The 45,050-nt window shown below is 68.8% G+C and carries 39 protein-coding genes (1 of these 39 running past the window's edge); 19 read left to right on the forward strand and 20 right to left on the reverse strand.

Features of this window, described 5'->3' with window-relative positions:
* Together B128_RS0111115 and B128_RS13415 are read right to left on the reverse strand one after the other, a co-directional pair.
* Window positions 1–38, reverse strand: the 5' portion of a protein-coding gene (locus tag B128_RS0111115; RefSeq protein ID WP_018112346.1) for an aminopeptidase. It extends 1,189 nt beyond the left edge of the window; 38 of the gene's 1,227 nt are visible here — the first part of the coding sequence; its start codon is at window positions 36–38; its stop codon lies off the left edge, out of view.
* A 31-nt stretch (window positions 39–69) separates the two neighbouring features.
* The gene (locus B128_RS13415; protein ID WP_018112347.1) at window positions 70–201 is read right to left on the reverse strand and encodes a hypothetical protein; all 132 of its coding nucleotides are present in this window, start codon (window positions 199–201) and stop codon (window positions 70–72) included.
* Between the two features lie 68 nt (window positions 202–269).
* Between B128_RS13415 and nifJ the strand changes: the two genes are divergently transcribed.
* Together nifJ and B128_RS0111130 are read left to right on the forward strand one after the other, a co-directional pair.
* Window positions 270–3,776, forward strand: a complete 3,507-nt coding sequence (gene nifJ, locus B128_RS0111125) for a pyruvate:ferredoxin (flavodoxin) oxidoreductase (protein WP_018112348.1) — start codon at window positions 270–272, stop codon at window positions 3,774–3,776.
* 11 nt (window positions 3,777–3,787) lie between these two features.
* Window positions 3,788–4,786, forward strand: coding sequence for a dihydroorotate dehydrogenase-like protein (locus B128_RS0111130; RefSeq protein WP_018112349.1), 999 nt, complete (start codon window positions 3,788–3,790; stop codon window positions 4,784–4,786).
* On the opposite strand, the gene B128_RS0111135 is transcribed toward B128_RS0111130, so the two are convergent.
* Window positions 4,752–5,000 (reverse strand): HTH domain-containing protein, encoded by a 249-nt coding sequence (locus B128_RS0111135; protein WP_018112350.1) that lies wholly within the window; start codon window positions 4,998–5,000, stop codon window positions 4,752–4,754. The two genes, B128_RS0111130 and B128_RS0111135, sit on opposite strands and share 35 nt — an antisense overlap.
* Window positions 5,001–5,035: 35 nt before the next feature.
* Here B128_RS0111135 and polX point away from each other — a divergent pair, with 35 nt between their 5' ends.
* Window positions 5,036–6,763: a DNA polymerase/3'-5' exonuclease PolX gene (polX, locus tag B128_RS0111140; protein ID WP_018112351.1), complete on the forward strand. Its 1,728-nt coding sequence runs from the start codon at window positions 5,036–5,038 to the stop codon at window positions 6,761–6,763.
* Here polX and B128_RS0111145 read toward each other — a convergent pair.
* The 8 genes from B128_RS0111145 to B128_RS0111180 all read right to left on the reverse strand — a co-directional run bounded on the left by B128_RS0111145 (window position 6,741) and on the right by B128_RS0111180 (window position 14,629).
* The gene (locus B128_RS0111145; RefSeq protein WP_018112352.1) at window positions 6,741–7,400 is read right to left on the reverse strand and encodes a type-5 uracil-DNA glycosylase; all 660 of its coding nucleotides are present in this window, start codon (window positions 7,398–7,400) and stop codon (window positions 6,741–6,743) included. The two genes, polX and B128_RS0111145, sit on opposite strands and share 23 nt — an antisense overlap.
* 49 nt (window positions 7,401–7,449) lie before the next feature.
* Window positions 7,450–8,985 carry a hypothetical protein gene (locus B128_RS0111150; RefSeq protein WP_018112353.1) on the reverse strand — a complete coding sequence of 512 codons (1,536 nt, stop codon included), beginning with the start codon at window positions 8,983–8,985 and terminating at the stop codon, window positions 7,450–7,452.
* A gap of 150 nt (window positions 8,986–9,135) precedes the next feature.
* A complete protein-coding gene (locus B128_RS13420; RefSeq protein ID WP_018112354.1) occupies window positions 9,136–9,654 on the reverse strand; it encodes a helix-turn-helix transcriptional regulator in 519 nt (172 codons plus the stop codon).
* Window positions 9,655–9,707: 53 nt separating this feature from the next.
* Window positions 9,708–10,487, reverse strand: a complete 780-nt coding sequence (locus B128_RS0111160; RefSeq protein ID WP_018112355.1) for an ABC transporter ATP-binding protein — start codon at window positions 10,485–10,487, stop codon at window positions 9,708–9,710.
* Entirely contained in the window at window positions 10,480–11,514 is a 1,035-nt protein-coding gene (locus B128_RS0111165) for a FecCD family ABC transporter permease (protein WP_018112356.1), read from the reverse strand. The genes B128_RS0111160 and B128_RS0111165 overlap by 8 nt, the downstream gene beginning before the upstream one ends.
* A 38-nt stretch (window positions 11,515–11,552) precedes the next feature.
* Window positions 11,553–12,464 carry a heme/hemin ABC transporter substrate-binding protein gene (locus B128_RS0111170; RefSeq protein WP_018112357.1) on the reverse strand — a complete coding sequence of 304 codons (912 nt, stop codon included), beginning with the start codon at window positions 12,462–12,464 and terminating at the stop codon, window positions 11,553–11,555.
* 181 nt (window positions 12,465–12,645) lie between these two features.
* Window positions 12,646–12,984, reverse strand: coding sequence for a PxKF domain-containing protein (locus tag B128_RS0111175; protein WP_156822428.1), 339 nt, complete (start codon window positions 12,982–12,984; stop codon window positions 12,646–12,648).
* Between the two features lie 79 nt (window positions 12,985–13,063).
* Window positions 13,064–14,629, reverse strand: coding sequence for an acyl-CoA carboxylase subunit beta (locus B128_RS0111180; RefSeq protein WP_018112359.1), 1,566 nt, complete (start codon window positions 14,627–14,629; stop codon window positions 13,064–13,066).
* Between the two features lie 70 nt (window positions 14,630–14,699).
* Here B128_RS0111180 and B128_RS0111185 point away from each other — a divergent pair, with 70 nt between their 5' ends.
* Complete coding sequence (locus tag B128_RS0111185) at window positions 14,700–15,110, forward strand: hypothetical protein (RefSeq protein ID WP_018112360.1); 411 nt, start codon at window positions 14,700–14,702, stop codon at window positions 15,108–15,110.
* A gap of 41 nt (window positions 15,111–15,151) precedes the next feature.
* Here the strand turns inward: B128_RS0111185 and B128_RS0111190 are convergent, their stop codons facing one another.
* The 3 genes from B128_RS0111190 to B128_RS0111200 are packed head-to-tail and all read right to left on the reverse strand — an operon-like array spanning window position 15,152 to window position 18,004.
* Window positions 15,152–16,093 (reverse strand): electron transfer flavoprotein subunit alpha/FixB family protein, encoded by a 942-nt coding sequence (locus B128_RS0111190; RefSeq protein WP_018112361.1) that lies wholly within the window; start codon window positions 16,091–16,093, stop codon window positions 15,152–15,154.
* Between the two features lie 9 nt (window positions 16,094–16,102).
* A complete protein-coding gene (locus B128_RS0111195) occupies window positions 16,103–16,846 on the reverse strand; it encodes an electron transfer flavoprotein subunit beta/FixA family protein (RefSeq protein ID WP_018112362.1) in 744 nt (247 codons plus the stop codon).
* Between the two features lie 12 nt (window positions 16,847–16,858).
* Window positions 16,859–18,004: an acyl-CoA dehydrogenase family protein gene (locus B128_RS0111200; protein WP_018112363.1), complete on the reverse strand. Its 1,146-nt coding sequence runs from the start codon at window positions 18,002–18,004 to the stop codon at window positions 16,859–16,861.
* A gap of 97 nt (window positions 18,005–18,101) precedes the next feature.
* Between B128_RS0111200 and B128_RS13425 the strand changes: the two genes are divergently transcribed.
* From B128_RS13425 to B128_RS0111215, 3 genes are read left to right on the forward strand one after another with little or no spacing between them, the layout of a single operon-like run.
* Window positions 18,102–20,996 (forward strand): ATP-binding protein, encoded by a 2,895-nt coding sequence (locus tag B128_RS13425; RefSeq protein ID WP_018112364.1) that lies wholly within the window; start codon window positions 18,102–18,104, stop codon window positions 20,994–20,996.
* A complete protein-coding gene (locus tag B128_RS0111210) occupies window positions 20,974–21,330 on the forward strand; it encodes a response regulator transcription factor (RefSeq protein ID WP_018112365.1) in 357 nt (118 codons plus the stop codon). The genes B128_RS13425 and B128_RS0111210 overlap by 23 nt, the downstream gene beginning before the upstream one ends.
* Window positions 21,331–21,360: 30 nt before the next feature.
* Window positions 21,361–22,437 carry a TRAP transporter substrate-binding protein gene (locus tag B128_RS0111215; RefSeq protein WP_018112366.1) on the forward strand — a complete coding sequence of 359 codons (1,077 nt, stop codon included), beginning with the start codon at window positions 21,361–21,363 and terminating at the stop codon, window positions 22,435–22,437.
* Here the strand turns inward: B128_RS0111215 and fdhF are convergent.
* The 5 genes from fdhF to B128_RS0111240 are packed head-to-tail and all read right to left on the reverse strand — an operon-like array spanning window position 22,434 to window position 28,439.
* A complete protein-coding gene (fdhF, locus tag B128_RS0111220) occupies window positions 22,434–24,473 on the reverse strand; it encodes a formate dehydrogenase subunit alpha (RefSeq protein ID WP_018112367.1) in 2,040 nt (679 codons plus the stop codon). The genes B128_RS0111215 and fdhF overlap by 4 nt on opposite strands.
* 1 nt (window position 24,474) lies before the next feature.
* Window positions 24,475–25,074 carry a 2Fe-2S iron-sulfur cluster-binding protein gene (locus B128_RS0111225; RefSeq protein ID WP_018112368.1) on the reverse strand — a complete coding sequence of 200 codons (600 nt, stop codon included), beginning with the start codon at window positions 25,072–25,074 and terminating at the stop codon, window positions 24,475–24,477.
* The gene (locus B128_RS0111230) at window positions 25,064–26,530 is read right to left on the reverse strand and encodes an NADH-ubiquinone oxidoreductase-F iron-sulfur binding region domain-containing protein (RefSeq protein WP_018112369.1); all 1,467 of its coding nucleotides are present in this window, start codon (window positions 26,528–26,530) and stop codon (window positions 25,064–25,066) included. The genes B128_RS0111225 and B128_RS0111230 overlap by 11 nt, the downstream gene beginning before the upstream one ends.
* A gap of 18 nt (window positions 26,531–26,548) precedes the next feature.
* Window positions 26,549–27,592, reverse strand: coding sequence for a galactokinase (galK, locus tag B128_RS0111235; RefSeq protein WP_018112370.1), 1,044 nt, complete (start codon window positions 27,590–27,592; stop codon window positions 26,549–26,551).
* Between the two features lie 7 nt (window positions 27,593–27,599).
* Entirely contained in the window at window positions 27,600–28,439 is an 840-nt protein-coding gene (locus B128_RS0111240; RefSeq protein ID WP_018112371.1) for a metal ABC transporter substrate-binding protein, read from the reverse strand.
* A gap of 88 nt (window positions 28,440–28,527) precedes the next feature.
* On the opposite strand from B128_RS0111240, the gene B128_RS0111245 reads away from it, so the two are divergent.
* From B128_RS0111245 to B128_RS0111300, 12 genes are all read left to right on the forward strand, one after another.
* Window positions 28,528–29,847: an aminotransferase class III-fold pyridoxal phosphate-dependent enzyme gene (locus B128_RS0111245; RefSeq protein WP_018112372.1), complete on the forward strand. Its 1,320-nt coding sequence runs from the start codon at window positions 28,528–28,530 to the stop codon at window positions 29,845–29,847.
* 32 nt (window positions 29,848–29,879) lie between these two features.
* Window positions 29,880–31,556: an ABC-ATPase domain-containing protein gene (locus B128_RS0111250; protein WP_018112373.1), complete on the forward strand. Its 1,677-nt coding sequence runs from the start codon at window positions 29,880–29,882 to the stop codon at window positions 31,554–31,556.
* A 17-nt stretch (window positions 31,557–31,573) separates the two neighbouring features.
* Entirely contained in the window at window positions 31,574–32,956 is a 1,383-nt protein-coding gene (locus B128_RS0111255; RefSeq protein WP_018112374.1) for a PucR family transcriptional regulator, read from the forward strand.
* Window positions 32,957–33,024: 68 nt separating this feature from the next.
* The gene (gabT, locus tag B128_RS0111260) at window positions 33,025–34,338 is read left to right on the forward strand and encodes a 4-aminobutyrate--2-oxoglutarate transaminase (protein WP_018112375.1); all 1,314 of its coding nucleotides are present in this window, start codon (window positions 33,025–33,027) and stop codon (window positions 34,336–34,338) included.
* Window positions 34,326–35,441, forward strand: coding sequence for an ABC transporter ATP-binding protein (locus tag B128_RS0111265; RefSeq protein WP_018112376.1), 1,116 nt, complete (start codon window positions 34,326–34,328; stop codon window positions 35,439–35,441). Before gabT ends, B128_RS0111265 begins: the two co-directional genes overlap by 13 nt.
* Window positions 35,434–36,339, forward strand: a complete 906-nt coding sequence (locus B128_RS0111270) for an ABC transporter permease (protein WP_018112377.1) — start codon at window positions 35,434–35,436, stop codon at window positions 36,337–36,339. The genes B128_RS0111265 and B128_RS0111270 overlap by 8 nt, the downstream gene beginning before the upstream one ends.
* 11 nt (window positions 36,340–36,350) lie before the next feature.
* Window positions 36,351–37,127, forward strand: a complete 777-nt coding sequence (locus tag B128_RS0111275; protein WP_018112378.1) for an ABC transporter permease — start codon at window positions 36,351–36,353, stop codon at window positions 37,125–37,127.
* The gene (locus tag B128_RS0111280; protein WP_026175217.1) at window positions 37,124–38,143 is read left to right on the forward strand and encodes a polyamine ABC transporter substrate-binding protein; all 1,020 of its coding nucleotides are present in this window, start codon (window positions 37,124–37,126) and stop codon (window positions 38,141–38,143) included. The genes B128_RS0111275 and B128_RS0111280 overlap by 4 nt, the downstream gene beginning before the upstream one ends.
* A gap of 7 nt (window positions 38,144–38,150) precedes the next feature.
* A complete protein-coding gene (locus tag B128_RS0111285) occupies window positions 38,151–39,494 on the forward strand; it encodes an aspartate aminotransferase family protein (RefSeq protein WP_018112380.1) in 1,344 nt (447 codons plus the stop codon).
* On the forward strand, window positions 39,478–40,146 hold the full coding sequence (locus B128_RS0111290; protein WP_018112381.1) for a GNAT family N-acetyltransferase: 669 nt from the start codon (window positions 39,478–39,480) through the stop codon (window positions 40,144–40,146). The genes B128_RS0111285 and B128_RS0111290 overlap by 17 nt, the downstream gene beginning before the upstream one ends.
* Window positions 40,143–41,612 (forward strand): amidohydrolase, encoded by a 1,470-nt coding sequence (locus tag B128_RS0111295; protein WP_026175218.1) that lies wholly within the window; start codon window positions 40,143–40,145, stop codon window positions 41,610–41,612. The genes B128_RS0111290 and B128_RS0111295 overlap by 4 nt, the downstream gene beginning before the upstream one ends.
* On the forward strand, window positions 41,590–43,302 hold the full coding sequence (locus B128_RS0111300) for an aldehyde ferredoxin oxidoreductase C-terminal domain-containing protein (protein ID WP_018112383.1): 1,713 nt from the start codon (window positions 41,590–41,592) through the stop codon (window positions 43,300–43,302). Before B128_RS0111295 ends, B128_RS0111300 begins: the two co-directional genes overlap by 23 nt.
* On the opposite strand, the gene B128_RS0111305 is transcribed toward B128_RS0111300, so the two are convergent.
* Complete coding sequence (locus tag B128_RS0111305; RefSeq protein WP_018112384.1) at window positions 43,275–44,822, reverse strand: acyl-CoA dehydrogenase family protein; 1,548 nt, start codon at window positions 44,820–44,822, stop codon at window positions 43,275–43,277. The two genes, B128_RS0111300 and B128_RS0111305, sit on opposite strands and share 28 nt — an antisense overlap.
* Window positions 44,823–45,050 lie beyond the last annotated feature (228 nt).

Consider the following 45,050-nt stretch of genomic DNA (forward strand, 5'->3'; position numbering starts at 1 on the left):
TCGGCGAGCTTTTCCAGGTTGCGCTTGAAGGCGTCCACGCCCCAAGTCTTCGCCCGGAAGGGCCTTCCGTCAAGGCCTGGGGCAGCTTCGGGGCCGGGCGAGGAGGAGGGCGAGGCCCGCGAGGAGGAGGAGGAAGGGGCGGTAGGCCTCGAGGGCCACCCCCAAGGCGGCCAGGGCGAGGGCCAGGAGGTAGCGGAGCATGCTCCCATTCTACCCCTGGGACATTCCTCACCTGGGGGAGGGGATAGGGTAGGGTAGAGGTGAAGCCTATGCGCCCCATCACCGTGGACGGCAACGAGGCGGTGGCCCGGGTGGCCTACCGCCTGAGCGAGGTCATCGCCATCTACCCCATCACCCCCAGCAGCCCCATGGCCGAGCTTTCCGACGAGTGGGCGGCCAAGGGGGAACCCAACCTCTTCGGCCTGGTGCCCAAGGTGGTGGAGATGCAGTCCGAAGGGGGGGCGGCTGGGGCCTTGCACGGGGCTTTGCAGGAAGGGGTTCTCGCCACCACCTTCACCGCCAGCCAGGGCCTCCTCCTCATGATCCCCGACATGTACAAGATCGCCGGGCAGGCCCTCCCCGGGGTGATCCACGTGGCCGCCCGGGCTCTGGCCACCCACGCCCTCTCCATCTTCGGGGACCACCAGGACCTCTACGCCGTGCGCCCCACGGGGTGGGCCATCCTGGTCTCCGACTCCGTGCAGGCGGCCCAGGACCTGGCGGCCGTCGCCCACGTGGCGGCCCTAAAGGCCAGCCTTCCTTTCCTCCACGCCATGGACGGCTTCCGCACCTCCCACGAGGTGCAGAAGATCCAGCCCCTCTCCGACCGGGAGCTCAAGGCCCTTTTCCCCTACGAGGCCCTCGAGGCCTTCCGCAAGCGGGCCCTCACCCCCGAGGCCCCCGTGATCCGGGGCACGGCGCAAAACCCCGACCACTACTTCCAAAACCGCGAGGCCATCAACCCCTACTACCTGCGCCTCCCCCGGGTGGTCCAGGAGGCCATGGACCGCTTCGCCGAGGTCACGGGCCGGCGCTACCGCCCCTACGAGTACGTGGGCCACCCGGAGGCGGAGCGGGTGGTGGTGGTCATGGGCTCCGCCTCCTTGGCGGTGGAGGAGGCGGTGGCCCACCTCCTGGAGCGGGGGGAGAAGGTGGGGATGGTGCGGGTGCGCCTCTTTCGCCCCTTCCACCCGGAGGGTTTCCTGGCGGCCGTCCCGGCCACCGCCCGCAAGGTGGCGGTCCTGGACCGGGGCAAGGAGCCGGGGGCCGTGGGGGAGCCCCTCTTCCAGGAGGTGGCGGCCGCCTTCGCCCTCCGGGGCCAAGGGGTGCCCCTCCTGGTGGGCGGGCGCTACGGGCTTTCCTCCAAGGAGTTCACCCCGGCCATGGCCCTGGGGGTCTTCGCGGAGCTGGAGAAGGACCGCCCCCGCCACGGCTTCACCGTGGGCATCGTGGACGACGTCACAGGGTCAAGCCTCCCCTACCCCGAGGTGGACTTTGAGGACCCGGCCTCCGTGCGGGCGGTCTTCTTCGCCTTGGGCTCCGACGGCACCGTCTCCGCCAACAAGAACACCATCAAGATCATCGGGGAGGAGACCCCCCTCTTCGCCCAGGGGTACTTCGTCTACGACTCCAAGAAGTCGGGCTCCCGCACGGTGAGCCACCTGCGCTTCGGCCCCAACCCCCTGAACAAGCCCTACCTGGTCCAGCGGGCGAGCTTCGTGGGGGTCCACCAGTGGGGTTTTTTGCAAAGGCTCCCCATGCTGGGGGTGGCCGAGGAGGGGGCCACGGTCCTCCTCAACAGCCCCTACCCCAAGGAGGAGGTCTGGGACCGGTTGCCTAGGCCGGTGCAGGAGGAGATCCTCAGGAAGAACCTGAAGGTCTACGTGGTGAACGCCTACGAGCTCGCCCGGAAGGTGGGCCTCCCCGGGCGCATCAACACCATCATGCAGGCCGCCTTCTTCAAGCTCTCCGGGGTCCTCCCCGAGGAGGAGGCCAAGGCCCGCATCAAGAAGGGCATTGAGAAGAGCTACGGCAAGCGGGGCAGGGCCGTTTTGGAGCGCAACTTCCAGGCGGTGGACCTGGGCTTTTCCGCGGTGGAACCCCTCCCCATCCCAGGCCAGGTGACCTCCACCCAGGAGCTCATCCCCCCCATGGTGGGGGAGGCCCCGCCCTTCGTGCGGGAGGTCCTCGGGCCCATCGCCCTGGGCCTTGGCGACACCCTTCCCGTCTCCGCCTTCCCCCCGGACGGCACTTTCCCCACGGGCACCGCCCGCTACGAGAAGCGGGGCATCGCCGAGTTCGTGCCCACCTGGGACCCCAACGTCTGCGTGCAGTGCGGGAAGTGCGTTTTGGTCTGCCCCCACGCGGTCATCCGGGCCAAGGTGGTGCCGGAGGAGGCCCTGGCCCAGGCCCCGGAGGGTTTCCCCCACCGCAAGGCCATGTGGAAGGAGCTTTCCGGGGCCTACACCCTGGCCATCAGCCCCGATGACTGCACGGGCTGCTCCCTGTGCGTGGAGGTCTGCCCCGCCAAGGACAAGCGCAACCCCAGCCGCAAGGCCCTGAACTTGGCCCCGCGCCTGGAGGTGCGCGAGGCCATGAACCGCCACTGGGACTTCTTCCTCACCCTGCCCGAAACCCCTAGGGCGGACCTGAAGCTCCACACGGTGAAGGACGTGCAGCTTTTGGAGCCCCTTTTTGAGTTCCCTGGGGCCTGTGCGGGGTGTGGGGAGACCCCTTACCTGAGGCTTCTTTCCCAGCTTTTCGGCGACCGGCTGGTGATCGCCAACGCCACCGGGTGCAGCTCCATCTACGGGGGCAACCTGCCCACCACCCCCTGGAGCAAGAACAGGGAAGGCCGGGGCCCCGCCTGGGCCAACTCCCTCTTTGAGGACAACGCCGAGTTTGGCCTGGGCATGCGCCTGGCCCTGGACAAGAAGGCGGAGTACGCCCGAAGCCTCCTTCCCGTCTTCCGCCAGACCCTGGGGGAGGAGCTGGTAGCGCGGCTTCTTGAGCCCGTGGGCCCGGAGGCCCTGGAGGCGAGGCGGCAGGACGTGGCCCTTCTCCGAGAGCGGCTAAGGGGCCTGGACGACCCCAGGGCCCGGGACCTTCTGGCGGTGGCGGACGCCCTCATCCCTCACTCGGTCTGGATCGTGGGCGGGGATGGCTGGGCCTACGACATCGGCTACGGGGGGTTGGACCACGTGCTGGCCAGCGGGGCCAACGTGAAGGTCCTGGTCCTGGACACCGAGGTCTACTCCAACACCGGCGGCCAGGCCTCCAAGGCCACGGGCCTGGGGGCGGTGGCCAAGTTCGCCATGGCCGGCAAGCCCACCCCCAAGAAGGACCTGGCCTTCATGGCCATGAGCTACGGGCACGTGTACGTGGCCCAGATCGCCATGGGGGCCAACGACGCCCACACCGTGCGGGCCTTCCTGGAGGCGGAGGCCCACCAGGGTCCCGCCCTCCTCATCGCCTACAGCCACTGCATCGCCCACGGCATTGACATGGCCAAGGGCATGGACCACCAGAAGCTGGCCGAGCGCGCGGGGTACTGGCCCCTTTTCCGCTACCTGCCGGGGCAGGGGCTTTTCCTGGATTCCAAGCCCCCCACCCTGCCCCTAAGGGAGTACCTCTATGCGGAAAACCGCTACCGTCTGCTCCTCCAGACCCACCCCGAGGAGGCGGAGGTCTTCTTGAAGGCGGCGGAGGAGGCGGTGCGGGCCCGGTGGGAAAGGCTTTCCCGCATGGCCAGCGCCCCTGAGGCGGTGGCGGGTTAAGGAGGGCGAGGATGGACCTTAGGACCACGTATCTGGGTTTGGCCTTGGAGCATCCCCTGGTGGCCTCGGCTTCCCCCCTTACGGAGAAGCTGGATGGGTTTTTGCGCCTCGAGGACGGCGGGGCCGCGGCCATCGTCATGCACTCCCTCTTTGAAGAGCAGATTACCTTGGAGGAAGAGCTCCTGGACCACTACCTCCACTACGGCCACGAGAGCTACGCCGAGGCCCTCACCTACTTCCCCAAGGCCTCGGAGTACCGCCTCACCCCCGAGCGCCACCTGGACCTCCTCGCCCGGGCCAAGGAGCGGGTTTCCGTGCCCATCATCGCCAGCCTGAACGGGATAAGCCGGGGAGGCTGGGTGGAGTACGCCAGGCTCCTGGAGGAGGCGGGGGCCGACGCCATTGAGCTCAACCTCTACTACATCCCCACCGACCCCCTCCTCTCGGGCGCCGAGGTGGAGGCCATGTACCTGGACACCATCCGGGCGGTGGTGGAGGCGGTTAAGGTGCCGGTGGCGGTGAAGGTGGGCCACGCCTTTACCGCCTTCGCTCACTTCGCCAAGCGGGTGGAGGCCACGGGGGCCAAGGCCCTGGTCCTCTTCAACCGCTTCTACCAGCCGGATTTTGACCTGGAGGGCCTTTCCGTGGTGCCCACCCTCACCCTATCCCGGCCCTACGAGGCCTTGCTCCGGGTTCACTGGATTGCCCTCCTCTACGGGCGGGTGGGCCTGGAGCTGGCCCTCACCGGGGGGGTGCACTCGGGGAAGGAGGCGGTGAAGGGCCTTTTGGCCGGGGCCCAGGTGGTCATGATGACCTCGGCCGTTCTGGAAAAGGGACCGGGCCACTTCCGCACGGTGCTGGCCGAGCTGAAGGCCTTCATGGAGGAGAGGGAGTACGCCAGCGTGGCGGAGATGCGCGGGGTCATGAGCTACCAGAAGGTGGCCGAGCCCGCCGCCTTTGAACGGGCCAACTACCTCAGGGTTCTGGGCTCGTACCGCCTCCTTCCCTGAGGGCGTAGAGGCCTTTCCCCAGGGCCACCACTGGGCTGTGGTGCCAGCGGGCCAGGGCCGCCAGGCGGACCTTGGCGATTTTCTCCGGCTCCTTGACCCTTTCCCAAAGCCCCCCTTCCTTGAGGCGGCGGCCGATCTCCGTGTAGTGGAGGGGTCTGCCCGCCTCCTTGAGCATCTCCACCACGGCTTTGCGGAACCGGTCTGGCCTGGGCATGGGCGTTAGGGGGAGTATACCCGTATAGTGGGGGCATGAGGAACCAGGAGCTGGCTCGCATCTTTGAGGAGATCGGCCTGATGAGCGAGTTCCTGGGGGATAACCCCTTCCGGGTGCGGGCCTACCACCAAGCGGCCCGCACCCTTTACGACCTGGATATCCCCATAGAGGAGGTGGCTGCCAGGGGCAAGGAGGCCCTCCTGGCCCTTCCCGGCATCGGCCCTGACCTGGCCGAAAAGGTCCTGGAGTTCCTGGCCACGGGCCGGGTGGGGAAGCACGAGGAGCTTGCCGCCCGGGTGCCCCGGGGGGTCCTAAGGGTCATGGAGGTTCCGGGGGTAGGCCCCAAGACCGCCCGGCTCCTCTATGAGGCCCTGGGGGTGGACTCCCTGGAGAAGCTCAAGGAGGCCCTGGACCGGGGGGACCTCCTGCGCCTTAAGGGGTTCGGCGCCAAAAAGGCGGAGCGCATCCGGGAAGGGCTTTCCCTGGCCCAGGCCGCGGGCAAAAGGCGCCCCCTGGGGGCGGTGCTTTCCCTGGGGCGTAGCCTCCTGGAGGCCATCCGCCAGCTCCCCGGGGTGGAGGGGGCGGAGCTTTGCGGCTCCGCACGGCGCTACAAGGACACCGTGGGGGACCTGGACTACCTGGTGGCCAGCAAGGAAGGGGAACGGGTGGTGGCGGGCTTCGTGCGTCTTCCCCAGGTGAAGGAGGTCTACGCCGAGGGCAGGGAGCGGGCCACGGTCTTCCTCAAAAACGGGCTCCAGGTGGACCTGCGGGTGGTCCCCCCAGAGAGCTGGGGATCAGGGCTGCAGTACCTCACAGGGAGCAAGGAGCATTCCATCAAGCTTCGCACCCTGGCCCAGGAAAAGGGCCTGAAGCTTTCCGAGTACGGCGTCTTCCGCGGGGAGGAGCGCCTGGCGGGGGAGACGGAGGAGGGGGTGTATGCCGCCCTGGGCCTTCCCTACATCCCCCCACCCCTGCGGGAGGACCAGGGGGAGATAGAGGCCGCCCTGGCGGGCAGGCTCCCCAAGCTTTTGGAGCTTTCCCAGATCAAGGGTGACCTCCAGGTCCACTCCACCTACTCCGACGGCCAGAACACCCTGGAGGAGCTCTGGGAGGCGGCCAAGGCCCTGGGCTACCAATACCTGGGCCTCACCGACCACTCCCCGGCGGTGCGGGTGGCCGGTGGACCAAGCCCGGAGGAGGCCCTTAGGCGGGTGGAGGCCATCCGCCGCTTTAATGAGGCCCACGGCCCTCCCTACCTCCTGGCGGGGGCGGAGGTGGACATAAGGCCCGACGGCTCCCTGGACTACCCGGACTGGGTCCTGCGGGAGCTGGACCTGGTCCTCATCTCCATCCACTCCCAGTTCCGCCTCCCCAAGGCCGACCAGACCCGGCGCATCCTCCGGGCCCTGGAAAACCCCTACGTCCACGTGCTGGCCCACCCCACGGCCAGGCTTCTCGGGCGCCGCCCCTCCATAGAGGCCGACTGGGAGGCCATCTTCGCCAAGGCCCTGGAGAAGGGGGTAGCGGTGGAGATAGACGGCTACTACGACCGCATGGACCTCCCCGACGACCTGGCCCGCCTGGCCTACGGGATGGGGCTTTGGATCAGCCTCTCCACCGATGCCCACCAGGTGGAGCACCTGCGCTTCATGGAGCTGGCCGTGGGCACGGCGCAGCGGGCCTGGATTGGTCCTGAGCGGGTGCTGAACGTCCTCTCCTACCAGGAGCTACTGGCCTGGCTCAAAGCCCGGCGAGGGCCTTAGCCTTGAGGAGCACCTCCAGGAACATCTCCCGGGTGAGCCTCCCCGTTTGCGTGTTCTGGCGGGAGACGTGGTAGCTGGCCAGGAGGTGCCTGCCTCCGGGCAGGGGGTAGTGGGCCCCGTGGAAGAAGGGGTAGGTGCTTTTTCTGAGGCCGAAGTGCTCCAGGAGGGCCTCGAGGGCCACGCGGCCCAGGGCCAGGTAGACCCGGGCTTCCTCCAGAAGGCCGAGCTCCACTGCCGTCCAGCGGCTACAGGCCCTTAGTTCCTCCCGGGTGGGCCGGTTTCCCGGGGGGGCGCAACGCACCGCCGCCGTGAGGTAGACCCCGTACAGCCTAAGGTCGTCCCCCGGGTGGCTTTCCGGCCGGCTGGAAAGCCCGGCTTCGTAAAGCAGGGGGTAGAGAAAGGCCCCCGAGGCGTCCCCAGTGAAGGGGCGGCCGGTGCGGTTGGAGCCGTGGGCCCCGGGGGCCAGGCCGAAGAGGACGAGGCGCGCCTCCGGATCCCCAAACCCCGGCACCGGCCTTGCCCAGTAGGCCTCCCCCCGGTGGGCCCGCTTCTTTCCCACCACCTCCTCCCGCCAGGCCACCAGCCGGGGGCAGAGGCGGCAGGCGGTGAGCTTTTCCCGGAACTCAGGCATCTCCATGCCCCAAAGGATAACCCCGGGCCCAAGGGCCCGGGGGCTTGGCCTGGGGCTACTCGCTACAGTGTCCGGGGCCGATGTAGCCCTCGTTGTACTGGGCCAGGAGGCCGGCATAGTACCGGGCCTGGTTGGTAAGGGTCCGGTTGAAGGCGTAGTTGGGAGGGTAGTTGCTGAAGAAGCTGTGGGCCCAGGCCAAGGCGGCTTCCACCTGGGGGGTGGTGGCGGCCCCGTTCAGCTTGTTCAGGGTGGCGGCGATGAACTGGTGGGCCAGCTGGTAGTAGGGGTTGCCCCCGGAGGGCGGGGTCCAGAGCACCCGGTAGTAGCTCTGGCCCGAGAGGTAGAAGGTGGTATCCTCCCCGATCAGGTCCCAGGCGTCGTCCCGGGGCTTGGCGGGGCCGTACTTGGTGTGGGTCTTCCAGTAGCCCTGGGTCAGGGTGCAGCCCACAGGGCAGGCGGGGACCCGCACCTCCACCGTCCAGCTGTCGGAAAGGGTGGTTTGGGTGGTGCTGGTGGTGAGGGTGGCGGTGTTGGTGAAGGCATAGAAGGTGTCCTGAGGCCCGCAGGTGTAGGGGCCCACCTCCAGGGTGTAGGTGAAGGTCTTGGGGGCTTCGGAGGCGCTCACCGTGCCCAGGGGCCCGTACTTGTCGTCGGAAACGCTCACGCTGGCGTCCACCAGGGTGGTGGGTTCCCCGAAGACCACGGGGGCTGTGGCCGTGGCAGTGCGCATGCGCTCCTGCCCCTCGCGCACGTAGCGCACGGTGGCGGTATTGGTGCGGGCCCCCTTGTCGGGGAGGCTGGCGCTGTAGGTGCAGCTGAGGCTTTCCCCGGGGGCCAGGGTGCGGGGCAGGGTCCCGCAGTTCACGTTGGCGGCGATGTCAGGCGAGATGATGTCCTCCACGCTTTGCACTACGAAGGTAATGGGGGTGTTGTTGCGGATGGTAATCCCGCCGCTCACGGCGAAGTCTCGGTCCTCGTAACCTTTCACCGCTACCGCCACCTTGTACTCCACGGGGAAGACCTGGCCCGGGCTCAGGGTGAGCTGGCTGTGGTTCCCGGTCTTGTCGATGCTCCAGTAGTACTGCCGGGTGTAGGTGGTTTGGGCGGTTTTGCTCACCTCGAGGCGGTACTCCCAGCAGAAGGTCACGTGGCTGATGGCGGGAATCTGGCCAGGACGGGGGTGGTCCGGGGACCGCAGGCCCATGCCCGAGGTGGCCGGGGGTTCATAGAGGTAGACGTTGGCCCCGGGGCCGCCCTTCACGATCACCGCGGAGATGGGAAGGGTGGCGGACCAGTCCATGTACCGGCCCCCATCGTAGAAGGTCACGGTCACCTTGTTGCCGTAGGTGTCTAGGTCGTAGGTGTCGCTCTCGGGCGGGTCTACTTTGTAGGCGCCGTCAAAGTTTACGCCTGCCTGGGTGCACTCAAACACGACGTCCCCCGACTGCCAGTCGGGGTACGTCACCACCCTGGGGCCCACGCTGGCGGCGGAAAGGGTGCTATCCGGCGTTTTCCCGGTCTGCCCACCGCAACCGGCCAGGAGCAGGATAAGGAACGCGGCCCCAAGCGGCCAGAGGGTTTTGCTTCTCATATCCGCCTCCTTTCACCCTCATGATCGCCCGAGGCTTGGGAGGCCACAACGGGCTTTGGTTCTAGGTCCAGGTTGGGGGACGTTGGGGGTTTTTTCGGAAAAAAGGACCTAGGCTTCTTTTGCCCATAGGCCTAGGTCAAAGAAAGCGCCTCAGGAGATGAAGCGGATGTGGGCCAGCTGGCTCCGCTTGCGGATGCCCAGCTTCTGGAAGACCAGGGAGAGGTGGGTCTTGACGGTTTTCACGGAGATACCGAGCTCTTCGGCGATTTCCTCGTTGGAAAGGCCCAGGGCCGCCAGGGTGGCCACCTCCTTTTCCCGCTGGGTCAGGTGGGGGAGGGGGTTACTCACCAAAGTGGCCACCAGGCGGCGTTCCGCCCAGACCTCCCCCCGGGCCACCGCCTCGAGGGCCCTGACCAGAACCTCCAGTCCCTGCCCGGGGTATAGGTAGCCCATATACCCCTTTTTGAGGGCCTGCATGGCCTGCTCCTCCTCCCGGAGGAGGAGCACCGTGGGCAGGGGGGGCGGGGCGGCCACCTCCCGGTCGGCCTCCACCAGGGCCACCTGGGCCAGGAAGGGGAGGTCCACCACCTCAAAGCCTCGAGCCCGCAGGGCCTCGGCCATGGCCTCTTTTTGGGCGGTAAGGGCAAACTGGAGCCAGACCTTCAGCACAGCCTAGTCTCAGCTTAACCTTTTAAGGGGGGTTTTACCCAATGCCAGGCCCCTCAGGTTCCCCGCAGAACCCCTTGGGGAACGGGCAGGAGAAGGGGGATTCGGCCCAACGACCCCACCTTGCGGAAAGGCACCTCGTAGACCTCCTCGAGGAGGCTGGGTTCCAGCACGGTTTCCGGGCCACCTTGGGCCACCGGTTTCCCTCCTTTGAGGACGAGGACGCGGTCGGCGAAGAGGGCCGCCAGGTTGAGGTCGTGGAGCACGGCTACCACACCCCTTCCCTCGTGGGCCATGGCCCGGAAAAGCCCCAGGAGCTCCAGGGCATACCGGGGGTCCAGGTGGTTGGTGGGCTCGTCCAGGAAGAGGACCTCCCCCTCCTGGGCCAGAAGCCGCGCCACCTCCACCCGCATGGCCTCACCCCCTGAGAGGCTTAGGAAGAAGCGCTCGGCCAAGGGGGCCGCCCGAGCCTTTTCCAGGGCCTGCCAGGTGCGGGCGTGGTCCTCCGGCCCTTCCCGCCCCGCTATGTGGGGAAGCCGCCCCAGGAAGGCCACCTCGTAGGCGGTGAAGGGGAAGCTCATCTCCCGCCCTTGGGAAAGGACCGCCCGCTTTTGGGCCAGCCCTTGGGCTCCGTAGGCCTCCAGGGGTTTTCCCAGAAGCCGCACCTCCCCCTCCGTGGGGGAAAGTTCCCCGGAAAGGAGGCGCAGGAGGGTGGTCTTTCCCGAGCCATTGGGCCCCAGCACCGCCAAGAAGTCTCCTGGTGCCAGGTTCAGGTCCACCCCCCGCAAAAGCCACCGCTCCCCCACCCGGTAGCCGAGCCCCTTAGCCTCAAGCACGGTATACCTCCCGCTTGTGCCGCAGGACCAGGTAGAGGAAAAAGGGCCCCCCCAGTAGGGCGGTGAGCACCCCCACGGGGATTTCCGAGGGCGCCGCCAGGGTGCGGGCCAGGAGGTCCGCCAGCACCGTGAGGCTTGCCCCCAAGAGGGCCGAGCCCGGGAGGAGGAAGCGGTGGTCCGGCCCTGCCAGGAGGCGGAAGAGGTGGGGGGCCAGGAGCCCGATGAACCCAATCCCCCCCGCCAGGGACACCGCCACCCCCACCCCCAGGGCCGAGCCCGCCACCAGGCGCCCCTTCAGGCGCTCCAGGTCCACCCCCAGGTGGAAGGCTTCCCGTTCTCCCAGGGCCAGGGCATTGAGCCCCCGGGCCAGGGGGAGGAGGAGGAACAAGGCCAGGAGGCCCAGGGGCAGGCCTGCCAGGAGGAGGCGCCAGGTGAGGGCGGAGAACCCTCCGAGGGTCCAAAAGGTCAGGCTCCTCAGCTCCTGCTCCGAAGCCAGAAAGGTGAGGAGGCCAATCAGGGCTCCCACCAGGGCGTTCAGGGCCAGGCCGGAAAGCAGGAGCACCGTCACCTGAACCCCCAAGGGGGTGTGGGCCAGCCGCCAGAGAAGTCGGGTGGCCAGGAGGCCGCCGAGGAAGGCAAAAAGGGGCAGGCCGTAGGTCTCCAGGGCCCCCGCCCCCGGCAGGAGGACGATGAAAACCGCTGCCCCCAGGGCGGCCCCGGCAGAGACGCCAATCAGCCCTGGGTCCACCAGGGGGTTGCGGAATAACCCCTGCAGGGCGGCGCCGGCCAGGGCCAGAAGCCCACCCACCAAGGCCCCCCCCAGCACCCGGGGCAGGCGCAGGGCCACCAGGACCTGGTAGGCCACGCCTTCCCCCCGCAGGAGGAGGGCAGGGATGTCCTGGAGGGGTATGTGGTAGGCCCCCAGGCTTACCCCCAGCAGGAGGACCGAGGGTAGGAGGAGCGCAAGCCCCCAAAGGGCCCGCCGGTAGCGGCGCAGACGGGAGGGAGTGGAGAGCGCCTCTGTCATCGGGCCCTATGCCTCCGGTACGCCATGGGATGGCCCACCTACTTTACCTCCACCACGCCCTCTTGCAGGTAGGCTGCCCGGAAAAGGTCCAAAGCCGCCCGCCCCATCCGGGGACCGATGTTGCCCAGGTAGTTCTCCTCCATGATCAGCACCTTACGGCGTGCCCCTGCCGGGGTCTGGGCCATGCCGGGCACGCGGAGGAGGCCCTCGAGGCCCCCCACCGTCTCCACCGTCTTCTTGGTGGTCACCAGGAGGTCGGGCCGCGCGGCCACCACCGCCTCAGGGTTCATGGGCTGGCACCCCCGCACCCCCTTGAGGGCGTTCTCCACCCCTCCAAGCTCCATGATGGCCACAAAGATGCTCCCCTCCCCGCACACGAAGGCCACCTGGGGCGCTGGCAGGTAGACCACAAGCCCCCTCAGCTTCCCCTTGGGGGCCTGCTGGGCCTGGAAGGAGCGCAGGGCCAAGAGGTCGCGCTCGAGGCCCCTTATGAGGGCCTCTCCCGCCTCAGGGCGGCCCACCGCCTGCGCCAGGAGGCGGATGCGCCGCTTGGCCCCTTCCACGGTGGGCTCAATGGGAACCAGGATGACCGGAACCCCGGCCGCCCGCACCTGGTCCAGCACCTGGGTGGGCCGGGTGTCCTCCCGGGCCACCACCAGGGTGGGCCGCAGGGCCAGGATGGCCTCGGCGGAATATTGGCCGGGCAGGCCCACACTGGGCTTGGACATCACCTGAGGAGGGTACTCACTGGTGCCGTCCCGGCCCACAATGCGGTCCCCCATCCCCAGGGCATAGAGCACCTCGGTGTTCACCCCGCCTAGGGTAACGATGCGCTCCAGAGAACGGACCTCCACCGTCTTGCCGGTGGCATCGGTGACGCGGAAAGGCTGAGCAAATCCCATCAGGGCCAAAAGGAAAATGGGTCCGAGGATGGCTCGCTTCATGCCCATACCTCCGATTAGTATCCTACAATCCCTCAAACCTGCTGGCTTGAAGCCTGGCCTACGGTGATTCCAAGGAGTTGTGGGTGGGGGCGTGCCTTGAAGCGTGAGGAAGAGCACATAGCTCCAGAAGCAAAAGAGAACCCGGTGGGACGGGGTACCACCGGGTCTATCTGTAAGTATTCTGGCTTTACCGCACCAGGTTAAAGTAGGTTTCCGCCAGGGTGATGCCTGCGTAGGAAACCGTGGTCCGGTAGCAGCCCAAACTCCACCCCAACTGGGTCTTCAGGTTGAAGATGTAGTGGCCGCTTTCCGGGTCGTAGCGCCAGGTGGTGGAGCCGCTGGGGAAATCGTTGCCCTCGTAGGTGGTCCCAAGGTCGCTGGCACAGCTATTGGTGAGGCGCAACGCCAGCCTTAGCCCGGGAGCCAGATCGGTGGCCGGGGTGCCGTCGGCATACTTGGGGGGGTAGAACTTGTGGGGAATGGTGGACCCCCGCTTGTGGCTGCTATAGGGGCCCTGGGAGCGCAAGGGGGGAGGAAGCCGGTGCTGGCCAAGGACAACGGCCCAAAGCCCTAGGACTTTGGACCGCAAAGGTCCTAGGTTGGCCTTAGAGGGGGATGTTGTCGTGCTTCTTGAAGGGGCGCTCCTCCTTCTTCTCCCACAGCATGCGCAGGTGCTGGTAGAGGATGCGCCGGGTATGGGCGGGGTCAATGACGTCGTCAATGTAGCCCCTTCCCGCCGCCACCCAGGGGTTGTCAAAGGCCCGGCGGTACTCCTCAATCTTTTTCCGCCGGGTCTCCTCGGGGTTGGGAGAGGTCTGGATCTCCCGGCGGTAGATGATGTTGGCTGCCCCCTCGGCTCCCATCACCGCCACCGCCGCCGTGGGCCAGGCCAGAACCACGTCCGCCCCCATGTCCTTGGAGTTCATGGCCAGGTAGGCCCCCCCATAGGCCTTGCGGGCGATGAGGGTGATCTTGGGCACCGTGGCCTCGGCATAGGCGAAAAGCATCTTGGCCCCATGGCGGATGATGCCCCCGTGCTCCTGGGCTACCCCGGGGAGGAAGCCTGTTACGTCCACCAGGGTGAGGAGGGGGATGTTAAAGGCATCCATGGTGCGGATGAAGCGGGCGGCCTTGTCCGAGGCGTTGATGTCCAGGGCCCCCGCCATGAAGCGGGGGTTGTTGGCCACCACCCCCACAGGGTACCCCCCGAGCCGCCCCAGGCCCACGATGATGTTCCTGGCGAACCGGGGCTGGATTTCCAGAAACTCCCCTCCGTCCAGAAGGGTGCGGATCACCTGGTGCATGTTGTAGGGCCTGCGGGCATCGGGGTGGACGATGTCCAAAAGCTCGGGGGTGGGGCGCATGGGGTCGTCCTGAGGGTCCAGGACGGGGGGTTTTTCCCGGCTGTTTTGCGGCAGGTAGGAGAGGAGCTTGCGGATTAGGTCCAGCACCTCCCGGTCGTTTTCCCCCTCCAGGTGGGCCACCCCACTGCGCTCCATGTGCACGTCGGCCCCGCCCAGTTCCTCAAAGGTCACCTCTTCCCGGGTCACGCTCTTGATGACCTCGGGTCCGGTGATGAACATGTAGCTACCCCCGCGGCTCATGAGGACGAAGTCGGTCATGGCCGGGCTGTAGACCGCCCCTCCGGCGCAGGGGCCCAGGATGGCGGAGATCTGGGGCACCACCCCGGAGTAGATGGCGTTGCGGTAGAAGACCTCCCCGTAGCCCGAGAGGCTGTCCACCCCCTCCTGGATGCGGGCCCCGGCGGAGTCGTTGAGGCCGATGATGGGCGCCCCCACCTTGGCCGCCAGGTCCATGAGGCTGGCGATCTTGCGGCCGTGCATCTTGCCCAGGGAACCCCCCAAGACGGTGAAGTCCTGGCTGAAGACGAAGACCAACCGGCCCCCGATGGTGCCGTAGCCCGTGACCACCCCGTCGGCGGGGGCTTCAATCCCCTCCATGAGCCCCGTTTCCAGGTGCTCGGCGAAGGGCATGAGCTCCACGAAACTCCCGGGGTCCAGCAGGTAGTCTATGCGTTCCCGGGCGGTGAGCTTGCCCTGCTGGTGTTGCTTTTTGATGCGCTCCTCGCCCCCGCCCAGAAGGACCCTCTTGCGCCTTTCCTCCAGCTCGGCCAGAAGTTCATCCAGGATAAGCTTGGCGTTGTCGGCCATACTGGCCGCATGATACATTAAGAAGCCGGGCACGCTTCCAGCAAACCGGGCCTGGCAAGGAGGTGGAAGTATGAGACGATGGCTGATCCCTGCCGCGCTGGTCCTCCTGGTGGCCTTGGGCGCGTGGGCGGGCTACTGGGGGTATGCGCGCCTCCAGGCCCTCGAGGCCAGGCTGGTGGCCTTGGAGAACCGCCTCTCCACCCAGGAGGAGGCCCTGAAGGCCCTGGGGGAACGGGTGGGCAAGCTGGAGGGGGAGGTCTTCCAGGCCCCGGCCCCACCCCTTGCCCTGCCGGAAACCCCTGCTCCCTCCCAGCCTCCCGCCTGGCCCTACGCCGTGGGGGTGGTGGTGGTGCTCCTTCTCCTTTACCTCCTCCTGCGCCTGGTGCAGCGGCCAGGGGAGAGGTCCGTGAGGGAAGGGGCCACCCCTTCAGGCCTCGAGGAGGCCCGCATGGAGGACGAAGGCGCCCCGCCCAGGGGCTAAAGAAGGGCCCGGCCCCCATAGGGGCCGGGCTCCCGCCTCTTTCAGTCTTTTAGCTTCTTCACCGTCTGGATGAGGGCCGGGAGGACCTGGTGCACGTCCCCCACGATGCCGTAGTCGGCGTGCTTGAAGATGGGGGCATCCGGGTCCTTGTTCACCGCCACGATGTACTTGCTCTTGTTCATCCCCGCCAGGTGCTGTACTGCCCCTGAGACTCCAAGGGCGATGTAGAGGGCCGGCTGCACGGTCTTGCCCGTCTGGCCCACCTGCTCGGCGTAGGGGCGCCAGCCCGCGTCCACCACCGCCCGGGTGGCCCCCACCGCGCCCCCCAGGAGGGCGGCGAGTTCCTCCACCTCCTTAAAGGCCTCGGCGCTCCCCAGGCCCCGGCCGCCGGTGACCACCACGTTGGCCTCGGTGAGGGAGACCCCCTTCTTCTCCTCCTGCACCCTTTCCAGCACCTCCACCGTGGCCACCTGGGGCACGGAAAGGGGCACCACCTCGCCCATGCTTCCCAAGGGCTGGGCCAGAGGGGTGGTGTTGGGCTTCACCGTGAGGACCACGGGAAGCGCGGCCCGCACCTTCTGAGTCACCCGGTTCAGGTAGGCATAGCGGGTGGCATAGACCATCCCCCCCTCGGCCCAGGACTCCAGGGTGTCCTCCAGGAGGCCGGCCTTCAGGGCGTAGGCCACCCGCCCCAGGTAGGTCCGGCTCTGCCGGGAGGAGGGGGCGACGATGGCCTTGACCCCGTCCTTGGCGGCCGCCAGCACCCCGGCGGCCCACTTCTCGGGGGTGTAGGGGCCGAGCTCGGCCACGAACAGGGTGGCCACGTGGCCTCGGGCCTCCTCCACGGGTGCCTGCCCCTCGCTCAAAAGGACCCCAGCCACCTGGGTGCCCAGGGCCTCGGCCAGGGCCCGGGCCCGGGTGAGGGCCTCGAGGCTCCCCTTCCTCAGCCTGTTGCCGTCGTGGTCCAGAACCACCAGGATCATCTCCGCCTCCTAGATCACCTTGGCTTCCTCGTGCAGAAGCCGCACCAGTTCCTCGGCGGCCTGGGCGGGGTCCTTGCCGTCCAGGACCTTGCCCAGGCGGGCCTTTTCCTGGATTTCCTCGGAAAGGAGTTCCACCTTGGGGCTCAGGCTCACCTGCACCTTGCGGATCTCCTTCTTCTTGGCCTTCATGATGCCGGGCAGGGTGGGGTAGCGGGGCTCGTTCAGGCCCTGCTGGGTGGTGAAGACCGCGGGCAGGCGCACCCGCACCCACTCCGCGCCCTCGTCCAGGTCGTGCTTGGCCTTGGCCGTCTCCCCCTCCAGCTCTAGGGCCGTGGTCCAGGCCACCACCGGCACCCCCAGGGCCTCGGCCAGGGCTCCGCCCAGGGCCTGGCTGTCCCAGTCCGCCTGCTGCCCCCCGGTGAGGACCAGGGTGGGGGCCTCCTCCCGCAGCACGGGGGCCAGGGCCTCGGCCACGGCCACGGGGTCGGCGTGGCCCTCAAAGACCACGTGCACGCCCCGGTCCATGCCCATGGCCAAGGCGGTGCGGATGGCCTCCTCGGTACGCTCGGGGCCGAAGCCCACCACGATGGCCTCCCCCCCGTGCTTTTCCTTGAGGCGCAGGGCCTCCTCCACCGCGTACTCGTCCATCTGGTCCAGGATCAGGGTGGCCCCCGATAGGTCCACCCGCTCCCCCTGGACCTTCAGCCTGCTCTCCCCGTCGGGTACCTGCCGGATTACCGCTACAAACTTCATCCCAGACCTCCTTCACTCCGCCAGCACGTGCCTGGCGATGATGAGCCGCTGGATCTCGTTGGTGCCCTCGTAGATCTGGTTGAGCTTCACGTCCCTCAGGAGCTTCTCCACCGGGAACTCCCGCATGTAGCCGTAGCCGCCGTGGATCTGGATGGCCTGGTTGGCCGCTTCAAAGGCCACTTCCGAGGCGTAGGCCTTGGCGATGGCGCTGGCGTGGGCGTGGGGCAGGCCCTGGTCTGCCAGCCAGGCGGCGTAGTAGGTGTACATGCGGGCGGTCTCCAGGCCAATCATCATGTCCGCCAGCTTGAACTGGATGGCCTGGAAGTTGGCGATGGGCTGGCCGAAGGCCTCCCGTTCCTTGGCGTACTTTTTGGCCTCATCCAGGGCCCGCCGGGCCACCCCCACGCTCCCCGCCGCCACGGGAATCCGGGTCTTGTTGAGGGTGTTCATGGCGATCTTGAACCCCTCCCCCTCCTCCCCCAGGCGGTTGGCCACCGGCACCTTCACGTCCTCAAAGATGAGCTCGTAGGTGCCGCTGGCCCTTTGCCCCATCTTGCCGTGGAGCTTAACCGCCTTGAAGCCCGGGGTTCCCTTCTCCACCACCAGGGCCACCACCCCCCTGTGGCGAAGCTCGGGGTTTAGGGTGGCGAAGACCACCACCCACTCTGCCTCCCCCCCGTTGGAGATCCACATCTTGGTGCCGTTCAGGATGTAGTAATCCCCCTGGCGCACGGCCCGCGTCTTGAGGGCGGCGGCGTCGGAGCCGTTGCCGGGCTCACTGAGGGCGAAGGCCGCCAGGGCGGGTTTCTCCGTGAGGGGCCTCAGGAAGCGCTCCTTCTGCTCGGGGGTACCCGCCAGGAGGACCGGGGTGATGCCCAGGTCGCTGGCCATGGGGATGGTGTAGATGCCCATGCAGGCGTAGGCCAGCTCCTCTCCCACGATCACCTCGTCCAGCATCTTGAGCCCCATCCCCCCGTAGGCCTCGGGGATGATGGCGTTCAGGAGGCCTACCTCGTGGAGCCTTTCAATGATGGGCCAGGGAACCTCCTCTTTCTCGTCGTACTCCGCCGCCGCCGGCAGGATGACTTCTTTGGCGAAGCGGCGGGCCAGGGCTTGGAGCTGCTTCTGCTCCTCGGTGAGGCGGAAGTCTATGGGCATGCCTCTCCTCCAGGGCCAAGGGGCCCTTCTCTTTGACCAAGTCTAAGATTTTTCCCTGCCCCTTGCAACCCCGGCCCCATGCTACCATTGGAGGCAGATGAGACTGGTGGGGCAACTCGGGGTTCTGGGCCGCTTTCAACGGGCGCTCCTGAAAGACCTAGAACCTATCCAGATTTTGCGCAACCTCCTCGAGGTGGCCACGGAGGAAGGCGTGGAGCGGGCGGCCCTTTTCCTCTACCACCCCAAGACCCGGGAGCTGGTGGGGGAGGTGGCCTCGGGCCGGGGACGCCACTACACGGTTTCCGCCATCGCCCTGCCCCTTTACCAGAAGGGGGCAGTGCAGGAGGCCTTTTTCGCCGAGGGGCCGGTCAGGCGGGGGGAGGAGTGGCTTTTGCCGGTGGTGGGGGAGGAGGCCGAGTTCTGCTGGGCCGACCCCGAGGCCCGCTGCCAGGTGCGCCCCCGGGCTACCCGGGAGACCCGGCCCCTCATCTGCCCCACCTGCCCCCGCTTCGGGGCCAAGGGGGTGTTGAGCCTCGAGGGGGTCCCCCAGGCCCTGCAGCCCCTCTTGCTCCTCCTGGCCCAGCTCACCGCCTTGGCCCTCAAAAACGGGGAGCTCCTGGCCGAACGCAACCGGGCCCTGCAAAACCTCTCCCGCCACGTGGAGGCCCTTTCCCACGTGAGCGCCTTAGCCCGGGAGGTGGCCCGGGCCCTGGAGCCCAGCGCCGTCTTGGAGACCCTGGCCCGCTCCCTCTCCCAGCGCTTTGGCTTCTACCGGGTCACCGTGGCCCTGGTGCGGGGAGGGTGGCTGGAGGGCTTCCTCACGGTGAAGGGGGAGAACCTCTTCTGGACCGAGGGACGTAGCCGCATCCACCTGGACCTGGCCTCCTCTCCCGACCCCCTGGCCCGGGCGGTGCGGGAGCGGCGCACCCTCCTCCTGGAGCGGGAATACCTTCCCCCGGCCGCGGCCCAGGAGGCAGGGGCCAAGGTGGCCTACGTGCCCATCCTGGCCGAGGCCGAGGCCCTGGGAGCCGTGGCGGTGGACCACGGGCCCGGGGGGCCTGCGGTCACGGAGGAGGAGATGCGCTACGTGGAGCTCCTCTCCGGGGTGGCGGGGGTGGCCCTGAGGAACGCCCAGCTTTACCGGGAGAAAACCCAGCTTTCCCTGGCCCTGGCCGCGGAGCGCAAGCGGCTTTCCCAGGTGCTGGAGGAGCTTCCCGATGGGGTGGTGGTCCTCTTCGGCGACCGGGGCTTTGCCAACGGCCGGGCCCGGGAGGCCCTGGGCCTGGGAGCCGAGGTGCTCCTCGAGGACCTCCCCGGAGTCCTGGGGCCGGCCCTCGAGGGGGGGCGGCTGGAGGTGGCCCTGGGCGGGGCCACCTACAGCGTGCGGGGGCGGCAGGTGGGGGAGATGCGGGTTCTGGTCCTCCACGACATCACCGAGCGCTCCCGCATGGAGCGGGCCCTGCGGGATCAGGTGGCCTTCACCCAGGCCCTGGTGGACGTGGCCCAGGCGGCCTTGCGCCAGCGGGGTCTAACCTCCCTGGCTGGGGCCATTGTGGAGCGCCTTCAGACCCTTTTTGCCGCGGATGAAAGCCTCCTTTGGGCGGAGGGGGAGGGGGAAGGGGAGGTGCTCTCCGGCACCTGCGCCTTGCCCACCCCCCTTCCCCGGCCCAACCTCATGGAAAAGGCCCTGGCCGAGGACCGCCCCCTGGGGGTGGAGACGCTCCAGGCGGAGGACTGCGCCCTGGCGGCTTCCTTGGGCCTGAAGAGCGCCCTGGTGGTGCCCTTCCGGGCGGAGGGGTTCAGGGGGGGGCTTTTCCTCGGCTACCGCAAGGAGCGGCGTTTTTCCGAGCGCCTCCTCTCCCGCCTGGGCCAGGTGGGCACTCTCCTGGCCCTGGTGCTGGAGAAGGCCCGCTTCCTGGCCATGGTGGAGGCGGAGGAGGAGAGGCTCAAGGCCCTTTTGGAGAACTCCCAGGACGTGGTCTACGTGCTGGACCGGGAGGGGCTGATCCGCTTCGTGAGCGCCAGCGTGCGCGCCGTCTTGGGCTATGACCCCGAGGGGTACAAGCGGGCCCCCGTGAGCGGGCTGGACTTTGTTCATCCGGAAGACCGCTTCCTGGCCGAGGAGCTCTTTCGCGAGCTCCTGCACCACCCGGGGGAGGTGCGCACGGGGCAGTTCCGGGTCCTCCACGCGGATGGCACCCCCATCCCCATGGAGGCCTGGGGGCGGAACCTGCTGGAGGAGCCCCGGGTGATGGGGGTGGTGGTGAACCTCCGCGACCTGAGGCCCCGCCTGGAGGCCGACCGCCTCAAGGGGGAGTTCATCGCCGCGGTGAGCCACGAGCTCCGCACCCCCCTGGCGGTGATCATGGGCCTGGCGGAGCTCTTGCGGGAGGAGGAGCTTTCCCCCTCGGCCCAGGAGTCCGTGGACCTCATCCTGGAAAACGCCTTCCGCCTCAAGACCATGGTGGACAACCTCCTGGACACCAGCCGCCTCGAGGCCGGCCGCTTTGAGGTGGCCCGCCGCCCCGTCAACCTGAAACCCCTGCTGGCCGACCTGGCCCGGAGCTTCCAGGGGGTGGCCCGGCTTTCCGGGGTGGCCTTCCAGGTGGAGCTCTCGGAGCTGCCCATCCTGGAGGCGGACCCCGACCGGGTGGTCCAGGTGGTGGGCAACCTCCTTTCCAACGCCTTCAAGTTCACCCCGCCGGGGGGCAGGGTGCGCTTTGGCGCCCGGCAGGAGGGGGAGGCGGTGGTCCTGGAGGTGGAGGACACCGGCCCGGGCATTCCTGAGGAGGAGCTTCCCAAGCTCTTCCAGCGCTACGCCCGGGCGGAGAACGCCCGCGCCCGCGGGGTCTCGGGCACGGGGCTTGGCCTTTTCATCTCCAAGCACATCGTGGAGGCCCACGGGGGGCGGATAGAGGTGCAAACCCAGGTGGGCAAGGGCAGCCTCTTCCGGGTTATCCTACCCCTATATGGCCCGCATCCTGTTGGTTGAGGACGAGCCCCTGGTGGCCCACATGGTCCGCCGCATGCTGGAGCGGGCGGGCCACCAGGTGGACTGGGCCTCCTCCGGCCAGGCGGCCCTGGAGCGCCTTGCCCAGGGCTACGATCTCCTGGTGTGTGACCTGGTGATGCCGGGGGTTTCGGGCCTCGAGGTCATCCGGGCGGCCCGGGCCCAGGGGGGGCCTCCTGTGCTGGCCCTTTCCGCCAGCGTCTCCGCCAGGAGCCAGCAGGAGGCCCTGGAGGCCGGGGCCAAGGCCTTTTTGGGTAAGCCCTTTGAGGGCCAGACCCTCCTGGCCCAGGTGGAGAGGCTCTTGCGGGGGGAGTAGGCCTTTATACTCTAGGGCAAAGGAGGGGCTATGGAGCGGCGGAACTTCCTCAGGAAGGTGGGGGTGGGCTTGGCCGCCAGCCTGGCCTACACGGCCCGGGCCCAGGCCACCCCCCAGGTGCGCTGGCGGCTGGTCTCCAGCTACCCGAGGAGCCTGGACACCCTCTACGGGGGCGCCGAGGACCTGGCCAGGCGGGTGGCCGAGCTCACCGAGGGGCGGTTCCAGATCCGGGTCTTCCAGGCGGGGGAGATCGTGCCTGGGGGGCAGGTGCTGGACGCGGTGCAACAGGGCACGGTGGAGGCGGGGCACACCTATGGCCCCTTCTACGTGGGCAAGAACCCTGCCCTGGCCTTTGACGGGGGGGTGCCCTTCGGCATGACCTACCGCCAGCACAACGCCTGGATGTACTTCGGGGGCGGGCTGGAGCTCCTGCGCGCCCTCTACGCGGACTTCGGCCTCCTCCAGTTCCCCGGGGGGAACACCGGGGCCCAGATGGGGGGATGGTTCCGCAAGGAGGTCCGCACCCTGGCCGACCTGAAGGGCATCCGCATGCGCATCCCCGGCCTCGGAGGCGTGGTCATGGGGCGGCTTGGGGTGGTGCCCCAGACCCTGGCCGCCGGGGACATCTACCCCGCCCTGGAGCGGGGTACCATTGACGCCACGGAGTTCTCCGGCCCCTACGACGACGAGAAGCTGGGCTTTTACAAGGTGGCCCGCTACTACTACTACCCCTCCTTCTGGGAGCCCAGCGCCCAGCTTTCCTTCCTGGTCTCCCAGCGGGAGTGGGCCAGGCTTCCCAAGGAGTTCCAGGAGGCCTTCCAGGTGGCGGCCGCGGAGGTCAACCTCACCATGATGGCCAAGTACGATGCCCTGAACCCTCCCGCCCTGCAGCGCCTCCTGCGGGCAGGGGTGCGCCTCAGGAAGTGGCCTGCGGAGATCATGAAAAAGGCCCTGGAGGAAGCCCGGGCCCTCTACGAGGAACAGGCGGCCAAGGACGCCACCTACAAGAAGGTGTACACCGCCTACTGGAGCTTCCGCTCGGAGCTTTACCGCTGGTTCTCTGTGGCTGAGCTGGGCTACGAGAGCTTTGCCTTTCCCGCCTCCTAGTCCACCTTTTCCAGGCGCACCGCGCTCACCTTGAACTCGGGGATGCGGCTTATGGGATCCAGGGCGTCCAGGGTGAGCCGGTTGGCGGGGGCCTCGGCGAAGTGGAAGGGGGCGTAGACCACCCCCTCGGGGGTGCGGTCCGTGACCCAGGCCCGGGCGCGGATGCGTCCCCGGCGGCTCACCACCTCGATGGGCTCCCCGTCGGCGATGCCCAGCCGGGCGGCGTCCAGGGGGTTCACCTCCACCTTGAGCTCGGGGTAGGCGGCGTTCAGCTGGCTGTTGCGGCTCAGGGTGCCCCCGTGCCAGTGGAAGAGGACCCGGCCCGTGCAGAGGGTGAAGGGGTAGTCCTCCGAGGGGGGCTCGGCGGGAGGGGTGGGGTGGACGGGGAAGAAGCGGGCTTTCCCCGAGGGGGTGTTGAAGCGCTCCCGGAAGAGGACAGCCTCCCCAGGGTAGTGCTCGTGCGGGCAGGGCCAGCGCACCCCCTCCGCCTCCAACCGGCGGTAGGTGATCCCTCCCATCATCCCAGGGAGGGCCTGGCGGACTTCCTCCCAGATGGCCTCGGGATGGGGGTATTCCCGCCAGGGGCGGCCAAGGGCCTTGGCCAGACGCTTGCCTAGCTCCTGGGTGATCCACCAGTCCGGCCTTGCCTCCCCCGGCGGGTCCAGCACCCGCCGCACCCGTTGCACTCGGCGGTCGGTGTTGGTGAAGGTGCCGTCTTTTTCCAGGAAGCTGGCCGCGGGGAGCACCAGGTCGGCGAAGGGGGTGGTCTCGTTTTCCAGGATGTCCTGGACGATGAGGAAGGGAAGCGCGCGGAGCTTGGCCTTGAGGTGCTCCTGGTAGGGCTCGCTGGTCACGGGGTCCTCCCCGATCAGGTAGATGGCCTCCACCTGGGGGATGGCCTCAAACACCTCGGTCATCCGTAGCCCCGGGGTTGGGTTCAGGGGCACGCCCCAGAGGGCTTCAAAGTGCCGCCTTACCCCCTCCTCCGCCACCTTGCCGTAGCCGGGGAGGACATCGGGCAGGGCCCCCATGTCCCCCGCCCCCTGGACGTTGTTCTGGCCCCTTAGGGGGTTGAGCCCCGCTCCCTCCACCCCCACCTTGCCGGTGAGGAGGGCCAGGTTCACCAGGGCCTGGGCCGTGGCCGTGCCCTTGGTGTGCTGGGTGACCCCCATGGCCCAGTAGGCCCCGGCCCGGGGGGTGGTGGCGTAGAGCCGGGCGGCCTCGGCGATCCTCTCCCGGGGGACCCCGGTGGCCTCCTCGGCGGCCTCCAGGGTGTAGGGCTCCAGGGAGGCCTGCCACTCGGCAAAGCCCTCGGTGCGCGCCTCCACATAGGCCCGGTCCCAGAGCCCCTCCTCCAGGAGGTACCGGGCCATGGCGTTGAGGAGGAAGAGGTCGGTGCCCGGGCGCACCCTAAGCCACAGGGTGGCCGCCTCGGCCATGCCCGTGTACCGCGGGTCCACCACGATGAGCCTGGCCCCCTGGCGCACCCGCTTCTTGATCATGGCGGCGATCACCGGGTGGGTCTCCGTGGTGTTGGAGCCCACCACCAGGAAGAGGTCCGTCTTCCCAATGTCCTCCAGGGGGTTGGTCATGCTGGCCCCGCCCAGGGAGCGGCTCAGGGCGGCGGTGGAGGAGGAGTGGCAGAGCCGGGAGCAGTGGTCCACGTGGTTGGTCCCCAGGAGGGCCCGGGCCAGCTTCTGGGCCAGGTAGACCTCCTCGTTGGTGGTTTTGGCCGAGGGAAAGACGGCGATGGCCTCGGGGCCGCGGCGCTTTAGGACCTCCAGGAGTCTTTCCGCCCCGAAGTCCAGGGCCTCCTCCCAGGTGGCCCGGCGCAAGGGCGCTCCCTTCCTCTCCCGGAGCATGGGGTAGAGGAGGCGCTTGCTGGAGAAGGGAAAGTCCAGGCCAAACCGGCCCTTCACGCAGAGGGCCCCGTGGTTGGGGGGGATGTCTGGGGCCAGGACCCGGACCACGCGGCCCTGCCGCACCTCGGGCTCCACCTGGCAGCCCACGCCGCAGTAGGGGCAGGTGGTGCGCATCTCACACCTCCAGGGAAAGGGGCCTCAGGGCCCCCGTGGGGCAGACCTGCACGCAGTTGCCGCAGAAGACGCAAGGGGTTTCCGGCAGGGGGCGGTCCAGGGGGGTGGTGGGGTGGGCCAAAAGCCCCCGCCCCTCCATGGCCAGGGCGTAGACCCCCATAATCCCGTCCCCGCAGGCGTCCACGCAGCGGCGGCAGTTCACGCACCGGGCGTAGTCCCTGAGGAAGAAGGGGTTGTCCCGGAGGGCCTCCCGCCCTTTTCGCCTGGGCACCTCCCCCCAGCGTTCGGGCTCTCCCCCGTATTCCTCCAGCAGGGTCCTGAGCTCCGGGGCCAGGGAGAGGTCGGTGGTGAGGAAAAGCCACTCCAGAAGCGTTTTGCGCAGGGCCCTGAGTTCTTCCGTCTCCGTCCGCACCTCCAGCCCCTCCCTGGCCTCCGTGGCGCAGGCAGGGACCAGCCTGCCATTGGCCTCCACCAGGCACAGGCGGCAGAGGCCCCGGGTCTCCGTCTGGGGGTGGTGGCAGAGGGTGGGGACCCTGGCCACCTCCAGGAGAAGCGCCCCCTCCTTGGTTTCCACCTCTTGCCCGTCTACCCTAAGCCGCACCTTCCACCTCCAGCAGGCTCTGGTAGGCCCAGTGGGCGGACTGGCCTAGGCCGCAGAGGCTTCCTTTGAGGGTGGCCGCCAGGTCCGCCAGGAGCTTGGGGTCCCGTTCCCGGCGCCGTACCATCTCCAGCTGCACGGCGGTGCCCAGGGGGCAGGGGAAGCACTTGCCGCAGGACTCCTCCCGGAAGAAGTGGGCCAACCCCTCCAGGACCTCCCAGAGGTCCACCCCCGGCCCGAAGGCCACCAGGGCTCCGGCCCCCAAGGGTAGCCTCTCCCGGTAGCGCAGGGGGAAGGCTAGGTCCCGGGTGAAGACGCCGGCCGCCCCGCCCAGAAGGACCGCCTGGACCTCTGCGGCTCCAGCCCGCCTCAGGGCCTCCCCCAGGAGGGTGCCCAGGGGGAGCTCGTAGAGGCCAGGTTCGGCCACGTCCCCGCTAATGGAGAAGAGCTTGGGCTCTTTTTGCCGCCAGGCCGCCGGGCCTTCCCGCAGGATGAGGGGGAGGTTGGCCAGGGTCTCCACGTTCTGCACCAGGGTGGGCCGCCCCCAAAGCCCCCGCTCCACGGGGAAGGGGGGTTTGAGGCGGGGCTCGGCCCGCCGGCCCTCCATGGACTCCAAAAGGGCGGTTTCTTCCCCGCAAATGTAAAGCCCGCCGCTTGGGAAGACCTCCACGGGCAAGGGGAGAAGCCCCGCCTCCCTGAGCTCCCCGATGGCCGCCTCCAGCCCCAGGATGGCCGCCTGGAACTCCTCCCGCACGTAGAGGTAGACCCTTTCCGCCCCCACGGCCAAGGCGGCCAGCAGGGCTCCCTCCAGGACCAAAAAGGGGTGGTGCTCCAGGAGGAAGCGGTCCTTGAAGTTGCCGGGTTCGGACTCGTCCGCGTTCACCACCACGTACTTGGGCGGCTGGCCCTGGGCTACGGCCCGGAGCTTCAGGTGGGTGGGGAAGGCGGCCCCGCCCCGGCCCAGGAGGCCTGCCTCCTCCACCGCCCGGACCACCCCTTCGGGGGTGAGGAGGCCTTGCCCCAGCCTCTTTAGGGCCTCTAGCCCTCCCAGGGCCCGGTACCCCTCGAGGTCCAGGATGGGCTCAGGGGGAAGGAGCCGGCCTCCCTTGCCCAGGGCGAAGGGTAGGCGGAACTCCGAGAAGGGAACGAGCTGGCCCTGCCACTCCACGTAGCGTTCCTCCGGGGTGAAGCGCAGGTAGACGGGGGCCAAGGCCTCGAGGCCCAAGGGGGGATAGGTGCCCTCCGCCTCCCGCAGGAGCGCCTCAAACCCCCGGGCCCGCGCCACGGGGTCGTCCACCAGAAGCCTTCCCTGGGGAAGGCCCCGGTAGCGGGGGTAGTAGCGCACCACCCCCCAGGCCTGGGCCAGGGGGACCCCGGCGAGCCTGGCCGCCTCCGCCACCTTGGCCTCCGTGAGGGGAAGGCGGGCGTCCAGGAGGGGCAGGAGGCTTGGCTTTTCCATGTCTATAGCTTAAGCCCCTTAGAGGAGTTGGAGCTGGGGAAAGCGGGCCTCTAGGGCCTCCTTGAAGGCCGCGTACCCCTCCTCGGGCACCAGGGCCACCACCGCCCCCCCAAACCCCGCCCCGGTGAGCTTGGCCCCGTAGGCCCCGGCCGCCAGGGCCGCCTCCACCAGGGCGTCCAGCTCGGGGAGGCTCACCTCGTAGTCCCGGGAGAGGGAGCGGTGGCTTTGGGTCATGAGCTCCCCGAAGGCGCGGGCGTCCCCCCGCCGCAGGGCCTCCACCCCCTTAAGCACCCGGAGGTTCTCGCTCACCACGTGGCGCGCCCGCCTGTCCAGGGGGGAGGGAAGGCTTTCCACCAGGCAGAGGTCGGCCACGTCCCGAAGCGCCCGCACCCCAAGCCGCCGCGCCGCCTCCTCCGCCTCCCTTCGCCGCTCGTTGTACCCCGCCTCGGCCAGCCGCCGCTTCAGGCCCAGGTCCAGGACCGCCACCCGGGTGCGGGGGGGGAGGGGGAGGTTCTCGTGGGCCAGGGTGCGGGTGTCCAGGAAGAGGGCCTTGCCCACTTCCCCCAGGCTGGCCACCATCTGGTCCATGAGGCCGCAGCGCACCCCCACGTACTCCACCTCGGCCTTCTGTGCCAGGAGGGCCACCTCCTGGTCGGAGAGGGGGAGGCGGTAGAGGGCGCGGAGGGCCTTGAGGGCGGCCACCTCCAAGGCGGCGGAGCTGGAAAGCCCTGCCCCCATGGGCAGGCGGCTTCGCACGTAGAACCGGGCCCCGGGCACCTCGTGCCCCGAGGCCCTCAGAGCCCAGACCACCCCCAGGAGGTAGTCCAGGAAATCCCCCTGGGGAGGGCTTTGCAGGGGCCTGGCCCTGAGTTCCCCCAGGTTCTCGCTGTAGGCCTCCACCTGCCCCTGGGCGGGGGCAGCCTCCACCTGGGTGAAGTAGGGCACCGGGGTTGGGAGGACGTACCCCTCCTGGTAGTCCGTGTGCTCGCCCAGGAGATTCACCCGCCCCGGGGCCTGGGCGCTGGCCTCGGGGAGGAGACCGAAGACCTCCTTGAAGCCCATGCCTCCATTATGGGCAAAGGGCCTTCAGGTTGTGGTCCAAGAGGGCCAGGTAGCTGGGCACCTTCTGGTCCAGGGTGTCGGTGTAGAGGACGGCCACCCGGGCCCCCAGGGCCTCGGCTAGGGCCTTGAGGGCGGTGCCCCGGTACTGGGGCTCGGCCAGGAGGAGGCGCACCCCTTCCCGCCGGGCCCGTTCCACCAGGGTCAGGAAGCTCCGGCTCCCCACCTCCTGGGCCCCCCCATGGCTCAGCACCCCCACCACCTGGAGGCCGTAGCGCCGGGCGAAGTAGCGGAAGGCGTCGTGCTGCACCACCACCTTGGTGCCCTTAAGGCCGCAGGCCTGGAAGGCCCGGTCCCGCCTTTGCACCTCCTGGCGGAAGCGCTCCAGGCTGGCCCGGTACTGGGCCTGGCCCTGGGGGTCCAGGGCGGAAAGCTCCCGGGCGATGGCCTCCGCGTAGCGCAAGGCGTAGGTGGGGTCCAGCCAGAGGTGGGGGTCGCAGGGGCCATGGCCGTGGCCGGGCTCCTCGAGGCAGATGAGGCCCGGCTGGCCTTCTCCCAGCCGCACCACCTTGGCCCCTTTGGGCAGGAGGTTTTGCAGCTTGGGAAGGAAGGGCTCGAGGCCAAGCCCGTTGGCGAAGAGGAGCCGGGTTTGGGAGAGGGCCTTGGCAGTGGCCGGGGTGGGTTCAAAGGTGTGCGGGTCGGCCCCCCGGGGCACCACCTCCACCACCTGGAGGCGGCCTGCCCCCACCTGGCGCACCAGGTCCGCCAGGATGGGGGTGGTGGCGGCCACGGGGACTTGGGCCAGGGCGGGGGCCAGGAGGAAGCCGAGGAGGGCGGGGAAGGGTCTCATGGCAATATTGATATTGCGTTATCACATAACCGTCAAGCCCCTCACCCATAGGGGCCCTGGGGTTCCCCCGGGGATATAATCCGGACAAATGGACCTGAAAGCCCTTCACAAAAGGCACGTCCTCACCCCCTGGGTGGCCCAGGCCCCCCTGGACCCCCCGATGGTGGTCCGCGGGGAGGGGGTCTGGCTCTACGACCAGGAGGGGCGCCGCTACCTGGACCTTTCCGCCGGCCTGGTGGCGGTGAACCTGGGCCACGCCCACCCCCGCATGGTGCGGGCCATCGCCGAGCAGGCGGGGGTGTTGGCCTACGCCGCCCCCAGCCTCTTCCACGACAAGCGGGCCCTTTTGGCCAAGGCCCTTTCCGACATCTCCCCTTGGCCTGAGGGGGGACGGGTGTTCTTCACCCCCTCGGGGGCGGAGGCCAACGAGGATGCCCTCAAGTTCGTCCGCCACCTGACGGGCCGCCCCAAGGTCCTGGCCGCCTACCGTTCCTTCCACGGAGGCACCCACGGGGCCGCGGCCCTCACCGGGGAGAACCGTCGCTGGCCCGCGGAGCCGGCCATCCCCGGGGTGGTGCACTTCTTCGCCCCTTACCCCTACCGCAGCCCCTTCTACACGGAAGACCCAAAGGAGGAGGCCCGCCGGGCCCTGGAGCACCTGGAAAGGGTTCTCCTCCACGAGGACCCCAGGCGGGTGGCCGCCATCTTCCTGGAGCCCGTGGTGGGGTCCAACGGGGTGATCCTCTATCCGGAGGGCTACCTGGAGGGGGTGCGGGCCCTCTGCGACCGCCACGGCATCCTCCTGGTCTTTGACGAGGTGATGACCGGCTTTGGCCGGGTGGGGGCCGCTTTCGCTGCGGAGCGCTTCGGCGTGGTGCCCGACCTCATCACCTTCGCCAAGGGGGTGACCTCGGCCTACGTGCCCCTGGGCGGGGTCCTGGTGCGGGAGGGTCTGGCCCGGCACTTTGACGAAACCCCCCTGCCCACCGGCCACACCTACTCGGGCCACCCCCTGGCGGTGGCCGCGGGGCTTGCCGCCCTTAGGACCTACCAGGAGGAGGGGATTTTCGCCCGGGTCCGGGCCATGGAGGGCTTCTTCCTGGAGGCCTTGAAGGACCTGGCCCGGCACCACCCCCTCATCGGGGACGTGCGGGGCCTGGGCGCCTTCTACGCCCTGGAGCTGGTCCGGGACCGGGAGACCAAGGAACCCCTTTCCCCCTGGCACGGGCCCTTCAGCCCCCCCATGGCCGCCCTGCTCAAGGCCCTTCTCCAGGAAGGGGTTTACCTTTTGGCCAAGCACAACATCCTGGTGGTGGCCCCGCCCCTCACCATCGCCGAGGCGGAGTTTCTGGAGGGCCTGGAGCGCCTCTCCCGCGCCCTGAGGCGGGTGGAGGTGGAGGCCCTCTAGGGAGAACCCCTTGGGGTCGGTAAAATCCCCCCGTGCGTTCGCTGTCCGACCTCCTTGACAAGCTGGCAACCCTCGAGGGCAAGCCCTATCCCTTCTACAAGGACCTGAAGGGCACCTGGCAGGGGGAGGGATTTGTCCTGAGGTTCGTCCACGTGCAGGGGGACCCCTTCGCCGCCCCCAGCATCCTGGAGGTCCGCTACCCTCCTTCGGCCCTCTTAGGGCTTAGGGTCTACACCCGCCCCGAGGGCCGGGTGGCGGTGGAGGACTTCCTCCTGAGGAGCCTCAAGGCCCGCCTCCGCCACCTTCCCTCCGTGGGGGGAAGCGGCCACTCCGGCCAGGTGCGGGTGGAGGTGGAAAGCCCCAAGGTGCTGAAGCGGGCCGGGGCCCACCTCTCCCCGGGGGGGCTTTTCCTGAGGCTCCGCCTGGGCCTGCCCGCGGTGGGAAGGCGCATCCTGGGCAAGGAGGCCAGGGGGCTTTTCCAGGCCCTGCTGCGGCACCTTCGGGACTTCCTCCCCGAACTGGACCAGCAGGCCCTTCTCCGCCACGTGCGCCAGGTGGAGGACTTCGCCCACATCCAGGAGCGCCTGGAGGCCCAGGGCCTGGTGGCCTTCGTGGGGGAGGGGAGCCTCCTTCCCCGGGAGAGCGGGGTGAGCCAGAGGCCCCTGCGGGGGGCCATCCCCTTCCAAAGCCCCCCCTCCTTGCGGGTGGGCTTCCGGGTGCCCCACGCCGGGGAGGTTTGGGGCATGGGGCTTCCCCAAGGGCTCACCCTGATCACCGGGGGCGGGTTCCACGGCAAGACCACCCTCCTGGAGGCCCTGGTCCACGGGGTCCATCCCCACGTACCCGGGGATGGGCGGGAGTGGGTGGTCACCCATCCCCTGGCCCAGCGGGTGCAGTCGGAGGACGGCCGGAGCGTCAGGGGGGTGGACCTGCGCCCCTTTGTCCACGGCCTGCCCCTGGGCCAGAGCACCGCCTTCTTCTCCACCGAGGACGCCTCGGGCTCCACCAGCCTGGCGGCGGCCATCCTCGAGGCGTTGGAACTAGGGGCCCGGGTCCTCTTTCTGGACGAGGACACCTCCGCCACCAACCTCCTGGTGCGGGACGCCCGCATGCAGGCCCTGGTGCGCCAGGAGACCCTCACCCCCCTCCTGGACCGGGTGGGGGACCTCAAGGCCCTGGGGGTGAGCCTGGTCCTGGTGGTGGGCGGGGTGGGAGACTACCTGGACCTGGCGGACACCGTGGTCCTCCTGGAGGCCTACCGCCCCCGCGAGGCCACCCAGGAGGCGAGGCGGGTGGCCCAAAGCCACCCCACGGGCCGGGTCTTCGGCGAGCCCCAGCATCCCCTGATCCTCCGCTCCCGGGCCCCCTTGCCCGAGAGCTTTGACCCCAGGCGGGGCCGCAAGGCCCGGGTGCGGGGACGGGGCCTCCGGGAGCTCCTCTATGGGGAGGAGGTGGTGGACCTCTCAGCCCTGGACCTCTTTGAGAACGCCCAGGTGCGGACCATCGGCGCCCTGTTTCGCCGCCTCCAGAACCTGGCCGATGGCCAGACCCCCCTCCGTGCCCTGGTGGAGGGCCTCCTCGCCGCCGAACCCTTTCCCGACCTCTTCCCCCTGGAGGAGGCGCCCGAGCTGGCCTGGGTCCGCCCCCTGGAGCTGGGGGCGGCGGCCAACCGGCTCAGGGCCTTGGAGGTGCGGCAGGTGGGCCCGTAGCATGGGGGTGTAGACCCATGGGCCTCCCCCTGGAGGATCTGCTGGCCCTGCCCTCCCTGGCGCGGGCCCGCCTGCTGGCGGGCGATGCGCGGCGCCCGGTCTCCTGGGTCCACGTGGTGGACCTGCCAGAGCCTGCTCCCTGGGTGCGGCCGGGCCAGCTCCTCCTCTCCACGGGTTATGCCTGGCCTCGGGAGGAGGAGGCCCTGCGGCGCTTTGCCCAGGCCCTGGCCGCCCGGGAGCCCGCCGGGGTGGCCCTGGCGGTTCCCCAGTTCTTCGCCCATTTTCCCCAGGCGGCCCTCGAGGTCCTGGGCCAAAGGGGGGTGGCCGTCTTGGAGCTTCCCTGGGAGGTGCCCTTTGCCCAGGTGACCGAGGAGGTGCTCAAGCGGCTTCTGGCCCGGCAGCTGGAGGTCCAGGAAAGGGTCCAGACCCTGCACCGGGCCCTGATGCAGGCGGTCCTACGCCGGGAGGACATGGCGGCCTTCCTGGGGCGGCTTTCCCAACTCCTCGGGCGCCCGGTGGCCCTGGCCGAGGTCCCAAGGGGCTTCGCCGTTCCCGTGCCCTTGGGCAGGGGTCTGGGGGGATACCTGGCCCTGGAGGGGGAGGCCGATGAGGTGGAGAGGCAGGCCCTGGAGAACGCGGCCTTGGTGGCCGGGCTGATCCTCTCCCACCAGCGGGCCTTGGCGGAGCAGGAGGCCAGGCTGGGGTATGCCTTCTTGGATGCCCTTTTGGAGGGGCGGCGGGAGGCCTTGAACCCCGAGCGGGCGCGGGCTTTTGGCCTGGACCTTTCCCGGCGGTACCGGCTTGGGGTCCTCCTGTTGCCCCTGCCCTTGCCCCTCACGGAAAGGGGGTTCCAGGAGCGGGAACGGGTGGTGGGGGAGGTGCGGGGCCTCCTGCGGCGCAAGGGGGCCTGCGGGGTCCTCTCGGTGAGCCTCAACCAGGTGCGCTTCCTCCTGCCCGAGGCCCTGGACCCCGGGGCCTTCTGGCGGGAGCTTGGCCTAGCCTTTCCCCTTTACCTTTCCCGGCCCAAGGCTCCCGGGGCTCTGGGAGAGGCTCTGCCCGAGGTAGAGCGGCTTTTCTCCTTTGCCGAGCCCGGGGTTTACCTCTATGAGGCCCACCTGGTGCCCCGCCTCCTCCTGGGGGACCTCGAGGCCCGCCAGGAACTCCTCGCCTGGCTCGCCCCCTTGCGCCCCGCCGAGCGCCAGGCCCTTTGGGCCTGGGTTCAGGCTGGTTTCCGCTACAAGGAAGCGGCCCGCGCCCTGGGGGTGCACCTCAACACCCTCCGCTACCGCCTGCGCCGGGTGGAGGCCAGGCTGGGGGTGGCCTTGGACCGCCCCGAGGACCGCTTCCAGCTGGAGCTGGCCGCGCGCATCTGGTCATTGAACGACAAAAAAGGGGGTTAGATTTTGTCTTTTTGGGCCGTTGTTCCCGGCCCTCCTGGGGCCTAACCTCTTAGGTTAAAGGAGGCAGCGTGGCCCTAGTGGAGTCGCGGAACCAGGCCCTTTGGCAGTTGCGGGAGCGGGTCGTCCCCCGGGGGGTGGCCCAGGCCCATCCGGTTTTCATCGCCCGGGCCGAGGGGGCCCGCCTCTGGGACGTGGATGGGAAGGAGTACCTGGACTTCGCCGGGGGCATCGGGGTGATGAACGTGGGCCACGGTCACCCCCGGGTGCTCCAGGCGGTGCGGGCCCAGCTGGAGCGCTTCACCCACCTCTGCTTCCAGGTCACCCCCTACGAACCCTACGTGCGCTTGGCCGAGCGGTTGGCCGCTTTGGCCCCTGGGGACTTTCCCAAGAAGGCCCTCTTCCTCACCACCGGGGCGGAGGCGGTGGAGAATGCGGTCAAGATCGCCCGGGCCTTCACCGGCCGCCCGGCCATCGTGGCCCTCACCCACAGCTTCCACGGCCGTACCCTCCTGGGGATGTCCCTCACGGGCAAGGCCAGCTACTACAAGCAGAACTTCGGCCCCTTCGCCCCGGAGGTGTACCACGCTCCCGTGCCCTACCCCTACCGGGGCTTTACCGAGGAGGCGGCCTTGGAGGGTCTGGCGGAGCTTTTCCGGACCCAGGTGGATCCCGAGCGGGTGGCGGCCCTGATCCTGGAGCCGGTTCTCGGGGAGGGGGGGTTTATCCCCCTTTCCCCCACCTACCTGAAGGCGGTACGGGCCCTCACGGAGGCCCACGGTATCCTCCTCATCGCCGATGAGATCCAGTCGGGCTTTGGCCGCACGGGCCGCATGTGGGCCGTGGAGCATGCCGGCGTGGTTCCCGATCTCCTGACCTTTGCCAAGAGCGTGGCCGCAGGCCTTCCCCTCTCTGGGGTGGTGGGCCGGGCCGAGGTCATGGACGCCCCGCGGCCGGGGGGGCTTGGGGGCACCTACGCCGGCAACCCCCTGGCCTGTGCCGCGGGCCTAGCGGTGCTGGACGTTTTTCGGGAGGACGCCCTGCTGGAGCGGGCCCAGGCCCTGGGGGAGACCCTGTGGCGGGGACTCCTTGCCCTGCAGGCCCGCTTCCCTCAGGTGGGTGAGGTGCGGGGCCTGGGCCCCATGGTGGCCATGGAGTTCGTCCGCGACCCCGGGAGCAAGGAGCCCGCTCCCCATCTGGCCCAGGGGGTCTTGGAGGCGGCCCGGGAGCGGGGGCTCATCCTTCTCAAGGCCGGGATGTACGGCAACGTGATCCGGGTGCTGGTGCCCCTTACCGCTTCCCCGGAGGAGGTGGCGGAGGGTCTGGGGCGCCTGGAGCAGGCCATGGAGGCTGCGCTCGTTGGGGAGGGGGGATGCTCTTCCTGAAGAGGATCCGCAGGGGTGGCCTGGGGCGCAGGGGCGGGGCCTCGGGCGAGGGGAGCCTTCTCCGCTCGGACGGCGCAGAGGGCCTTTGGGCAACTTCAGGAGGGCTTGGCCTTCAGGGCATCACCAAGCGCTTCGGCGAGCTGGAGGTCCTCCGGGGGGTGTCCTTGGAGGTCCACCGGGGGGAGTTCTTTACCCTTTTGGGTCCTTCGGGGTGCGGCAAGACCACCCTGTTGCGCATCGTGGGGGGGTTTGAGGTGCCCGATGCGGGCCGGGTGGTGCTTGGCGGGAGGGACCTGACCCACCTCCCTGCCCACCGGCGCCCGGTGAACACGGTGTTCCAGAACTACGCCCTCTTTCCCCACCTGACGGTTTACGAGAACGTGGCCTTCGGCCTGAGAAGCCGGGGTTTCCCCGAGGCCGAGGTCCGGGCCCGGGTGGAGTATGCCCTGGGGCTTTTGCACCTGGAAGGCCTTCTCCACCGCTATCCCCAGCAACTCTCCGGGGGGCAGAAGCAACGGGTGGCCCTGGCCCGGGCCCTGGTGAACGAGCCTGAGGTCCTCCTCCTGGACGAGCCCATGAGCGCCCTGGACGCCAAGTTGCGGGCGGAGGTGCAGGTGGAACTTCGGAACCTGCAACGGCGCCTGGGGGCCACCTTCATCCTGGTCACCCACGACCAGGAGGAGGCCATGGCGGTCTCTGACCGCATCGGGGTCATGGAGGGGGGAAGAATCCTCCAGGTGGGCACGCCAGAGGAGGTTTACGAGAGGCCCAGGACCCGCTTCGTGGCCGAGTTTCTGGGGGTGGCCAACCTCATCCCCGCCCGAAGGGGCAAAGGGGGGGTGGAGACCCCCTGGGGTACCTTTGCCCTCGAGGTCCCCTGGGAGAGGGGCTTTCTGGCCATGCGGCCCGAGCGGGTGGAGGTTCACCTCCATGCCGTACCCGGCTCCGTCCCGGCCCGGGTGCGGCAGGTGATCTACCGTGGGGCCTACCTGGAAGCCTTTTTGGAACCTTCCCTGAGGGTGCGCACCGCCTTGCGCCTGAGCCCTGACCAGGAGATTTTCGTGCGCCTACCCGTGAAAGGCCTGGTGGTCCTCCATGAATAGGCTCCTGGTCTGGTACGGGGAGCTGACCACGGCCCCGAGCCTCTTCCTGAGGGGACTCCTTCTGGTCCTCCCGGGGATGGTTTGGCTCCTGGCCTTTTTGGTTCTTCCGGGCCTTGTCCTCCTGCCCCTCTCCTTTGCCGAGAGGGGGGCCTTTGGCGAGGTGGTCTGGACGTTTTCCTGGGAGAACTACCGCCGGCTTCTGGGGTTTGGCGTACTGGGCTATAGCCCCGACAACCTCCTGGCCCTCCTGCGCACCCTGTGGGTGGCCCTGGTCACCACCCTGATCTGCCTGCTCCTGGCCTATCCCATCGCCTTCTTCATCCGTTCCAAGCCTCGCGCCCAGCGCTACCTGTGGCTGTCTTTGGTCCTGATTCCTTTCTGGACCAACATCGTCATCCGCACCTACGCTTGGCAGCTCCTCCTGGCCCCGGAGATGCCCTTTGCCCGGCTGGCCTCGGCCTTGGGCCTCCTGGAGCCCGGAATGGCCCTTTTCCCCAGCACCCTGGCGGTGTACGTAGGCATGGTGAGCGCCTTCTTGCCCTTCATGGTTCTGCCCCTCTACTCCAGCGTGGAGCGGCTGGACGAAAGCCTCCTGGAGGCGGTGCGGGACCTCTATGGGGGGCCCTGGCGCGTCTTCCTCCACGGGGTGTTGCCCCAGACCCTGCCCGGCCTGACCGTGGGGGTGATCCTCACCTTCGTCCCCGCCATGGGCATGTTCGTGGTGCCCGACCTCTTGGGAGGGGCCAAGCACCTCTTGGTGGGGAACCTCATCCAGCAGGCCTTTTACACCATGCGGGACTGGCCTTATGGGGCGGCCCTGAGCCTGGTCTTGGTCCTCCTCACCCTTTTGGCCCTGCGCCTCTACCGCCGCCACGGGAAGGAGGTGGAGCTGGCGTGAGGGTGTCCTGGATGACCCGCGCGGTGGCTCTCTCGGCCCTGGCCTTGTTGTACCTCCCCATGCTGGCGGTGGCCCTCTTCTCCCTGAACCGCACCCGGCACGGCCTGGGCTGGGGCGGCTTCACCTGGGAGTGGTACCTGCGCCTCTTGCAGAACGAGGCCGTCCTCGAGGCCACCCGCAACACCTTTCTCCTCGCCCTCCTTTCCACGCTCCTGGCCACCCTGCTGGGCACCCTTTTGGCCCTGGGCCTGGAGCGCCACCCCTTTGGCCGGCGCTTCCGGGGCTTTTTGGAGACCCTGCTCTACCTGCCCGTGGTCACCCCGGACCTGATCCTGGCCGCGGCCTTGGTGGTGGCCTTCGGCTTCCTGCGCCAGGCCTTCAGCCTCTTTGAGCCCGGGCTTCCTGCCATGGTGGTGGGGCACGTGACCTTCCAGGTGGCCTTCGTGGCCCTGGTGGTCATGAGCCGCTTGCAGGGCCTGCCCCGGGAGCTGGACGAGGCTGCCCGCGACCTCTACGCCACCTATCCCGTCTACCTGCGCCGGGTGCTCCTGCCCCTTCTGACCCCGGGTATCGTGGCCGGGGCCATGCTGGCCTTCACCCTCTCCCTGGACGATTTCGTCATCAGCTTCTTCACCGCCGGGCCCACCAGCCAGACCCTTCCCCTCCTCATCTACGCCTCTGCCCGGCGGGGCGTCACCCCGGAGATCCATGCGGTTTCCACCCTGATCTTCCTCCTCACCGTGTTGGCGGTGCTGGGCGGGGAACGGCTTACCAGGAGGTCGGTATGAGGATACTGGCGATGTTGGTGGTGTTTTTGGCCCTGGGGCTGGCCCAGAAGGAGCTAAGGCTTTTCATCTGGTCGGAGTACATAGACCCCGCCATCCTCGAGGCCTTCACCAAGCAGTACGGCCACAAGGTGCGGGTGGACCTCTACGAGTCCAACGAGGAGATGATCGCCAAGCTCCAGGCGGGGGGGGTGAGCCAGTACGACCTCATCTTCCCCTCGGACTTCTACGTCCCCTCCCTCATCCAGCTCCGGCTGGTCCAGCCCCTGGACCACGCCAAGATTCCCAACCTCAAGAACCTGGACGACAAGTTCAAAAACCCCCCCTTTGACCCGGGCAACCGCTACTCCGCCGCCTACCAGTGGGGGACCACGGGCATCGTCTACCGCAAGGACCGGGTGGCCAAGCCGGAAAGCTGGGGGGTTCTCTTCCAGGAGCCTAAGGCCCCCTTCGTCCTCATGGACTCCTCCCGGGAGATGCTGGGGAATGCCCTCAAGTACCTGGGCTACTCCGTGAACACCAAAAATCCCAAGGAGGTGCAGCAGGCGGGGCAGCTCCTCCTGCAGGCCAAGCGGAGCCGCTACTTCCTGGGCTTTGAAGGGGGGGTGGGGGGCAAGAACCGGGTGGTGGCCGGGGCTGCTGCCTACGCCGTGGTCTACAACGGGGACGCCATGCGGGCGGCCGACGAGAACCCGGGCAAGGTGGACTTCGCCATCCCCAAGGAGGGGGCCACCCTCTGGGTAGACTCCATGATGATTCCGGCCAGAGCGCCCAATCCCGAGGCGGCCCACCGCTTCATCAACTTCATCCTGGACCCCAAGGTAGGGGCCCAGCTTTCCAACTACAACCGTTACGCCACGCCCAACAAGGCCGCCCTGCCCTTCGTTAACCCCGCGGACCGCAAGAACCCGGCCATCTACCCAAGCCCCGAGGCCATGCGGCGCCTGGAGTTCATCCTGGACCTGGGCAAGGACAACCGGATCTACGACGAGGTCTGGACCGCGGTGAAAAGCCGTTAGGAGGCGTATGGGTTACATCCAGCTTAGAACCGAGATTCCCGGGCCCAAAAGCCGGGAGCTTTTGGAAAGGAGGGCGCGGGCGGTTTCCCGGGGCCTGGCCCAGGCCAACCCCATCGCTGTGGCCAGGGCCCACGGGGCCTTGGTGGAAGACGTGGACGGCAACCTCCTCGTGGATCTGGCGGGGGGCATCGGGGCCCTGGCGGTGGGGCACACCCCCGAGAGGGTGGTGGAGGCCATCCAGGCCCAAGCGGAGCGGCTCATCCACATGTGCGCCATCGTGGCCAACTACGAGCCCTACGTGGCCTTGGCCGAGGCCCTGAACGCCCTCTACCCGGGCCCTGGCCCGGCCAAGACCCTCCTGGCCAATGGGGGGGCGGAGGCGGTGGAGAACGCGGTGAAGCTGGCCCGGGCCTACACGGGGAGGGCGGCGGTGATGGTCTTTGAAGGGGCCTACCACGGCCGCACCAACCTCACCATGGCCATGACCTCCAAGTACGCCCTCTTCAAAAAGGGCTTTGGCCCCTTTGCCCCGGAGGTTTACCGCCTGCCCGTGCCCAACCTCTACCGTACCCCCCCGGGGATGACGGAAGAGGAGTACCTGGACTGGTCCCTCTGGAACCTGGAAAATGCCCTGGTGGCCCATATTGACGGCTCTGCCCTGGCGGCCATCGTTATAGAGCCGGTCCTGGGGGAAGGGGGGTTCATCCCCGTGCCCCACGCCTTCTTGCGCAAGCTCCGGGAGATCGCCGACCGCACTGGGGCTCTCCTTATCGCCGATGAGGTGCAGTCCGGTTCGGGGCGCACCGGCCGGATGTGGGCCATAGAGCATAGCGGGGTGGTGCCCGACCTCATCGTCTCCGCCAAGAGCCTGGGGGCGGGCATGCCCATCAGCGCGGTGACGGGAAGAGCGGAGGTGCTGGACGCTCCCCACGTGGGGGGGGTGGGGAGCACCTACGGCGGCAACCCCCTGGCGGCGGTGGCGGCCCTCGAGGCCCTCCGCATCCTGCGCTCCCCCGGCTTCATGGAACGGGCCTCCCTCATAGAGGCTACGGTGCGCCGGGTCTTTACCCCCCTCAAGGAGGCGGTCCCCGCCCTGGGGGATGTGCGGGGCCTGGGGGCCATGATGGCCTTGGAGTTCGTCAAGGACCCCAGGACCAAAGAGCCCTGGCCGGAGTTCGTCCTGGAGCTGGTCAGGCGCAACGCCGAGCGGGGCGTGATCACCATCCGTGCAGGCCTGTACTCCAACGCCCTCCGCTTCCTCCCACCCCTGGACATCCCCCTAGACATGCTGGAGGAGGCCCTTTCCGTGGTGGCCGAGAACATCCGGGAGGTGTATGCCAAGCTGGCCTGAACCCCTCTTCTGGTCCGAGGACGGGCGCTTTGCCGTGGTGCGCTCCCAGCCTTCCATGGCGGAGGTCTTGGAGGAGATCCAGGAGAAAAGCTTCCCCACCCTTTCCAAGGAAGAGCGCATGACCCGGGAGCACTACCTTTCCCACATGCGCATCTTCCCCGAGGGACAGCATGCGGTGGTGGAGGTGGCCACGGGCAGGGTGGTGGCCTGCTCCACCGACTTTCGCACCCGCGTGGACTTCCACCACTACCAGCACCGGTACATAGAGGCGGTGGCCGGGAACTGGCTTACCCGGCACGACCCCGAGGGGGACTGGCTCTACGGGGCGGACATCGGGGTCTTGCCCGAGTACCGGGGCCTTGGCCTCTCCCGCCTCCTTTACCAGGCCCGCCAGAATCTGGTGCGCCGTCTGGGCCTGAAGGGGCACGTGGCCGGGAGCATGCCCAAGGGATACCACCGCCACGCCCGGGAGATGCCCATAGAGGAGTACGTGCACCGGGTGGTGCGGGGGGAGTTGCAAGACCCGGTGCTCTCCGTGCAGCTTAGGCGGGGCTACCGGGTGTACGGCATCATCCCTGATTACCTGGAGGACCCTAGCTGCCTGAACTACGGGGTCTTTGTGGTCTGGCGCAACCCGGAGGTGGGTTGGTGAGGCGGGTGTCGGGTCGGGTCCTCGTGCCCGATGCCCTAGGCCGCTACCGCCCCTACCGCGCCCTTTGGGTGCGGGAGGGCCGGGTGGCGGGGCTGGAGCCGGGGGAGGGCAGGGGGGAGGTGGTCCTCCCGGGGTTCCACGATGCCCACGTGCACATCTGGAAGGTGGGCCAGCTCCTCACGGACCTCCTGGACCTGCGGGGGGTGCGCTCCCTGGAGGAGCTGGAGCGCATGCTGCGGGAGCGGGACCGGCTTCTTCCCCCGGGTACTTGGCTTCTCGGGCGGGGGTGGAACGAGGCCCTTCTGGGGGGCTGGCCCCACCGGGCCTTTCTGGACCGGGTGGTGCCGGGGCGGCCGGTCCTCCTCACCCGCACCTGCGCCCATATTCATGCGGTCAACTCCCAGGCCCTTTCCCTGGCGGGGATCGGCCCCGACACCCCAAGCCCCCCTGGGGGGGAGGTCCGCTTTGCCGAGGGGCTTTTGTTGGAGCGGGCTTACGGCCTAGTGGAGCGGGTTTTGCCCCGGCGCACGGTGGCCGACTACCGGCGGTATGTGCTGGCGGGAGCCAGGCACCTCCTGGCCCAGGGCATCACCTCGGCCCTCGAGGCCGGGGCCGACCCCGAGCTCCTAGAGGCCTACCGCTCCTTGGACCGGGAGGGCCTCCTGCCCCTCAGGGTCTCGGTGCTGGCCATCCGCCGCCCCGACGGAGCAGAGACCACCTACCCTCTGCCCGAGCCCTACCGCTCCGAGCGGCTTTTGATCGCCGGGATCAAGCTCTTTGCCGATGGGGGCCTTTCCGGGGCTTCGGCGGCGGTGAGCCGCCCCTACCAGGGGGTGGGGGGGCTGGGGGTGTTGCGCCTCAGGGCCGAGGAGGTCTTTGAACTGGCCCTTGCGGCCCACCAGAGGGGCCTCTTCGTGGCCACCCACGCCATCGGGGATGTGGCCATAAGGGAGGTCCTCCGGGGCTACGCCCGGCTCTACCAGGAGGCCCCCAGGCCCATCCGCCATCGCCTGGAGCACTTTGGCCTTCCGGGTCCTAAGGAGCTGGCCCTGGCCCGGGCCCTGGGGGTGTGGGCGGTTCCCCAGCCCATCTTCCTCAAGGAGCTTCGGGAGAACTTCCTCCGCTACCTGCCCGAGGGCTTCCTCGCCCGTTGCTACAACCTTGGGCGCATGGAACGGGCCGGGCTGGCCCTGGCCTTTTCCTCGGATGCCCCGGTGGTGCAGGAGGTTTCCCCCCTGGCGGGGGCGGTGGCGGCCTCCCGGCTCCCCCTTTTGGGAAGAGGCCTCCCCCTGGAGCGGGCCCTTTTCCTCTACACTCAGCCTGAGGCCAGCGGCTTCCCGCCCATGCGCCTCTGGCCTGGGCACCCGGCAGATCTGGTGGTCTACTCGGCAGACCCCTTTACCCACCCGGAAGAGGCGCGGGTGGTGCGCGTGGAGGTGGACGGTGTGGCGGTCTATACGGCTTGACCTGAAGGAGAAGAAGGCCTACTGGCAGGAGGTGTCCCCCGAGGAGGTGGCCATGGGCGGCCGCTACCGCACGGCCAAGCTCCTCCTGGAGGGGGAGGCCTACCGCTTTGACCCCCTGGCCCCGGAAAACCCCCTGGTCTTCGCCGTAGGCCCCCTGGCGGGCACGGGGTTTTCCAACGCCAACCGCACCAGCGTGGGCACCCGTAGCCCCCTGACCCTGGGCATCAAGGAGGCCAATGGCGGTGGCACTTTCGGCTACGCCCTGGGGCAGATGCGGCTTTCCCACCTGGTGCTGGAGGGGCGGAGCCCGGAGTGGGTGGTCCTCCGCATCACCCGCACGGGGGAGGTCTTCTTTGACCCTGCGGAGGGGCTTTTAGGCCTGGGGAACTTCCAGGCGGCAGAGCGGCTTTTCGCCGCCTACGGCCGGAGGATCGCCTTCGCCCTTCTGGGCCCCGTGGGGGAGTACGGGGGGCTTCTGGCCGGTATCGCCTTCTCCGACACCGATGGCCGCCCCTCCCGCCTGGCCGCCCGGGGGGGCGTGGGGGCGGTGATGGGGGCCAAGCGGGTCAAGGCCATCGTGCTGGAGGTGCCGGGCAAGGTGGAGGTGGCGGACAAGCCCAAGGTTCTGGAGGCCATCCGCCGCTACGCCCAGCTCCTGCGCGAGGACCCCCTGGTCATGCAGTTTTACAACGCCATCGGCACCATGGGCATGGCCGACTTCCAGAATGCCTTTGGAGGGCTTCCCGTGCGCAACTTCCGCGAGGGGCGCCTGGCGCCCGCGGAGGCCTTCCGCATGGGGGGGCAGTACATCGCCCCTCTCAACAAGGCCCGGGGGGGGAAGCACACCCACGCCTGCATGCCGGGGTGCGTGATCCAGTGCTCCAACGTCATCGTGGACGAGGGGGGCGAGGAGGTGGTCTCCCCCCTGGAGTACGAGACCATTGGCCTTCTGGGCACCAACTGCGGCCTGCAGGACCCCGACCAGCTGGCCCGCCTTAACCGCCTGGCCAACGACCTGGGCATAGATACCATTGAGACCGGGGCTAGCCTGGCCCTCTACATGGAAAAGGGCCTGGCCCCCTGGGGGGACTACGCCTTCATGGAGGCCAGGCTCCAGGCCCTCTACACCCCGGACGAGGAGGCCCGCCTCCTGGCCCAGGGCACGGCCCGGCTGGGGGAGGCCCTGGGAGTGGCCCGGGTTCCCGTGATCAAGCGCCAGGCCATCTCCGCCTACGACCCCCGGGTGGTGGAGGCCACGGGGGTCACCATGATGATCACCGCCCAGGGGGCGGACCACACCGCGGGCAACGCCCCCCGGCTGGAGACCCGGGCCATGGGGGTGGGGGAGGTCCTCGAGGCCAGCTACCAGGCCCAGGTGAACGCCGCCGCCAACGACGCCCTGGGCCTTTGCGTTTTCGGGGGAAGCGTCACCAACAAGCAGGTAGACTTCATCACCCAGAGCGTGAACGCCGCCTTGGGCACGGGCCTAACCCCGAGGTTCTGGACGGAGCTGGGGGAGGCGGTCTTGCGCCTGGAGCACCGCTTCAACCACCTGGCCGGCTTCACCCACGAGGACGACCGCCTCCCCGCCTTCTTCTACCAGGAGCCCGTTCCCCCCAAGGGCTACACGGCCCGCTTCCGCCCCGAGGACCTCGCCCCCCTCTACGAGCGGCTCCACCAGGGGTCGTAGAGCTCGGGTCTCTGGGCCGAGGGGGGCAGGGGTTGGCCCTCCAGGAAATGCCGGGCGTAGAGGCGGGCCAGGGCGGGGAAGGGCTCGGCCTCCACCCGCTCCAGGGCGTAGAGGGTGGCGGCGTCCGCCAGCCGCCGCAGGGCCTCTTTGGCGTACCAGGGGCCTTCTTCCTGGAGGTCCTTCAGGGTTTTTTCCGCGTGGCGCCGGGCCTCGGGGCTTTGCCAGAGCATTTCCAGGAAGGGCTCATGGGCCCGTTTTTTGGCGATGGCCTCCAGCATGTCCAGGGCCTGGATGTTGGCGGGGCCTTCCCAGATGGGGGTGATGAGGGCTTCCCGGTGCCAGCGGGCCACGCCGTACTCCTCCAGGAAGCCGAGCCCTCCGAAAAGCTCCATGGCCAAGGCGGTGATGAGGGTGCCGTGTTCGGCGGTGCGCCCCTTGGCCAGGTGGGAGAGGAGGCGGGCCAGGTGGTAGCCCTCGGAGTAGGGGGGCCTTTCCTGCCAGACGCGGTCAAACTGGGCCACGGCCAGGAAGGCCAGGGCCGTGCCCCCCACCTGGTGGAGGCGCATCCTGAGGAGGTCGTGCTGGATGAGGTCGTGCTCTAAGAGCCGCTTGCCGAAGGCGGTGCGCCGCCTCACGCGGAAGAGGGCTTCCAGGTGGGCCTTCTTAGCGATGCCCATAGCGGCCACCGCGTTGGCCAGCCGGCTCACCGTGAGGTTTTCCAGGGTGTAGTAGATGCCCTCCTCCAGATGGCCGATGGGAAAGGCCAGGCTTCCTTCCAGCTCCACCTCCCCCGAGGGCACGGCCCGGGTGGCCAGCTTCTCCTTGAAGCGGCGCACGCGGAAGTTGAGCCGCCCCTCCACCTCCCGGGGCAGGAGGAAGAGGGCTAGGCCCTTGGGCCCCGGGGGAGCCCCCTCGGGGCGGGCGGTGACGATGGCGTAGTCCGCCAGGCCGGCTCCGGAGGCGAAGTACTTGTCCCCCCCGTAAAGACGGTAGGCTTCCCCCTCTCGCCTGGCCAGGGTGCGGTTGGCTCCCAGGTCGCTTCCCCCCTGGATCTCCGTCATCCAGGTGGCGCCGTAGGCCCTGCCGTAGAGGAGCTCCCGCTTCACCCCCTCCCACTCTGGGGCGTACTTGTGGAGGGCGTAGGCCACCTGGTGGGTGATGGTGAGGATGCAGTAAAGCCCCCCGTCCGCCAGGAGGTAGCCCAGGGCGTAGTGCAGGGGCCAGCCCCGGCCCTCGTAGGCGGGGCGGATCATGGGCCTTAGCTTCTCCAAAAGGAGCGCCTGAGCGGGGGAGAGGAGGGCCCGGTCTATGCGGTTCCCGTCCAGGTCGTGCATGAGGAGGCGGGGCGGGGCCTCCTGGTCCACGTGGTGGGCCACCTCCAGCACCTCCTCCCCCACCAGACGGCCGAAGGCGTGGAGCTCCTCCTCCGGCAGCCCGGGGGCAAAGGTAGCCAGCACCGCTTTCAGGTCCGGGTCTAAGGCATAGTGGTCCTCGCCCTGGCTGTAGAAGCGTGCCTCCATGGTTGCCTCCAAGCCGAGGCTACCCCTTGGGGGCCGGGAGGGTCAAGGTGGGCTTGTTTACATTCAAATAGTTTCCCCCTTTTCGGATATTCACCTGCGTACTCACCTCACGCCACCGCCCGCAACACCCGGGTGATGGGCAGACCCGCCTGCCCAAGAAGCTGGGCCACCACGCTCCAGGCCATCACCCAAGCTTCCACTTGCAGGGCCACCGCCTTCAGCCCCCGT

Source organism: Thermus igniterrae ATCC 700962 (genome assembly GCF_000376265.1).
Taxonomy (GTDB): Bacteria; Deinococcota; Deinococci; order Deinococcales; family Thermaceae; genus Thermus; species Thermus igniterrae.

Bases quoted from the DNA above. Each gene is read 5' to 3' on its own strand.
- B128_RS13415 (WP_018112347.1), bottom strand. From the start codon at position 201: ATGCTCCGCTACCTCCTGGCCCTCGCCCTGGCCGCCTTGGGGGTGGCC.
- nifJ (WP_018112348.1), top strand. From the start codon at position 270: ATGCGCCCCATCACCGTGGACGGCAACGAGGCGGTGGCCCGGGTGGCC.
- B128_RS0111130 (WP_018112349.1), top strand. From the start codon at position 3,788: ATGGACCTTAGGACCACGTATCTGGGTTTGGCCTTGGAGCATCCCCTG.
- B128_RS0111135 (WP_018112350.1), bottom strand. From the start codon at position 5,000: ATGCCCAGGCCAGACCGGTTCCGCAAAGCCGTGGTGGAGATGCTCAAG.
- polX (WP_018112351.1), top strand. From the start codon at position 5,036: ATGAGGAACCAGGAGCTGGCTCGCATCTTTGAGGAGATCGGCCTGATG.
- B128_RS0111145 (WP_018112352.1), bottom strand. From the start codon at position 7,400: ATGGAGATGCCTGAGTTCCGGGAAAAGCTCACCGCCTGCCGCCTCTGC.
- B128_RS0111150 (WP_018112353.1), bottom strand. From the start codon at position 8,985: ATGAGAAGCAAAACCCTCTGGCCGCTTGGGGCCGCGTTCCTTATCCTG.
- B128_RS0111165 (WP_018112356.1), bottom strand. From the start codon at position 11,514: ATGACAGAGGCGCTCTCCACTCCCTCCCGTCTGCGCCGCTACCGGCGG.
- B128_RS0111170 (WP_018112357.1), bottom strand. From the start codon at position 12,464: ATGGGCATGAAGCGAGCCATCCTCGGACCCATTTTCCTTTTGGCCCTG.
- B128_RS0111180 (WP_018112359.1), bottom strand. From the start codon at position 14,629: ATGGCCGACAACGCCAAGCTTATCCTGGATGAACTTCTGGCCGAGCTG.
- B128_RS0111185 (WP_018112360.1), top strand. From the start codon at position 14,700: ATGAGACGATGGCTGATCCCTGCCGCGCTGGTCCTCCTGGTGGCCTTG.
- B128_RS0111190 (WP_018112361.1), bottom strand. From the start codon at position 16,093: ATGATCCTGGTGGTTCTGGACCACGACGGCAACAGGCTGAGGAAGGGG.
- B128_RS0111195 (WP_018112362.1), bottom strand. From the start codon at position 16,846: ATGAAGTTTGTAGCGGTAATCCGGCAGGTACCCGACGGGGAGAGCAGG.
- B128_RS0111200 (WP_018112363.1), bottom strand. From the start codon at position 18,004: ATGCCCATAGACTTCCGCCTCACCGAGGAGCAGAAGCAGCTCCAAGCC.
- B128_RS13425 (WP_018112364.1), top strand. From the start codon at position 18,102: ATGAGACTGGTGGGGCAACTCGGGGTTCTGGGCCGCTTTCAACGGGCG.
- B128_RS0111210 (WP_018112365.1), top strand. From the start codon at position 20,974: ATGGCCCGCATCCTGTTGGTTGAGGACGAGCCCCTGGTGGCCCACATG.
- B128_RS0111215 (WP_018112366.1), top strand. From the start codon at position 21,361: ATGGAGCGGCGGAACTTCCTCAGGAAGGTGGGGGTGGGCTTGGCCGCC.
- fdhF (WP_018112367.1), bottom strand. From the start codon at position 24,473: ATGCGCACCACCTGCCCCTACTGCGGCGTGGGCTGCCAGGTGGAGCCC.
- B128_RS0111230 (WP_018112369.1), bottom strand. From the start codon at position 26,530: ATGGAAAAGCCAAGCCTCCTGCCCCTCCTGGACGCCCGCCTTCCCCTC.
- galK (WP_018112370.1), bottom strand. From the start codon at position 27,592: ATGGGCTTCAAGGAGGTCTTCGGTCTCCTCCCCGAGGCCAGCGCCCAG.
- B128_RS0111240 (WP_018112371.1), bottom strand. From the start codon at position 28,439: ATGAGACCCTTCCCCGCCCTCCTCGGCTTCCTCCTGGCCCCCGCCCTG.
- B128_RS0111245 (WP_018112372.1), top strand. From the start codon at position 28,528: ATGGACCTGAAAGCCCTTCACAAAAGGCACGTCCTCACCCCCTGGGTG.
- B128_RS0111255 (WP_018112374.1), top strand. From the start codon at position 31,574: ATGGGCCTCCCCCTGGAGGATCTGCTGGCCCTGCCCTCCCTGGCGCGG.
- B128_RS0111265 (WP_018112376.1), top strand. From the start codon at position 34,326: ATGCTCTTCCTGAAGAGGATCCGCAGGGGTGGCCTGGGGCGCAGGGGC.
- B128_RS0111270 (WP_018112377.1), top strand. From the start codon at position 35,434: ATGAATAGGCTCCTGGTCTGGTACGGGGAGCTGACCACGGCCCCGAGC.
- B128_RS0111275 (WP_018112378.1), top strand. From the start codon at position 36,351: ATGACCCGCGCGGTGGCTCTCTCGGCCCTGGCCTTGTTGTACCTCCCC.
- B128_RS0111280 (WP_026175217.1), top strand. From the start codon at position 37,124: ATGAGGATACTGGCGATGTTGGTGGTGTTTTTGGCCCTGGGGCTGGCC.
- B128_RS0111285 (WP_018112380.1), top strand. From the start codon at position 38,151: ATGGGTTACATCCAGCTTAGAACCGAGATTCCCGGGCCCAAAAGCCGG.
- B128_RS0111290 (WP_018112381.1), top strand. From the start codon at position 39,478: ATGCCAAGCTGGCCTGAACCCCTCTTCTGGTCCGAGGACGGGCGCTTT.
- B128_RS0111305 (WP_018112384.1), bottom strand. From the start codon at position 44,822: ATGGAGGCACGCTTCTACAGCCAGGGCGAGGACCACTATGCCTTAGAC.